Here is a 57,671-nt window from a genome sequence, read left to right on the forward strand (position 1 = left end):
AGTGCGCGGCGCCGAAGCGCTCGACATGCTCAATGCGATGAACACCGGCCACGAAGGCTCGCTCGCGACGATCCACGCGAACACGCCGCGCGACGCGCTGACGCGGCTCGAGAACATGATCAGCGTCTCCGGCCTGACGCTGCCGCCGAAGACGATGCGCCAGCAGATCGCATCGGCGATCTCGGTGGTCGTGCAGGCGGCGCGGCTGACGGACGGCAAGCGCAAGATCGTCAGCATCCAGGAGCTGACCGGGATGGAGGGCGACATCATCAACATGCAGGAGATCTTCACGTTCAAGCGCACGGGCGTGGACCGCGACGGCTCGGTACGCGGCCACTTCTGCGCGACCGGCGTGCGGCCGAAGTTCGTCGAGCGGCTGCAGGCGTTCGGCATCAACCTGCCGGATTCGCTGTACGACCCGTCGCAGCGTTACGAGACGAACTGACGACATGGCGCCGCTAACCGCCGGGGAGACCTCATGAACACGATCTTTTACGCCTTTGTGATTCTCATGTTCGTCGCGGTCGTGCTGACGATCGAAGGCACCTATCAATGGTGGAACGCGCGGCACGGCGCTGCCGCGCGCCGGATCGAGTCGCGTATTCGCGCGATGTCGGCCGGCGGCAACGTCCAGCAGGAGCGGCTGTCGATCCTGAAGAAACGGATGCTCGACGAGTCGAAGCCGTTCGACCAGTTGCTGCTGCGCGTGCCGCGAGTGCAGGCGCTCGATCTCCTGATCCAGCAATCGGGCCTCGACTGGACGCTGTCGAAGCTCATCGTGCTCAGCGCGGTGTTTCCGGCGATCGCGTGGGTCGCGCTGAGTTTCGCCACGTTGCCGCAGCTGGCTGCGCTGCCGATCGCGCTGTGTGCCGGATGCCTGCCGGCGATGGTCGTGATGCGTGCCCGCCGGCGGCGGATGCGCAAGCTCGAACGGCAGTTGCCGGACATCTGCGACATGATTTCGCGCGCGCTGCGTTCCGGTCATTCGTTCACGAGCACGCTCGGGATGGTGAGCGAGGAGTTTCCCGATCCGATGGGCGGCGAATTCCGGATCACGTTCGACGAGGTCAACTACGGCGTGTCGCTGCACGACGCGCTGATGAATCTCGCGACGCGCGTGCCGGTGCAGGACCTGCGCTATTTCGTGATCGCGGTGCTGATCCAGCGCGAGACCGGCGGCAACCTGGCCGAGCTGCTCGACAGCATTTCCGCGCTGATCCGCGAGCGCTTCAAGCTGTTCGACAAGGTGCGTGTGCTGTCGGCGGAAGGGCGGCTGTCGGCGTGGATCCTCGGGCTGCTGCCGTTCGGTACGGCCGGGGCGATCGCGGTGATGAACCGCGAGTTCCTGTCGGTGCTCTGGGAAGATCCGGCCGGGATCAGGATGGTCGGCACGATGCTGGTGACGATGCTCTTTGGCCTGCTGTGGATCCGCCGCATTGTCCGGATTCGCGTCTGACGCGTGAGCTGAATAACGAACCGTAGCGAGACTGTCATGCAAAACCTGAGCGTAGTCCACGCCGTGATGCTGGGCGGCCTGTTCATCTTCGTGGCCGGCGGCGCCCTGATCGGGATGCTGCTGTTCGCGCCGCGCAATATCCAGCGCCGGATCCAGCAGGCCGGCGGCGCCGGCACGGGCCCCGGCGACAGCGACGACATGGCGTCGCGCTGGGTCGCGAAGCTGGTGGAGCTGTCCACCCCGATCTCCAGGCTGTCGGTGCCGAAGGACGGGTGGGAGAATTCGCCGCTGCGCATCCGGCTCATGAACGCCGGCTGGCGCAACCCGAGCGCGGCCGCGCTGTATTTCACCGCGAAGACGATGCTCGCGCTCGCCGTGCCGTGCGCGGCGCTGCTGGTGCTGATCACGACCCGGCTCGGGGATCAGCGCGAACTCCTGTCGGTCATCCTCGTCGCGCTCGCCGGGATCGGCTACTACATCCCGAACATCGTGCTGTCGCAGCGGATCAAGGTGCGTCAGCAGAAGATCTTCGAGGATTTCCCGGACGCGCTCGACCTGCTCACGGTGTGCGTCGAAGCGGGGCTGGGGCTCGACGCGGCGTTGATGAAGGTGAGCGAGGAGCTGCGGTTCAGCAGCGAGGTCGTCTCGAGCGAACTCGACCTGCTGCTGCTCGAGATGCGCTCCGGCTTCACGAAGGAGACGGCACTGCGCAATCTCGCGCTGCGTACCGGCGTCGAGGACATCGAATCGTTCTGCGCGATGCTGATCCAGGCCGATCGTTTCGGCACGAGCATCAGCGAATCGCTGCGCGTGCTGTCGGACATGCTGCGCACGCGGCGCCGGATGCGCGCGGAGGAGCGGGCCGCGAAGATTGCGTTGAAGCTGCTGTTTCCGCTGATCTTCTGCATCTTTCCGTCGCTGATGCTGGTGCTGCTCGGGCCGGCGATGATTCACGTCTATCGCGTGCTGCTGCCGACGTTCGTCGGGATGTCGCAGTAAGCGGCGAACCGGCGTCACGCCGGGATCGGCGGAAACGTCGATGAAGGATTCGCGTGCCGGGCGGCCGCCCCCGCCGGCCGGCACGGCAACAGGCTTCATGGAGGCTCCCTCCCCAGGCGGCGCCGCGAGACAGGTTGACCATAGCGGCGTCAATGCATCCTGGACCCATGGTCGGCCATGGAACTAGCCGTAGTCCACCGCCTGATCGGTTGCCCCCTACTGCTAACCTGAATGCCGGCGAATTTTGCCGGCATCACGTTGTACGCGATGCAGCGGAGGTCGCGGATCGCGACCGGTGTGTGCGCGGCGTCACGGCCGCCCCTTGCTCGGCACTTCGGCCGCTTCGGGCCCGTTCGTCCGGTCGCGGCCCTCACTGAAAGTGATGCACGTACCGCAGCACCATCCGCGTGCCCTGCGGCCGGTTCCGCGCATAGGTCTCGAAATACGCGTTGAACATCAGGTGATCCTGCTGCGAAAAGCTGTACATGGCCCCCGGCCCGATCGCGAACACGGCCTCCCGCGTGCCCGGCACGTCCTGCCCGTTTTCCTTCATGTCGGTGGTCTGTCGCAGCCAGTAGCCGTTGATCCCCAGCCGCAGGCCGGGGCGCACCTCGTACTCGGTCGCGAAGTTCGCGTGGATCGCCTGGCCGGCCTGCGTCGACGTCACGTCCGGGCCGAGCGACGTGGCCGGCCGATGGTTGGTCGTGTTCCACAGATAGTGTAGCCGCCACGACACGGTCCATTTCGGCGTGAGCCACAGCGTCGCCGCCCAGTACGGGTCGAACGACCAGGCATGGCTGCCCGGGTTGATCGCACGCGACGGATCGTACGCGCCGGTCGGCGCGATGAACTGGAATTCCACGCGCTGCGCGAAGCGCGGGCCTTGCGCGCCCATCACCGGGTCGAACTGGACGAACGGGCCGATCAGCAGGTCGCCGAAGCCGGCACGCGCATTCAGCGCGACGTTGCCGATGCCGTCGTCGGTCCGCGCCGACGCGATCCACGGCAGGATCACGTCGAGGCCCGGATGCATGCCCGCGAACGTCAGCGGCGACTGATAGACGAGCTGGCTCAGCCCCGCGAACAGGTCGATGTCCTGCTTCGGCAACCCGACCTTGTTGCCCGCGTTGTCGTTGACGCGGCTGGCCGTGTAGTACTGCAGGTACTGCGTGCCGTACCAGCCGGAGCCGGCCGGCGGCATGCCGTCGAGAAAGCTGGTCATGCCGAGGTTGACCGCCGGCAGGTCGGCTGCGCGGGCCGGCGCGCTTGCGGCCATGCTGGCGATCGAGAGGCCCGCGACGACGAGCAGGCGAGAGCCGAATTTCATTTTCACCACCTCCTGGTTGTTTATCGGTATAACTAATCAAACGGTGCGAAAAAGATCGGGATGATCGGCGATCGCGCGATACTGGCCCGCATGAAACACGAGCGGCGCCTTGCCGAACGCGTCGAACTGTTCGATCTGGCCGATGAAGAGCAGGTGATCGCCGCCTTCGTAGTGGCCGACGTTGCGGCACACGAAGCGCGCGCTCGCGCCATCGAGGCAGGGCACGCCGCCGGCTTCCGAATCCGCGTGCGGCACGCCGTCGAACTTGTCGGCGCTGGGCGTCGCGAAGCGGCGCGACAGGTCGATCTGGTCGTGCGCGAGGATGTTGATCGCGAAATGGGTGGCCGCGACGAAATCCGGGCGGCTCGGCGCGAGCTTGCGAAGGCTCCACAGCACGAGCGGCGGATCGAGCGACAGCGACGAGAACGAATTGGCGGTGAGGCCCACCTTGCGTCCGTCGGCCGCGCACGTGGTGATCACGGTGACGCCGGTCGGGAACTGCCCGAACGCGGCGCGCAACTGCATCGGGTCGAGGGTCGGGGGGGCGGTAGCGATCGTTTCCATGCCGGTCACTCCGAACGTGCGCTGTGTTCGCGGATGAACGCCGCGCAGGCCGACGGCTCGAACCACCACGGCGAGAACCGGCGCGGATCGTCGAAGCCGTCGACGATCGCCGCGGCGAGCGACGGCAACTGGCCGGCTGCGCCGAGCAGTTCGAGGATGTGCGGCGGCGGCGGGGTGAGCAGCGAGTTGGTCCAGCGCACGACATGCTGCGCATAGGCCCAATAGCCTTCGAACGTCTGCTGCATCCAGTCTTCACCGAACGGCGCGGCATCTCGCGCGACGATCGCATCGAAATATGCGTTCGCGCATTTCGCGGCGTTGTTCGAGCCTTGCCCGGTGATCGGATCGTTGACGACCACCGCATCGGCCATCCCGAACACCGTGCGGCCCGACGGCAGCCGGAAGAACGGCTTGCGCACCGTCGGCGCGAAGCGCCCGGCCAGCGTGCCGTTCGGATCGGTGAGCTCGACGTCGCGACAGCGCTCGAATTCCCACGGCACGTATTGCCGCAGGAACGACAGGCTCCGGTCCAGATGCTGCTCGGGCGTCTTCACGTCGGCCCAGCAGTCGAGCGGGCCGCCCGGAATGCCTTCGAACACCATGATTTCGCACGGGCCCGTCGTGGTCAGCGCGGGGAACACGAAATACTCGCCGATGCCGGGCAGCAGGTTGAAGCGCACGCGCGAATACGGCTGGCTCGGCGTCATCCCTTTCACATAGGTGAGGGCCAGCGCGCGTTGCGGGCGGTCGAACGCGCTGCGCGCGTCGTCGCGGCCGAGCAGGTTGACGATCTCGCCCTTGCCGGCCGCGAGCAGCACGAGGTCGTGGCTGCGCGCCAGTTCCTCGAGTTCGGGCACGCCGATGTCGCCGATGCGCACGTCCGCGCCACGGCGGCGCACGCCGTCGAGCCAGTCGGCCATTTTCACGCGCTGGTCGACCGACTGCGCATAGCGGGTCAGCCGCGACGACCAGTCGATCGCCTTGCGGCCGCCGCCGTCCGGATGCGGCACCGCGATGCCGATTCCTTCGACGGACGGGCACGCTTCCTCCCAGGTGTTCAGGCCGAGGTCGCGCTCGATCTGCAGCGCGGTATGGAACATGCACTGGCTCGACATGACCTTGCCCGTGCGGATCTGTTCGGCGTCGCGATTGGTCGCGAGCGTCACGTGATAGCCCTGGCCGAGCAGGGCGAAGGCGAGTTGCAGGCCGGACTGGCCGGCGCCGACGATGGCGATACGTCTCATGGGGATGTCCTTGGTTGGCCGGATGCCGGCCGGAATGATTGGGGGAGGCGGCGGCGGGAAACGGTCACTCCGCGAGCCGCGGAATGGCCGGCACCGCCTGCTCGGGGCCCATCGCGGAATAACCGCCATCGACCGCGTAGTCGGCGCCCGTCACGAAGCTCGCCGCGTCGCTGCACAGGAAGGTCACGACCTGCGCGACCTCGGACGGATCGCCGACGCGGCCGAGCAGGTGGAACGGCGCGGCGACGCGATCGGTCTTCGCGCGGTCGCCGTGCGTCAGCTCGTCCATCACGCGCGACCACGTCCATCCCGGCGATACCGAGTTGACGCGAATGCGCTCGGGCGCGAGATCCATCGCCATGCTGCGCGTGAGCTGGCGGATCGCCGCCTTGGACGTCGGGTACAGCCAGCGGCCGGTCTGCGCGCACTCGGCCGAGATCGAGCTGAAGTTCACGATCGCGCCGCCGCCGCGCCGGGCCATGTGCGGATGCACGGCCTTCGCGAGCATCGCGGCCGACACGACGTTGACGTCCATCGCGGCGAGCCAGTCGTTGCGGGTCGCCTGGATGCCGTTGTCGACGTAGCTGCACGCGAGGTTGACGAGCACGTCGATCGCGCCGAACCGCTCGACGATGGCCGATATCGCACGTTCGATCGCGCGATCGTCGGTGATGTCGAGCGCGACGAACATGGCCTTGTCGCCGAGCGAACCGGCGACGCGCGCACCGTTGTCCGCATCGAGATCGAGGATCGCGACGCATGCACCGGCGCGGCTCAGGTCCTGCGCGACCGCGGCGCCGATCAGCGTGGCGCCGCCGGTGACGATCGCGACTTTGCCAGCAAGGGCAGTCATGGGGTGTCTCCGTGAATCGTGGGGTGAGGGAGGGGGCGCGTCAGTGCGCACCCGTCGACGGCTCGCTGTCGTGCCAGCGGCGCATCAGGCCGTTCGACGGCACGGTTTCGTCGAGCAGCTTGCGGGCCGTCTCGACGCCCGCGACCGGCAGGCCGGCCGGATCGAGCAGGCCGATCTGCACGAGCACGCTCGCCTGGTCCCAGTAGATGTGCTCGTGATAGAGCTTGTCGCCGCGAAACTTGACGATCGCGACGAGTGGAATCTCGACGCGCTTGCCGGTGGGCGCGACGCCCGGCAGCATCCAGTCGATCTCGGTGGTGTGCGTGAAGCAGAACAGCAGCTCGTCGACGACCTGGCTCGCGCCGATCGTGCGCGAGATCGGGGTGATCGTCGTGTCGGGCGGATTCGCATGCACGAAGTGATGCGTGTAGAAGCGCTTGAGCTCGTCGTGGCCGACGCCGCCCGTCAGCGTCGGAACATGGTTGACGTACGGCTCGGCGACCATCGTCGCCATCGTGGCATCGACGTTGCGCGTGGCGAATTCATGTTCGAGATGCGCTTCCCACAGTGTGGACAGATCGTAGTGCGGGCCGAGCGCGGCGCGGAACGCGGCGATCGCGCGCTGGTGGGCCATGACCGCGGCGGCCTTGTCGAAATGATCGCCGCCGACGCGGGCGAACGCGTGATCGACGCCCGGATACACATACACTTCGACGCCGTCGCGGCCGGACAGCGCGTCGGCGATGCGCTGCTGCGCGTCGGGCGGGCAGAAGCGGTCCAGCCCCGCGATCTGCAGCACGAGCCGGCCCTGCAGGTGCGCGGCCTCGTCCAGCGCCTGCTCGATGCCCACGCCGTAGTAGCTGACCGCCGCGGCCACGCCCGGCAGCCGGCACGCGGCGAGATAGGCGAGCTTGCCGCCGAGGCAGTAGCCGAGCACGCCGGTTTCGCCCGTGCATTCCGGCTGCTGCCTGAGCGCGTCCAGCGCGGCACCGATGTCCTCGACGCCCTTGTCCTCGTCGAATTCGCGATACAGGGCCATCGCGCGCTCGACATCGGCTGCCGCATGGCCGAGCTCGATTCCCGGCGCCTGGCGCCAGAACAGGTCGGGCACGAGCACCGTATAACCTTCCTCCGCGTAGTAGTCGGCGGCCTCCCGCATCGTCGCGTTCGCGCCGAAGATCTCGTGGCACAGCACGATGCCCGGCCCCTTGCCGCCGGCCGGCGTGCTCAGGTAGGCGCGAAACGTTCCGCCGTCCGGCGACGGAATCTCGATGTGACGTCCTTTCATCTGTCCCTCCGTTGAATTCATTGCTGCGACGAGCCCAGTATTGGCGGACGAAACGTGCGCTTCTATCCGCTTTCTTCGGCCGGTATCCGCGAATTCCGGAAACCTGCGGCACCGGCCGCCGCGCGTGGGCAGGCGCGCGGCCGACTGCGGGTATGTGCGGATGCTGAAAGCCCGCACAGTTTTCTACGATGCGCGAACGGTCCGTTTCTTGCGTCGTTTGCGCGGGACTTGCGTGCTTTGGCGGCCGGACTGTCCGGATACTCCGGGCGCTATCCGGATCGTGCGGCGAATGCCCCCACACCGGGAACGCATGCACGGCGCGAGTGCAACCGAGCATGACGGGAGAACATCGATGGCGCAATTTTCCGGAACGGGCTGGCTGGACGACACCGCCTGTTTCAATCACGACAACCTGCTGCTGCAGTCGAACGATGTCGACGAGGTGCGCGCGCGTGTCGCCGACGTCTTCAAGCCGCACCGGCTCACGCCGACCGGCGAATCGCGCGCGCTGCACAGCTGCATGCATCATGCGCGCTGGGGCAACCTGTCGTTGAACCTGCTCGATTACGGCGGCGGGGTCAGCATCGAGCCCGGGCCGCTCGAGCACTTCTTCCTGTTGCAGATCCCGTTGCGCGGCGACGCGGAGATCGAGTGCGGATCGGCGCGTTTCGTGTCGTCGCCGGGCACCGCGTCGTTGATCTCGCCGACGCTGCCGCTGAAGATGCGCTGGGGCGACGCGTGCCCGCAAGTCATCCTGCGCATCGAGCGCGAAGTGATGGAGCGCCATGCGCAGCGGCATTTCGGCGACGACCGGCGCGCGCCGGTCGAATTCGAACCGGCATTCAGCCTGTCGTCGTCGCAAGGGGCGTGTCTCGCGCAGTTGCTGCCGGTCCTCGCGGGCGCGATCGCGACTGACGCGCATCCGCTGCGTCATCCGCTCGCGTTCGAGCCGCTCGAATCGACACTGCTCAACCTGCTGCTGCACGGCCACCCGAACAGCGCGCGCAACGGCACACGGCACCTGCCGGTGGCGCTCGCGCCGTTCTATGTGCGGCGCGTCGAGGATTACATCCGCGCCCATCTCGACGAGCCGCTGACGATCGAGCGGCTCGCCGAACTCGCCGGCGTGAGCCCGAGCACGCTGTTCGCCGGCTTCCGCCATCGCCACGGGATCACGCCGATGGGCTTCGTGCGGCAGTTGCGGCTGCAACGTGTGCGCGAGGAACTGCTGGCCGATGAGTCGCCGGGGCTCGCATCGGTGACGGACATCGCGCTGAAGTGGGGTTTCGCGCACCTCGGGCGGTTCGCGATCGAGTACAAGCGGGCGTTCGGCGAGTCGCCGTCGGCGACGCTCAGGATGCGGCGCGTGCGCGCTTAGACCCTCCTGCGGCAGCCCACGGCCGCTCCCGGGGCGCGTGCAGCCTGGCATCGCCGCCTTTCACCCGCCTTCCACGAGGGCCGCCGCATGGATCGATCCCGCGCCGGCCCCGCCTCCAAAGCGCCAAACGCCGGCTTTTCCCGCCGGCGCCCTTTTTTTTAAAGACTCCGTTACGTTCGCCCGGTATGATCGCTGCGCTCGCGAACGACGCCATTGGCCGTTGCATGCCGACTCGCGCGCAACCAGCATCGCCGGCATGACAACACAGGGCGGGCGCCGGCGCTGCGTCGCGCCGAGATCGCGCCGCGATCGGGTCGAATCGGCCACCAGCACGACGGAGCATGGAACGATGGTAACGGGGACGGGGGCGGCGAAACGCGCGATGGCGATCGCCGCCGGAAGCGCGTTGTACGTGGCGGCAGCGGGCGGCGCGCACGCACAGGCATCGGGTGCGGCAGCGGCGCCGCCGGCGGCCGTGCTGCCGGAAATCGACGTGACGGGGAAGGGCGACCGCTCGTCGAGCGGGCTCGTCGGGCTGCGCACCACGGCCGGCACGAAAACCGACACGCCGGTGGCCGAAGTGCCGCAGACGATCAATATCGTGACCGCGCAGCAGATCGAGATGACCGGCGCGACCGACCTGAACCAGGCGCTGCGCTACGTGCCGGGATTCGCGACGTTCGGTGCCGACAGCCGCACCGACTCGTATGCGGCGCTGCGCGGCTTCACGCCGACGCTGTACGTCGACGGCGTGGCCGCGCCGCATACGGCCGTGATCGCGGACTGGCGCGTCGACCCGTACACGATCGACTCGATCGCGGTGCTGCGCGGGCCGACGTCGGTGCTGTACGGCGCGGGCGAGCCCGGCGCGATCGTCGACGCGCATACGAAGCTCGCCGACGGCGAACGCGTCCGTGAAGCCGGCGTGCAGATCGGCAACGACGCGCGCAAGCAATTCATGGTCGATGTCGGCGATACGCTCGACCCGAACGGCCGGTACGCGTATCGCTTCGTCGGCGTGGCGCGCGACGGCAACGCGGAAACCGGCCCGAACGGCGACCGTCGCGTCGCGCTGGCGCCGTCGTTCCGCTGGCGGCCGAACGCCGACACGTCGCTGACGCTCTCGGCGACGTTCCTGCAGGACAGCGGCGATATTTCGTCGAACTTCCTGCCCGCGTCGGGCACGGTGCTGCCGAACCCGAACGGCCGCCTGTCGCAGGACATCTACATGGGCGACCCCGGGTTCAACGACTACCGGAAGAAGCAGTGGTCGCTCGGCTACGCGCTGGAGCACCGCGTGAACGCGATCTGGTCGCTGCACCAGGACGTGCGCTGGTCGCACCTGTCGCTCGACGACGCGACGGTGTTCGGCAACGGCTTCGCGCCCCGCAGCACCACCAACATGATGCGTACCGCAGGGCTGTTCCAGCTCAACTACAGCCGGCTCGACGTCGACAACCACGCGCAGGCCCGCTTCGGCACGGGGCCGCTCGAACATACACTGCTGCTCGGCGCGCAATATGACCGGCAGACGACGACCAACAGCGTGTGGCTTGCGATCGCGCCGTCGCTCAACCTGTATCACCCCGTGTACCGGCCCGTCACGGACGCGATTTTCGCCGGCCCGACGTCGCTCGGCCACGTCGACCAGTACACGGCGATGAACACGTTCGGCGTGTACGCGCAAGACCAGATCCGCTGGAAGCGCTGGACGCTGACGCTCGGCGGCCGCGAGGATTTCGTCAATGCGCGGTTCGACGACCGGACGGCCGGCAAGCAGGCGCGGCAGGACGTCAGTGCATTCTCCGGGCGCGTCGGGCTCACCTATCGGGGCGACGCCGGGCTGTCGCCGTATGTGAGCCATTCGACGTCGTTCGATCCCGTCATCGGCGTGCGGCTGTATGGCGGCGGGCTGCCGAAGCCGACACGCGGCACGCAGACGGAAGCCGGGTTGCGCTGGCAGCCGCCGGGCCGGAACCTGATGCTGAGTGCGGCCCTCTACCAGATCGACCAGACCAACGTCGCGACGCCGACGCCGGTCAATCTCGACCCGACCGGCACGACGTCCGTGCAGACTGGCAAGGTCCGCTCGCGCGGGATCGAGCTGAGCGCGGTCGGCAAGGTCACCCGCGAGCTGTCGGTCGTCGCGTCGTATGTCCATCAGGACGTCAAGAACGTGCAGGCGAACGACGCGTCGCTGAACCACTGGCCGGTGGCCGTGCCGCTGCCGCGGCAGATGGCTTCGATGTGGGCCGACTGGACCTGGCGCGCGGGCGCGCTGTCGGGCCTCGGGTTCGGCGGCGGCGTGCGTTACCAGAGCGCGTCGGCGGGCGCGCCCGACAACTCGCTGACGGTGCCGAGCGTGACGCTGGTCGACCTGGCGCTGCACTACGAGATGCCGCACTGGCGGTTCGCGCTGAACGTCGCGAACCTGTTCGACCGGCGTTATGTCAGCGGTTGCCAGTCGTACAACGTGTGCGTGTTCGGCAACGAGCGGACCGTGCTCGCCAGCGCGAAATACAACTGGTAGGCGCGAGCGCGCGGAACGCGTCCTACGCGTCGCGTTGCGGCTCCCGGCGCGCGGCGCGTTCACCGGCGTGGCGCTGGCGCCGCCACTCGGTCGGCGTGAGGCCGAAACGTTCGCGGAATGCGGTCGCGAAATTCGCCGGCGTGGAAAAGCCGATCTCCTTCGCGATGCTGGCAATGCTGAGCGACGTCGAATCCAGCAGATCCTGCGCGATCCGCAGCCGCTCGTGCCGCAGATACTCGAACACCGTCTGGCCGAGATTGTCGCGAAACGCCCGCGACAGCCGCTTTTCATGCGTGCCGACCGCGCGTGCCAGTTGTTCCACCGTCGGCGGATCGTTCAGTGTCCGCGCCAGGTGGCGGATGGCCGCGCGCACGATGATGTCGTCGTCCTTGCCGGTCACGAACACGCTTTCCGTGTCGACGGGCCGCTCGCGCGTCGCCCGCGCGAGCTGCACGCGAATCCGTGCAAGCACTTCGGCCGGCTCGAACGGCTTCACCACGTAGTCGACGCAGCCGATCTCGAACCCCTCCAGGCGTTCGTGCAACGCGCCCGCCACGGTCAGGAAGATGACCGGAATCGCGCACGTCAGCGGATCGGCGGCCAGCAGCCGGCATGCGGTGAAGCCGTCCATGCGCGGCATCCGGACATCCATCAGGATCAGGTCGGGCATGAGCGCCTGCGCGCGCTGGCACGCCTGCAGCCCGTCGGATGCAATGCTGATCCGGCACCCGGTGCCGCGCAGGATGTCGATCAGCAAGCGAAGCTGGTCGGGCTGATCGTCGACGATCAGGATATGAGCGTCGCCCAATACGGAGGTCGATGGATGCATCGTGCACCTGTTCTGGAATGGCTGCTGGCTGCGTTCCTGCGGGTGGCCGGCCCGGTTCGGATAATCGTTGGAAACTGCTCTATGGCAACGCACAAGCGCATCGATATTCGGATTTCGCGCAAACCGCGCGACAGACGACTGGTCGGCGTAATGCCCGGTGTTGCTTGTATTGATCGCTGATCCGGTAAGGACGCGAAGCTTTGCCGTCGCCGCGCGTGGAAAAGGGCGCGGCCGACCGTGTCGATGCGAGCCGAATTGTAGGGGGATATTTCGATTCTTGCCAGACGCATTGACTCTATTTGCTTCATTCCGATTTTATGATTCTTCATCAGGCATTGTGATTTGCGTGAGCGGTATCGCACCTGATGCCTGTCCATTTCCGCCATTTTCATTCTTGCCCGCACGCGATCGTGCGGCTCGGCGGTTTTTCTGCGGAAATATTTTCGCCTGAATTTATTTTTAATCCGTTTCGGCAAAGCATTTGTCCGCCCGACAAAACATCTGGATTAATTTTGGCGCCGCGAAATCGTTTGCGAGGTGCGCGTTTTTCACGCAACTTATTGAATGTATTGGATTTTACAATCTATAAAGAATGTCGCCTTCAATAATTCAGGTGCGTGTCTCATAATTCGTCCGAACTTTGAATGCAGGGTTGCACGGGGCAGCACAAGGCACGGAGGGTCGTGACGGACGTTGCGTGATTCGGGGGCGTGGCATCAATTGATGCTCATCCGAACGCATGTCCGTAGCGCTCGGGCGCACGTCCGGTTGCCGTCGATGAAATAAAAGAAGCGGGGTTGGTCGCGGTCGGCGCGACATCAAATCAGGGGTGTCCATAACGGCGGTTGAATCTCCGGATTCAGTCGATGGGCGAGTTCGCCCATATCAAACGATATGCATTCCTAATGCATTAACCGAATTAACGGAACGGGCCGTCACACCGACGGCGTGCCCGGGATTTCGAACGTCCCGTCGCTACGGGCGGGCGATGCGTGTCGTCTTCGGCACGCTCGGGCCGGGCATCGGAATCGGGTTCCGCACTGAAGTCGTAATCGTAATCGCAGTCGCAATCGTAATCGCAGCTGAATCCTTCAAGAAAATTAAGTAGTCCGTATACAAACCAGACGCTACAAAACGGAGCAGAAGACCATGAAGAGGAAGCAGATTTCGGCGCTTGCCGCCGCCATGTTCACAGGCGCAGGTGTCCTGATCGCGGGGGCCGCGCATGCGGACAACTTCGTCGACCGCGGCAACCCGGACAACGCGCTGAACGGCCAGTGCATCGACGGGACGAACCCGCTGTGCGTGTCGACCAAGAGCGGAAGCTACGTGGCGGTGAGCACGGCAAACGTCACGATGGGGACGAACGCCAGGGCCGGTACCAGCGGGATCGCGATCGGCGACCAGTCGAATGCGAGCAGCAAGGGCGGCACCAGCAGCGGCGGCGCGATTGCGATCGGCGTCGGTTCGCAGGCGCTGGCGAACTCGGCCACGGCCATCGGCACGGTAGCCGTCGCGCAAGGCAATACGTCGCTCGCCGTCGGCCGCCAGTCGGCCGCGGTCGGCGACTTCTCGATGGCACTCGGCAACGTCGCCGATGCGCGCGGCACGAGCTCGATCGCACTCGGCCACTCGGCGCTGGCAAGCGGCGACCGTTCGGTCGCGATCGGCGGTGCGAACCCGACCTCGAGCGACGGCGTGTCGGCCGGCGCGTCGTACGACGCGGCGACACAGACGCGCGCCGGCGGCACGCAATCCGTGGCGATCGGTGCGGGCGCGCAGACGAACGACAACAACCAGGTGGCGATCGGCTCGGGCAGCGTCGGCGCCAACAACGGCGGCACGCCGGTGTTCGGCGGCACGGCCGCGCCGGTCGGCGGCGCGGTGTCGTTCGGCGCGATCGGCGCCGAGCGTCAGCTCAAGAACGTCGCGGCGGGCGCGGCCGATACGGATGCCGTCAACGTCCAGCAGCTGAAGAACGTGAACGGCACCCTGAGCACGAGCATCGCCAACGTCGACGCACGCGTGACGTCGGTCGGCAATTCGCTGTCGACCACGATTTCGAACGTCGACCAGCGTGTGACCAGCGTGGGCAACAGCCTCAGCACCAGCATCGTGACGGCGACCAAGAACGTCGTGAAATACACCGACGATTCGCACGCGGCGATCGCGCTCGACGGCAGCAACGGCACCACGATCGGCGGCGTCGCGGCCGGTGTCGCCGACACCGATGCGGTCAACGTCGGCCAGCTGAAGGGCAGTGTCGCCCCGCTGCAGACGTCCATTTCGACGGCGGCGTCGAACATCACGAACCTGCAGACCAGCGTCACGGGCATCAATACATCGCTGAGCACGGCAACCACCAACATCAGCAACCTGCAGGCGGCCGACGCACGCAACGTCAAGTACGACGGCCAGAGCGGCTTCGATTCGGTGACGTTCGCCGGCACGAACGGCACGACGCTGCACAACGTCGCGGCCGGTGTCGCCGATACCGATGCGGTGAACGTCGGGCAACTGAACGGCGGCCTGTCGTCGCTCAGCACGAGCGTGACGAACAACCTCAGCACGACGCTCGGCAACCTGAGCACGTCGATCACCAGCCAGATCGGCAACGCGACGAAGAACGCGGTGCAGTACGACGACGACGCGCACAGCGGCGTGACGCTCGGCGGCAAGGGTGCGCAGTCGCCGGTCGGCCTTCACAACGTGGCGGACGGCGTTGCCGCGAGCGACGCCGTGAACGTCGGCCAGCTCGGCAAGGCGACCGATACGCTGAACCAGTCGATTACGAATGTCGGCAACCAGGTCACGACGAACACGGGCAACATCGCGGCGCTCCAGCAGGACGCGCTTCTGTGGAACACGAACCTCGGCGCCTACGATGCGAGCCACGGCGGCAACGGCCCGCAACGCATCGGCAACGTCGCGGCCGGTGTCGCCGACACCGATGCGGTCAACGTCGGTCAGTTGAACGGCAGCATCGCGCCGCTGCAATCGTCGATCTCGACCGCCGCGTCGAACATCACGAACCTGCAGAGCAACGTCACCGGCATCAACGCATCGCTGAGCACGGCGACCACCAACATCAGCAACCTGCAGGCCGCCGACACGCGCAACGTGAAGTACGACGGCCAGAGCGGCTTCGACTCGGTGACGTTCGCCGGCACGAACGGCACGACGCTGCACAATGTCGCGCCCGGTGTCGCGAACACCGACGCGGTGAACGTCGGGCAACTGAACGGCGGCCTGTCGTCGCTCAGCACGAGCGTGACGAACAACATCAATACGACGCTCGGCAACCTGAGCACGTCGATCAACAACCAGATCGGCAACGCGACGAAGAACGCGGTGCAGTACGACGATGACGCGCACAGCGGCGTGACGCTCGGCGGCAAGGGTGCGCAGTCGCCGGTCGGCCTGCACAACGTGGCGGACGGCATTGCCGCGAGCGACGCCGTGAACGTCGGCCAGCTCGGCAAGGCAACCGACTCGCTGAACCAGTCGATCACGAACGTCAGCAACAACGTGACGACGCTCGGCAACCAGGTGACGACGAACACCGGCAACATCGCGGCGCTCCAGCAGGACGCGCTCCAGTGGAACGCGAACCTCGGCACCTACGACGCGAGCCACGGCGGCAACGGCCCGCAACGCATCGGCAACGTCGCGGCCGGCAAGAACGGCACGGACGCAGTCAACGTCGACCAGTTGAACGCGGCGATCCAGGATGGCACGAGCCAGCTCGATGCACTCGCCGTGAAGTACGACGACGCGAGCAAGAAGCAGGTTTCGCTCGGCGCGGGCAACGGCGGGAGCCCGGTGCGCCTGACCAACGTCGCGGAAGGCAACGTCGCGGCCGGCAGCACGGATGCGGTGAACGGCGCGCAACTGCGCCGTGCAACCGACGGCACGGCGGCCGCGCTGGGCGGCGGTGCGACGGCGAATCCGGACGGCTCGATCAGCGCGCCGGACTATAAGGTCGGCGGCGGTTCGTTCAACAATGTCGGCGACGCGCTCACGAACCTCGACGGTCGTGTTCTCAACAACACGACGACGCTCGAGAATCACGAAACGCGTATCGGCAATGCCGAAACGAACATCGCGGGCAACACGGCCGCGATCGCGGGGCTGCAGCAGGACGCGCTGCAGTTCGACCCGACGCTCGGTGCCTACAATGCGGCGCGCGGCGGTGCACCGACGAAGCTGACGAACGTGGCCGACGGCAACGTCGCCGCGGGCAGCACGGACGCGGTGAACGGCGGCCAGTTGTCGGGCGTGAAGTCGTCGCTCGAACAGCAGATCACGCAGGTGTCCAACCAGGCGGGCGAGGCCGTGAAGAACGTCGTCAAGTACGACGTCGACGCGAACGGCAACCGGTTGAATTCGGTATCGCTCATCGGCGGCGACCCGAATGCGGCCGTCGTGCTGAAGAACGTCGCCGCGGGCACTGCCGATACCGACGCGGTGAACGTCAAGCAGCTGAAGGGCGTGCAGTCGAGCCTCAACCAGCTCGGTGCGCTCGCGGTGCAGTACGACGACGCGTCGAAGAGCTCGATCACGCTCGGTGGCGCGGGTGGCACGCGCATCACCAACGTGCAGGCCGGCACGCTCAGCGCAACCAGCACGGATGCGGTGAACGGCTCGCAGCTCTACGCGACCAACCAGCAGGTCGCGAAGAACACGACCGACATCACGAACCTGCAGGGGAACGTGAACAACATCGCGAACGGCAAGGCCGGCCTCGTGCAGCAGCAGGACCCGAACGGCGCGATCACGGTCGGGAAGGACACCGGCGGCACCAGCGTGAACTTCTCCGGCACGTCGGGCGACCGCGTGCTGACCGGTGTCGCGGCGGGCGTGAAGGACAACGACGCGGTCAACATGGGCCAGTTCAACAACGCGCTGAAGAACGCGGCGGCCAACGACCAGATCCGCGCGGCGGCGACCGATGCGAACACGACGTGGATCGCACGTGCCGATGCGGGTTCGATCGGGTCGACGGCAACCGCAACCGGCAAGAACGCGGTGGCGGTCGGTCAGGGCTCCGTCGCCGATCGCGACAACTCGTTCTCGGTCGGTGCGAAGGGCAGCGAGCGCCAGGTCACGAACGTCGCGGCCGGCACGGCGCCGACCGACGCGGTCAACGTGCAGCAGCTGAACGACAACCTGTCGACCGCCACGTCGCAGGCGAAGGGCTACACCGACCAGCGCATCGGCCAGGTGTACAACTCGTTCAACGACCTGAAGAAGGACATGTACGGCGGCGTGGCATCGGCAATGGCCGTGGCCGGCCTGCCGCAACCGACGGGCGCGGGCCGCTCGATGGTCTCGGCGGCGACGTCGAACTATCACGGCCAGCAGGGTTTCGCCGCCGGGTACTCGTATGTGACGGAAAGCAATCGCTGGGTCGTCAAGGCGTCGGTGACGGGCAACACGCGTTCGGACTTCGGCGCGGTGGTGGGCGCGGGTTACCAGTTCTGACGTCGTTCGCGCAGTATCGATCGAACGGGGGTGTCGGGCAGCGGTCGTGATGCCCGACACCGACGGGAGATCCGTGGCCCGGGGTGAGTCTGTCGACCCCGGGCCGTCGACGCTTGATGCGTCGCGAAAAGCGGTGTGGTTATGCCGGGCCTGTCCGGCAGCCGATGCCGTCGATGGATGATTTATTCGCCAATTGTGGAGATAATCGGCGCTGGCGCAATGCACTCCGCATTGAGCGTGTCCGAGCACGTCTTCCAGTCCCGTATTGGCGCCGACAACGAAAAATGAAAACGATGAAACCCGAGAACAGGATGCTTCCCGCGCAGCGCGTCGCGTTGCCATCGGCTTTGCCGGCCGGTTACGGCGGCAGGTGCCGCTAGCTCCCGGACAATCCGCGCCATGGGTTCGACAAGAGAACCGGCGCCCGAATCGATCGGCCGGGCAACCGGTATCGAACGGCGATATCAATCGGTGCACCCGTGAGCGTGCATCGGGTCACTTGAAGACGCATCCGGGGTAAAGGCACATGATCGGGAAAGTTGCATGGCAGTCCGTCGTTTCGCTTCTGGTCGCGGCATGCGGGGATCATTCCGGTCAGGCCGATACCGCATCGAATGCGCAGCCGGCGGCCGCGTCGGCGACGCAGGCCGTTACCTCGCCGCGCGAAGGGCGCGACTCGCCCGTGCCGCCCAGGCCGGGCCAGGTGCTGGAGGGCATTTACCAGAAGGACGCGCATGGCGAGGCGACGATGGAGATCGCCAATGGAAGCCAGGCCACATACTGGTACGGCCACGCGTTCGACCTGAACGGCGGCCACTACTTCACCGGCTTCGCCTACGAGACGCCGAACAAGTACGCCGAACAGGAGAACACCGCCGAGCCGGCGCACGATGCCAGGGTGACGATCACGGAGGCGACCTTCGAATGGATCACGGACGGGGGCGTGGCCGGCTGGAACATGGTCGAGTCGGAACGCTCGATCGGCGAGTTTGGCGGCGACGAGAAGGCCGACACGATCGACGACAAGGAATCCGCCGTGAGCACGACCCTGCCGGACGGGCGGATCGTGCTGGCCGTGCCGACCTGGCACCTGGCTTCCGATACCCGGATCAAGTCGTTCGGCCTGTTCGTCTATCGGCGCACCGATGCGTCAAGCAATCCTGACGATACCGACTGGACCTATGCCGGCAACGTGTTTCGCGGCAACAATAGCGGCGCGGCATGCGATGCCGCGGGTACCGGCAACCGGATACCGTGCGTGGAAGGCTCGGCGACGCTGACCTTCCTGCCGGCCGATGGCCGGGACTGGCCGCGCCTTCGCGTGGCGATGAACGGGGCGGGCATCGACAACGCCGGCCGGAAAAAGACCGATGGCGCCGCGGATGTCATCGAATACCGGTTCAATCCGAAGACGAAGGTTTACGAAGCGGCGAAGACGTAGGGCGGCATGGGGCGTGTCGCTTTCAACGATCGTTCCACCTGTCCGGAAAGCGGATCCAATGGAGATGGCTCTCTCGAGAAACAAGGTGGGCGGCTGCCTGAAGTGATGTGGCTCAGCCAAATCACGGACAAATACAAATGCGAATGGCGCGATCCGCAGCGCTCGCAACCGCGCCCCGATCCGCGATTTCTCGCGGGTTCGCGCGCTGTCGAGCCAGGCGGCGAATGCGAATTGTCGAATGCGAGCCGCGGCTCGTATTCTGGGTGCGTCGGGCGGAACGGCATGGGGCCTCCGCCGATCGACGCATGACGGAGACTCGCAATGACTGCCATGACGCAAACCATGAAGCTCAATCACCTGAGCTTCCCTTCCGCCGACACACTGGCGACGGCCCGATTCTTCGAGCGGCATCTCGGCTTCACGATCGCGGGAAGCTGGGACAAATCCTGGATCCTCAAACGCCCGGGTTTCGACGTGGTGATCGATCACGCCGGCGACGATGAGACCGCGTGGCCGACGAATTTCCACGTCGGGTTCGAACTGCCGAGCCTCGATGCCGTTCGCACGTTGTTCGAACGCTTCAGGGAAGAGGGCGTCGAGATGGTGACGGACGTCTTCAACAACGGGCGCGGTTCGCGTTTCTTCTGCCGCGCGCCGGGCGGCGTGATGTTCGAGCTGAACACGCGCGCGGATGCCGCACCGGAATATCAAGGCACGTTCGACGACTGACGCCGGCAAGCGTCATACCGCGTTCGGGTGCCGGCGCGGGCCGCCGTTTCAATGACCGTGCAGGGCGGGAAGGCTGCGCATCTCCATCCCGTGCAGATCGCCGCAGCGCGCGACATGGCTGTGCCGCACCACCCGCGATGCCGTCGCACCGGACTTCAACAGCAAGAAACGGAGTGCCTGCCTGCAAACGGTCGCCTACATTGCCGTGACTGACCTCACTCACGGGATGTGAAGAAGATGACCTTACTCGAAGGGAAAGTCGCCATCGTCACCGGTGCCTCCACCGGAATCGGCCGGGCGATCGCACTGATGTTCGCGGCGCACGGCGCGTCAATCGTATTGGGCGCGCGAAGCGAATCCACGTTGAACGAAGTGGCCGACGAGATTCGTCGTCACGGCGGGCAGGCGTTCGCCTGCGCCGGCGACGTCTGTCACGCCGATACGCATCGAAGGCTCGTCGCGACGGCGCTGCGCGAGTTCGGCGGTCTCGACATTGCGATCAACAACGCGGGAACCGTCGGGCCGCTCAAACCGCTCGCGGAGATCTCGCTCGACGATTGGCAGCACACGCTGTCTACCAATCTGACGGCGGCCTTCCTGGGCGCAAGCAACCAGATTCCCGTGATGCTCGAACGCGGCGGCGGCTCGATCGTCTTCACGTCCAGCTTCGTCGGCACCAGCGTCGGGCTACCCGGCATGTCCGCGTATGGTGCGTCCAAGGCCGGCTTGATGGGACTGGTGAAGGGTATCACCGCGGACTACGCGGCACAGGGGATTCGGGCAAACGCACTGTTGCCGGGCGGTGTGGACACCGCGATGGGGGGAGACCGCGAGCAGAAGGAATGGGCGGCCGGGCTCCACGCGATGAAGCGCATCGCCCGCCCCGACGAGATCGCATCCGCGGCGCTGTTTCTGGCGAGCCCGATGGCCAGTTTCGTTACCGGCTCGGCCCTGTTCGCCGACGGAGGCAATGCGGCCGTGAAGTGAGTTCGCATCGGCGCAAACGCGCGTCGCGCCGCGCTCAACGGCCGGCGCGAGCCAGCATGTCGATGACCGCGCGGGAGCGCGAGGGCCGGGTGATCTCCGTCCAGTGCAGATGCGCGTATTTCGGGTCGTCGCGCAGGCTGGCGAACTTGACACGATTCCTGGCGAACGTGGTGTACGACCACAGCAGCACCGACTCTCGCGAAAATGCCATCCGCAGCGACTCGCGGTTGCCGTGCGAAAGCTCGGTGCGCATGAGCCCGCGGCTCAACGTGCGCCAGAGCACCCGGGAGAACACCGTCCGCCGCCCGAAGTTGAGCCAGACTACGTGGGTGGCTCTCGACCAGAGCACGTCGCGCACGGCGCCGTAGTTCCCGTCGGCGACCCATCGGTCGCCGGCCGTCGCGGCCCGCACGGCGCGCTCGAACTGTTCCGGCGGCACGGCTGTCCAGTCGGGGCCCCAATAGAGTCGATCCAGCTCGACGTACGGGCAGCCCGTTGCTTCCGCCAGTGCGCTGGAAAAGGTGGATTTCCCCGCCCCGCTGGTTCCGACGACGACGAAGCGCATGGGTTTGATCGCGGTTGAATGTTGAAGGCGGCTATTGTGCCTCATGCGCGAAGCGGTCGCTCGACGGCGGTTCGTCATTGAGTACCGGCCATGGCCCGGCTTGCCGCACCACACGTCCTGCATTGTCGCGGCGGGCGGCGCAGGGAGCCCCTCGCCGCTCCTCAACGGTCATTTGAATTCGGCGTCTACCATTCGTTTCCCGCACCTTTGTACAATCAGCCGCTTCAGTCTTGCCGCACACAACCGCGGCAAACCCCGAAAAAAACAACGTGAGAGAAGCGATGGCGACCGAAACCGGATTTCAGACGCGCATGTACGCGGATAGCGCCCGCGACGGGCGCACGTCACGTGCGCCCGAATGGGTAACGACCGGGTGCGCGTCCCGATCGGATCGAGGGCTGGCATGAGCGACAAACCCGTTCTTGCCGCCGGTGCGCCGTGCGAACCTGCGGCGTCGGCCGCTCCCCTGATGGCGCTGGCGTGCCTGGTCGTATTCATGGCGCAAATGGCGACGACGGTGTACCTGCCGTCGCTGCCTGTCGTCATGCGCGAGTTGAAGATGACGCAAGGCGGCGCCGAGTTATCCATCTCGGCCTATGTGATCGGTGCAGCGCTGCCGGTGCCATTCTGGGGCGCTGCCGCGGAACGCTGGGGCCGGCGCGGCCCGCTGCTGATTTCGCTGCTGCTGTTCATCGGCAGCAGCCTGCTGCTCGCCGGCTGCACGGTCGCACCGGCGCTGCTCGGATTGCGCGCCATCCAGGGCATCGGCGGCGGCGGCGCGGCGATCATCGCCCGAATCATCGTCCGCGACAACTGGCGCGGCGACGAACTGGCGCGACGCCTCTCCGTGTTGTCGATCGCCTTCATCACGGCCCTGGGCGGTGGCCAGTTCATCGGCGGGCTCATCGGCCGATACAGTCATTGGCAAACGGGTTTCGTGCTGATGGCCGCCGTCGCCGCGCTGGCGATCGCGCTGTCTTACGCGTTGCCGTTGAAGGCGGGAAGCCGTGCCGACAAACCGTCGGGCCTGGCCGGTACTTACTGGCTCCTGCTGCGGCGCCCCGGCTTCCTGTGGCCAGCCTGCGCGGGCGGGCTGGGGTTCGCGACGACCGTCACCTTGCAGGAGGTGAGCCCGTTCGTGTTCCAGGAGCATTTCCAGCTGGCCGTGACGAGCTTCGGCAGTATCGGCCTGCTGCTCGGCGTGGCCTATTTCAGCGGGGCGATGCTGGTCAACCGTCTTGTGAGGCGGCTCGGCGGCGTCCGGCTGATGCATGCCGGCGCCGCGTTGCTTGCGTTCGCAACCACGTTGATGCTGGTGTCGTGGTTGAGCGGCCTGCTGACCCATTTCACCGGGCTGTGGATCTTCATCGCGCTGTATTGCCTGGCGAACTTCGGCCAGGCAGTGCTGTTTCCGAACAGCATGGCGACCGCCGTCAGCGATGCGCATGAACATGGCGCGCATGCGATGGCCTTGTGCGGTTTCCTGCAGCAGGGACTGGCGGGCATCGCCGCGACGGCCGCGGTGCTGCAGCACCATGGCGGCACGTGGACGCTCGCCGTATTCGTGCTGGGGGCGCTGACGTGGCTGGTGGTGCAGGTCAAGGTGCGGGGCAGGTAGGCGGCCGGCGTCGACGGATGGTTCATCGGCCGTATGCTTCTCGCGCGAAAACCGCGGTGTGCGACCGCGCGTCCGCTTCACGCTGCGCGGATGGGGCGATATCGTGCGATGCAAGAGGCAGTGTGACGCGCTCATGCCGTCGGCCGTGCCGTGCGGCTCAATCGAAAGATTCGTAGAAAACACGTTCTCATGTGTCGTTCGCGAGGCTTTTACTACGAATTAAAAGGCAGTGTCATCAAGGGTGAGAATCGTGGAGGTATTAAAAACCCCGGTGGCATGCCTGGAATGGCAATAATCAAAATCAATATTTAATAAAGCAAACAGCATCTGCCGCGTTACCCAGAGCTTCACATCCTCCGTCCCGCCCGACCCGCGCCACGCGCTGCCTTTCCCCAGTAACGGCGGGCTCGGCACGCATATTCCGCCGATGCCGCGTTGCCGAAACCGGCATCGCAACCGACGCGATCATTTCAGATTTATAACCAAATCATGACTCGATTAACATCGCCGAAAGAAGTTATTAACCAGTCAGAAAATATCTTGTAATTATAAAAATGACCTCCTAGCATCCCTCTGCAGTTCGTGACATGTCCTGGATCAAAGTCTGTACTTGATGCATTCCTCGAACATCACCCATACATAACCGGGGGATTACATGAAGAAACTGTCTCGCCTGCTGTCCATCACCGCGATTACCGTCGCGAGTCTCAGTGCTTTTGCCCAGGCCGGCGACCAGTCGGCCACGGTCGACAAGGCACTGCAACTGATCCAGCAGAACCCGTCCGCCTTCAGTCTGGCCGCTGGCGGCGCAGCACGCACGTTGAAGTTCGCAGGGCCGCAGGCGAGTGCGCCGACGGACGGCGATCAATTCGAGGTGCGCGACGTGATCGTCGATCCCGACGGCACCGAGCACGTGCGTTTCGACCGCTTCTACGCGGGCCTGCCCGTGATCGGCGGTGACGTGGTCGTCCATTCGAGCAAGGGGCAGTTGAAGCAGGCGAGCGTGACCCAGCTTGCGCCGATCAATCTCGCCGGCACGATCGGCAAGGTCGGAAACCGCTCCGTGGTACGCAACGCGCCCGACATCGGCAACGCCCGGGTCAAGCGCGTCGCGACCGCGCGTTTCAACTCGGACGTGCGCCGCGTCGACGACGCGGAACTCGTGGTGTTCGCACGCGACGTCACGCCGACGCTGGCCTACGCGGTGCGCGTATACGGCAAGTCGAACGACGTGCACGGCGATGCGGTGCTGTACTACGTCGACGCACGCACGGGCGCCGTGCTCGATGCGCAGGACCTGATCAAGACCGCCGCCGCGACCGGCACCGGCCGCTCGCTGTACTACGGCAACCTGACGCTGACCACCGACCAGACCGGCACGAACGCGTACCGGATGCTCGATCCGAATCGCGGCGGCGGCTCCGTGTACGACGGCCGCGGACTGATCGCGGAGGACGTCGAGCAGGCGACCGACCTGCCGATCTTCACGAGCAGCACGAACGTGTGGGGCAACAACGCGACCACCGACCGGCAGACCGTCGCCGCCGACATCGATTACGGTCTGGCATTAACTTGGGACTACTACAAGACGACGCACAACCGCAACGGCATCTTCAACGACGGGCGCGGCGTGAAGAGTTTCGCGCACGTGGTGTTCGACACCGGCAGCGGCACGACCGGCGCGAACGCGGCATGGATGCCGTCGCACATCATGGTGTACGGCGACGGCCAGCCGGGCACGAGCCTGCCGAAGCCGGTCGTGTCGGTCGATGTGGCCGGACACGAGATGAGCCACGGCGTGACCGAGGCCACGGCCAACCTGAACTATTCGGGCGACGCGGGTGGGCTGAACGAAGCGACCTCCGACATTTTCGGCACGCTCGTCAAGTACTACGCGAACAACCCGAACGATCCCGGCAACTACGTGATCGGTGCGCGCGTGGTGAGCGGCGGCCTGCGCAAGATGTACAAGCAGGACCTCGATGGCCGGTCGTTCAGCTGTTATCCGTCCGGCGGATTCTCGTGGTCGAATCCGCGCCACGATCCGCATTTCACGTCGGGCGTCGGCAACCGCCTTTTCTACCTGCTGGCCGAAGGCCCGACGGTGCCGTCGACCGATACCGGCCTGACGAAGGCGAAACTGGTCTGCAACGGCGACACGACCTTCACCGGGCTCGGGCGCGAGAAAGCCGGGAAGATCTGGTACCGGACGCTGACCGTGTATCTGAACGCCAACTCCAGCTACCCGAACGCGCGGCGTGCATCGATCCAGGCGGCGAACGACCTGTACGGCGCGAATTCGGCCGAAAGCGCGACGGTCGCTCGCGCGTGGAGCGCGGTCGGGGTGAATTGATGGCGTGTGTGCCAGTGCGTTGAATGCCCGAGGATCGATCGCGTGGCGGCATTTCGTGTCGGAGAACGGAGAGCCGGTCGAGGCCACGCGACGCCCGGGCAAATGACGCACGCGTGTCGATCGACCGCCTGCAATTGCGGGCGGTCGATCTTTGGAATCCGGTTGTTGTCCCGCCAGCCGCATATCCCGTTCTTCGGCACGGCGTGCCGACATGGTTGCATCTGCCGCACCTTCCTCGATCACCGCGCCGCGTTCCCGGGCCGTCCGTGACGAACCCGGAAGAAACCCGACGTTGAAGCGCGGCGGAATCCAGCCGTATCACCCATCGCCCACACCCGGCGGTCGATCGGCAAACCATCGGCCGATCCTTCGATATCCCGCCCCGTCTGGTTCCGGCACTTTTTCCAGAAAAAATTTCTTCCGGGCAATCGTTTGCGTGTCGCCGCGCGGCGTTCAGTTTATTCATCGCATGCCGATATCCGGAAGGCGCGCCTGATCGAAGCGGCATCGCCCCGCGGTTTCGACCGGGAACGGCATCCACGCACGCGACGGATAGGGGAAGAAAGGTTTTGGCGACAGTTTTAGGGTGCATCGTTTATCGGCACAATCACTGGCTGGTCCTGCTTGCCGCGCTGTTGTGCGGGGCCGGTTCGTGGGTCACCGCGCGCCTGTTCCAGCGCACGGTGAACACCTCCGGCATGCAGCGGCTCGGCTGGCAGGTGCTGACGGCCATTTCGGCCGGCGTGGCGATCTGGTGCACGCACTTCATCGCGATGCTCGGCTTCGATGCCGGCGCGCCCGTGCAATTCGACCTGCCGCTCACGCTCGTGTCGCTGCTCATCGCGGTCGGCGGCAGCACGATCGGCTTCGCGCTGACGACCTGCCGCATCGTCAGGATCGCGCCCGCGCTCGGCGGCGCGATCGTCGGCGTCGCGATCGTGCTGATGCATTACACCGGCATGCTCGCGTGGCGGGTCGAAGGCATCGTGTCGTGGGACATCGGCTACCTGGTCGCGTCGGTGCTGCTGGCGATGACCCTCGCGGCGCTCGCGCTGCACCTCGCGCTGCGGCCGTCGCCGCACGCGGTCAACCAGATGGCCGGCGTGCTGTCGCTCGCGATCCTCGCGCTGCATTTCACCGGGATGTCAGCGCTGCGCATCACGCCGCTGACGCTCGACGGCGCGTGGACCGACGTGAACACGCTGCGTCCGCTGGCGCTGGCGGTCGCGGGTACGTCGCTCGTGATCGTCTGCACGGGGCTCGTGAGCTACGTGATCGACAGCAACGTGCGGGCCGAATCGCTCGAGCACCTGCGCCGGCTGGCACTGAGCGACATGCTGACCGGCCTGCCGAACCGGGCGAGCTTCAACGAGCGGCTGGACCTCGAAATCGCGCTGGCGCAAGAGCAGGGCACGAAGCTCGCGCTGATCGGCATCGACCTGAACCGCTTCAAGGAAATCAACGACCTGCGCGGCCATCACGCCGGCGACGAGGTGCTGCGCATCCTCGCGCGGCGCATGTCGAACGTGCTGCGCGAAGGCGAATTCGTCGCCCGCATCGGCGGCGACGAATTCGCGGCACTCTGCCGGATGGGCGACGACACCCGCCTGATGGATCTGCTCGAACGGCTCGAGCCGGCGCTCTACAAGCCGGTCAGGCTGGACGACTACGAGGTCGTGCCGGGTGCGAGCTTCGGCGTCGCCATCTACCCGGACGACGCCGCCACCAAGGCGATCCTCATCAACAACGCGGACCTCGCGATGTACCGTGCCAAGGGCAGCGTCTCGCAATCGGTCTGCTTCTACGAGCCGGCGATGGACCTGATCGTCCGCGCGCGCCGCAGCCTCGCGGCCGACCTGCGCCGCGCGGTGGCCGACAACCAGCTGAGCATCCACTACCAGGTGCAGACCTCGCTGACGACCGGCGAGATCCGCGGCTACGAGGCGCTGCTGCGCTGGCAGCATGCGACGCTCGGCACGATCCCGCCCACCGAGTTCATTCCGCTCGCCGAGGAGAACGGCGTGATCCTGGAGATCGGCGCATGGGTGTTGCGCGAGGCATGCGCGCGGGCGGCCACGTGGGAGCCGCCCTATACGGTCGCGGTGAACGTATCGGCCGTGCAGTTCATGCACGCGGACCTGACGGCGCTCGTGGCGGACGTGCTCGAGGCAACCGGCCTGCCGGCGTCGCGCCTGCAGCTGGAGCTGACCGAATCGACGATCTTCGCCGGCCGCGAGCGCGCGCTGGACACGCTGCGGCAGATCAAGGCGCTGGGCGTGAGCATCGCGCTCGACGATTTCGGTACCGGCTATTCGTCGCTCGACACGCTGCGCTCGTTCCCGTTCGACCGCATCAAGCTCGACCAGTCGTTCGTCGCGGACGCGGAAGCGAAACCGCAGGATCGCGCGATCATCCGCGCCGTGCTCGCGCTCGGCAAGAGCCTGGGCATTCCGATCCTGGCCGAAGGCATCGAGACGCGCGACCAGCTCGTGCTGCTGGCCGACGAAGGCTGCGACGAAGCGCAGGGCTTCCTGCTCGGCAGGCCCGCACCACTCAACGAGATTGTCGGCAGCGGGCAGATCGCGCTGACCGGCAGCAACCGCGCCAGCGCGACGGTTCCCGCGTCCGGATCGGCCGTCACGGCCGAGCTGGATCCGGGCCCGCGCCGGTAACCGACGACGCCGGATACGGCAATCCGAACGCGGGTTGCAGCAGGCAGGCTCACATGAAAACCCACTACGCACGGATGGTCAGACTGGCAAGCATCGCGGCGCCGGCCCGGAACCCGGACCTGCTCGCGGCGCAATTCCGGGTATTCGCCGGCCAGCTCCCGGTGATGTACCTGATCCTCATCCCGAGCACCTGGAGCCTCGCCGTCACGCACCTGCGCAGCACGCCGTGGTGGCTGTCGGTCGCGATGCCGGCCGCGATGACGCTCGTGTCGCTCGCGCGGCTGCTGCACTGGCGCCGCGCCCGGCTGGTGGAGCCGACGCCGGACACCGTGTCGCGTGCGCTCACGATGACGAACTGGCTGGTGATCCCGATCGCGGTGACGTTCACCCTCTGGGCGCTGCTGCTGTTCCCGTACGGCGACGCGTGGCAAAAGGCCCAGGTCGCGTTCTACATGGCGATCACGGTGATCGGCTGCATCTTCAGCCTGATGTACCTGCGCACGGCCGCGTTGATCGTGGCCGTGATCGTCAACGCCGTGTTCATCGCGTTCTTCCTCTCGACGGGCCAGCCGACGCTCGTCGCCACCGCGGTCAACATGGCTTTCGTGTCGGCAGCGCTGATCGCCGTCATCTCGGTCAACTACCGGGGCTTCGTGCGCACCGTCGACGCGCAGGCCGAATCGCGGATGCGCGAGCAGGCGCAGACGCGGCTGATGCGGATGATCGACGACATGCCGGTGGCCGTGATGACGGCCGACCCGGAGACGTTCCGCATCAACTACCTGAACACGGCGTCGCGAAACCTGCTGCGCTCGATCGAGCATCTGCTGCCGATCCGCGCGGACGATGCGCTCGGCGCGTCGATCGACTTCTTCCATCCGCACCCGCAGCACCAGCGCCGCCTGCTCGCCGATCCGACGAACCTGCCGCATCGCGGCCGCGTGCGGCTCGGGCCGGAAGTGCTCGACTTCCAGGTCTCGGCGGGGCGCGATGCCGAGGGGCGCTATATCGGCCCGATGCTGTCGTGGTCGATCGTCACGCAGCAGGCCGAGGCGGAAGCGCGCATCCACCAGCTTGCGCATCACGATTCGCTCACCGGCCTGCCGAACCGCGCGACCTTCCTCGCCGAATTCGACGCGAGCCTGCGCCGCTCCGACAAGACGCTCGGGCTGCTCTTCATCGACCTCGACGGCTTCAAGCTGATCAACGACGCGTGCGGGCATTCGGCGGGCGACGAGGTGCTGCGCCAGGTCGCGGAACGCCTTCGCGGGCAGTGTCCCGAGCCGGGGATGATGCTCGGGCGCATCGGCGGCGACGAATTCGCGGTGCTGCTGCGCGACACCGACGCCGACGGCGCGATGGGCGCGGCCGCGCGGCTCGTCGACACGCTCGTCGCGCCCTATGCGCCGTCGCCCGAGCGGCAGTTCCGCATCGGCGCGTCGATCGGCTGCGTGCTGGCGCCGCATCACGGCAACGACGCCGGCGTGCTGCTGTCACGCGCGGACATGGCGCTCTATGCGGCCAAGAAAGCGGGGAAGGGGACGTACCGGATGTTCTCGCCGGACATGGAAACGCGCGCGCAGGAGCGGATCGCGCTCGAATCGAAGCTGCGCGTCGCGCTGGACGAGAACCAGGGGCTGTACGTGTTCTACCAGCCGATCGTCGATGTCCGGACTCGCCGGGTGACGACGCGCGAGGCCCTGCTGCGCTGGCATCATCCGCGCTCCGGCTGGATTTCGCCGGGCTACTTCATTCCGATGGCCGAGCGCGGCGGCCTGATCGACCGGCTCGGCCGCTTCGTGCTCGACCATGCATGCCGGGAGGCGGCGCGCTGGCCGGACGGCGCGCGTGTCGCCGTGAACGTATCGGCGGCACAGCTCGGCCACGGCACGATCGTGCCGGCCTTCGCGGCGGCGCTGGCCGGCGCCGGCCTCACGCCCGACCGGCTGGAAATCGAGGTGACGGAAACCGCGCTGCTGCATGACGAGGGCAAGGCGATCGCGGACCTGCGCGCGCTGCGTTCGATGGGCGTGCGCGTCGCCCTCGACGATTTCGGCACGGGCTTCTCGTCGCTCGCGCATCTGCGCGCGTTTCCGTTCGACAAGATCAAGATCGACGGCAGCTTCGTGCGCGATGCGATCTCGCGACCGGACTGCGCGGCCGTCGTGTGCGCGGTGGCCGATCTCGGCAAGCGTCTCGGCGTGACGACCGTGGCGGAAGGCGTCGAGACGGAGGAGCAACTGGCGTGCATCACCGATGCCGGCTGTCGCGAGGTGCAGGGCTTCCTGATCGGCAGGCCCGCGCCGGGCGAGCACGATGCGCCGGCCATCCGCTGGATCGAGCGGGCCGCGTTGGCGGCGCAGGCTACGGGCAGGCGGGCGTGAGGGGCGGCTGCAACCGGGTGATCGCGTGAGGGTAGCTGCGGTCACCGGTCACCGGTCGATTATCGGATCGTTTCGCGTCGACGAACCCGTGGCGTTGCTTGACGCGCCGCCTCGTAACGAGCGCAGGCGCTGGCATGCCGGGCGGCTGTCTGTCGCGAAGATCAGACCCGCGCGCGCACGTCTCGCACTCGCTGTTCCGCTGCTATTCGTAGCGGTTGATAAAACGATCAAAGACGGCCGGCGGGTTCAGGACTTTGGCAGATCGGTTCTCCAGTTCCTCGGCCCCGTTGTCATCACTGATCGTGACGAACAGCGTGATCTTCTCGCGCTCTGCGCCGGTGCCGAACAACCCTTCTTGATCGAGCTGTCTGAGTGCCTCGATCATGTCCCGTTGGAGTGCCTTGAAAAACGCGTCGAACCTCGTTTCGGGAATGGTCGAACCGAGCACCGTATCGGCCAGCTTTTTACAGAGCGGATTGAATGAATCGGCCTCGGCGGATTCATACGCCCACTCGGCGGTTGCCCATGTGAACTCCGGCGCTTTCTCGTCGTCGGCGACCTCCATCCGTTCGCGGATCCGCTTCAGCCCTTCGTCGGAATTGGCGGCGGGCACGACCGTCATGGCACCACTGTCGGTGTAGAGGGCGAACGCATAAAAATGTTCGTATGGATGCGCCGCGATAAGCGCTCGATATGTCACTCGCGCCGCGTCGGCAATTTCGCTCGCGAAACTTGGATGCATGCTGTCCTCAACCTCGTCGTATCGTTACCGGGTTTGGCTGGGGAAACGCATCAGGGTGGTGCGAAGCCGTTTCGTCAGCGCGGAGGCGTGGAGGCAGTCGATCGGTGCTGGATCATCCATTGCAGGCACCTTTTCGCGGATCCACTTCTTGTAGCCTGGACCGACCACTTCGTAGACTACCGTCGCGAGGTCGATGTCACCATTGAGTGACCGGGCGAGATCCAGGACTTCTTGTCTGGAGCTTGCCAGCCGATGCAATCGTCGAACTGGCGAGCCGCTATCATAAGCAACCGCGACGCTGAACGCCAACACATCACTCATCACAAGGAACTTCGATGGCGCATCGAATGTACATGTTCAATCTGCAAGACATCGGCCCGGCCGACACGCCATGCCTGAACATGGTGGAGTGGAACTATGACTTCCCGACCGTGTTGAGTCCGCTGCTGGCAGTGGCGCCATTCCTTGCGCGTAATCGTTGCAACGACACCGGCAATGACGATGGAATATATGCCGAAGCGGAAGGCGGCAAGGTGCTGATGGCCAGGTTGTATGCGTTCCTTGAGCGTCACGCCGACCGCCTGATCGACGATCTCGACGCCTTCCGGGAAGCCAAGCGCAAGATACTTGCATTCCTCGGCAATCGCGCGGTTCACCGCTACTTTCACCTGAACGGCTGGGACGTGTTCAACCTGTCGGCGGAACCGCACGTCGAACTGGCCCGGGCGCTGCTGGCACGCATCGAGCGCGACAACGCGACGATCGAGCGCGCGATCGAGACCGACGATCCCGCCGTACTCGACCAGTGCGAGGGCCTGGCGGAAGAGGAGGTCACCAGCTTTCGCGAACTGATCAACCAGGATCACTACGACTACGGGTGGGAGCCGTTGACGTCGATTTACTACGAACAGGTCGAAGTGTTCGAGCAAGACGGGCAGATGGGCGTCATGGCGATCACGGGCGAGGTGCTGGTGCCGCCTCGCTACGACGAGATCGGCTTCGATACATGGATGGAAGTTGCCGTCGTCCGACAAGGTGACCGCTACGGACATATCGACAGCCAGGGTAAAGAGATTACACCGGTGCAGTACGAGCGCGTATGGGCGTTCTGGCGCGGGGAATATGCGCGGGTGCTGCACGACGGCAAGTTCGGTGTGGTGGATCGCAACGGGGTACAGGTCATCCCGTGCCGTTATGCGGCGTTGGCCGTGCTGCAACATTCCCGCAGCAGGTGCTGGGCCGCCTGCGAAAACGAGCGATGGGGCGTGCTCGATGCCTCCGCGCAATGGCGTCTGCCGGCCGAGTACGAATCAATCGACGACTCGATCGGCCGGATCGTTGCGACGCGTCCAGGCAACGACGTGCCGGACATCTTTACGTGTCGCTTCGCGAGGCTCGGGACACTGCCGGACGATCAGATCCGGGCATACGAGGTCGAACAGGGCGAGGAAGGCACGGTGTTTCACTATGAAGTGACGCACGCGGATACAGGTGCGATCACCGTGTTCGATGAGGATGGCGTGCAGGTTCGCACCTGATTCAGCGGGGCGGCTACGATTGTTGGCGTAGCACGCGAATTGGCGCCTGGCGATTGCGTGCGCGCGGTGCGTAGCGCCCCAGGTCAGGAATACACGTCAGCGATCACGCGTCGAACGGCAAACGCCAGCGGATCGACCTCGTGCACTCCGATGCCGAGCCTCGCATCGAACGACGCCGCAAGCTGCTCGAGTTGACCGAAAGCATATCCGGGGTCCGCGGTGACGATGTTCACGAAGGCCATACCCCGACGATATCCCGCCTTGACTTCGATGCGAACGCCGCCCGGAAAGCGCTGGTGAAGCGCTTCGCGAACCAGGCCGATATCGATCTCGCCGGGTTCCGCGCGCCGGCCTTTCCGGGGTGCGGCATCACGCACGAAAAACCAGGCGCTGACGCGCACTTCCGGGCCGTCGATGGCGCCGACATGCGCACCCTGCCGATAGGCGAGCACCGCGAGCCGCTTGCGCCGCTCGATTCCCGATACCAGCACACACGTGCCGGCGACGTCGGCCTGGCCTTCCGCGATCATTTGCGCGAATCGAACCGCGCGCTCGGCGGAATCCTCGCGCGAGCCGAAATGCAGTGCAAGCCTTGGCGTTCGACCGATTTCCGCGCCGAGCCGCTTCTTGACCGACAGCATGGCCGCGTCGTCGATGTCGTCGAACACGAGTTCCGCGGCGAGCGGGCGACCGGCGCAATAGTCGGTGAGCAGTTGCCGGATCTCGACGAGTTCACCTGGCGCGCCGTCACCCTGCAGCTCGAGCGTGACGAGGACGGCCTCTCCATGCAGCCAGGTCCTGGCTGCGGGATGGGGCTTCCGGGCGGCCAGATCGCGTGCGTCGTCCGCGCCGGACGCACGCACCGCGGCCAGCAGGAACACGTCGTGGGCGTGGATGCCGTCGGGCACCACGTATGCGCCTTTCTTCCAGGCCAGCGCACGCAATTCCGGAAACAGGTCGTCTGCCTCGTATCCCGTCGCGATCACCGAGCGGCCGATCGCCACCAGCTCGCGAGGCGACCCTCCGCTCGACAAGCCCGGCCCCGCGACCGCTTCGTCCTTGAACAGGCGCTTCCACTCGGACGAATACTCGGCATCGGGCGCCCATGACGGCAGCAGTTGGGCGAGGTAGGCGTCCGCATCCGCGATGGTCTCGAATTTCGCGACCATCACGCACTCGCCGCTGTTGTTGCCGGAGAATGTCTGCCACACGCTGACCGGTGGCGTTGACCGGGTTCGACCGGCATCTGCGCCGCGACGTGCACAACCGCGCCGCGTGCTGGGTTGCTCGAGGTACGCACGCGCGTTGCGCCACCCGTGCAGGATGTCCTCCGCACTGGCGGCAGGCAGGCCGCCGTCCTGGAACGAACAGCCCTGCATGCGTTGATCGGGCGTGATGGAGACGAAGTCGAGCCCCGCGCCGCAGTCGCCACTGCCATCGGCTCCGTCGAACAATCTGGATACGGGCACCGCGTCGCCGAAGCACACCGACAGGCGGCAGGCGATCGGCGAATCCTGCACGATGGCCGCAAGCTGCGCACGCCCCTTCGGCGAAAGGTGCCTGCGCAAATCGGGGCCGATGTAGGACAGCAACGAGACATCCTGACAACCCAGCGCGGCCAGTTCGGCCAGCAGTGCGGGGAGGCCCGGCAGTACCGCGTCGTCGACGATCAGGTTGGCGCCCCACCTTTGCCCGTATTCCGACAGGACCGCGCCCGCGTCGCGCCAGCGCACGTCGTCGTAGAGCGAGACGCGAACCTGGCCGAAGCGGCCCGCGTAGGGCGCAAACGTGTTGCGCCGGATCAGCGTTCCATTGGTCGTGACGTTCAGTGCAAGCGGCGTGGTGTGATGAAGGATGTCGATCAGCTCGGCGAATCCACGGAACGCGAACGGCTCTCCGCCGCCGAAGGCGACTTCCAGCGTGCCTGCCGCGGCGAGGCCGCGAAGGACGTTAGCGGCCGACTCGACGGACCAGGCACTGTCGCGCCGCACATCACGCGAGCAGAAGTCGCAAGACAGATTGCACTTGTTCGTTATCCCGAACATCACGACCCGGGGTGCGAGGCGCCGCAAGTGGCGGGTCGACGCGTTCTCGACCCGGACGTGCGTTCCTGTCGCGGGGTGAAAGCGCAGCAGCGCGCCGTCCAGCGGATACGCCCTGAATGCGTTGCGGTCAAAACCAGTGGAAACCGGCATCGGCGAGGCCCTCTGTCTTTTTGTCGAGGATTCCCGTGAACCCGGTGGCATCACGGGAAACCGTCATATTTGAAGCAACTCGCGCAGTCACCATTCGTTGCCCGGCCGGGCACGAATGGCGGGCGCGGGGAATGGCGCAACGCGCTTCACGCTCGGGGAGAAAGGAATCCTCGAGCGCGTCGCGCCCGAAAGGGAAATCATCCCGGCGTGTAGCCGGCAACCGACACGCGCGGCCGCCGTAGCGTCGCACGGATTATAACGGCGGCCCGATCAAGGCCCGGCCGGCGAGGTCAGATGCGGTCGAAGTTGAACGGCGCCGCGTCCGGCAGGCCTTCGCCCTGTTGTACCTCGACGCCGCACGCAGTGCCGAGCGTGTCGATCCTGCGGCGCGCTTCGAGTGCCCTCCTTGAAACGACCCATTAAGCCGGACGGCAAGCGGATCGCGGAGAAGTGACCTGCGATGCTTGCTCGAAGTCATTGCGGTGCATGCGCCGCCGCCGTAGGATGGCGGGAGACGTGCGTTTCACATCACGTCATCCTGGCGACATCTTTCTCACGTACATCTATTGCACTTCGCCAGTCGGCGGGGTGCCGATTTTTCAAGGAAGACCGACCATGGCGGCAAAACGCCTTCGCATCAACATGATTACCCGTCGCCAGTCGACGTTCGACGGCCGTCATCTCGACACCGAGGCGGTACGCCGCCACGACGCGCAAGTGCAAGACGCGATTCCCGCCCAATTGAAAGGCACGCAGGGTGCCGAGGCGGAATGGCTGCCGCGCGTGAAGGTGAGCGAGCGCTAATCCGGATACACCGATTCCGCCGTCCGGCCGCGCACCCTGTTTCGATCCATCTGAAACGCGCCCGCCGTGCGGCGGGCGCATGACGACGCGCGACGCGCGCGTCTCTTCGTTCGCGGATTACTTGCTGGTGGCCAGCTCCGCTGCGGGAACCTTCACGACGGGCCGCAAACCGGTCACGAGCGGACGCGCGGCACTGGACAGCGCGTTCACGTCGCCGCGATTGGCGCGCACGATCAGGCCCGCCACCGCATTCATTGCACTCATGAACGCGCCTTCGAGCCAGCCGCCGAGGTGGCTGTAGCTGTCGCTGGCAATGAAGAAGCGGTTGTCGAGCGACGCGGCGAGCGCATGCGTGTGATACCGGAAGCACAGGTTGCTCTGGTGATGGTCGCCGGTCATGTCGAGCTTGAAGCCGCCGGCCGTCTTGTTGGTCGTCCAGTCGAACACAAAGCGGTCCGCCGTGCGTGCTTCCGCGAGCAGCCGATAGAACCACCACGGTTGTGCATCCGACGCGCCCGCATACTTCACGTACCGATACGCGCGATTCACCATCGTCCGGTACATCCCGTCCGCCGTACCGGCCTCGGTTGCCGGGTTTTGCGGATACAACCCGAAATCGTGCTGAAGCCGGGTCGAATCGTCTTCCCACGTGTAGCTGGCGAGCAGGCTCGAATACTCGGGCGCCTGGCCGTTTTCGACGATCGGGCTCGGTACCACATAACTCGCCGCGAGGCCGCTGTCGGAGACGACGGCCTTGATCGGTTCGCCGCGCCATTGCGGGACCCACGGCTGGTCGAGCGCGGCGGTCTTGACGGTGGCGAACACCTTCGACGAGCGCGCCATGTGAAGCTCGCCGATCGCCGTGACGATCCGGGCGTTCGCGGCGGCGCTGTTATCGCTCAGCAGCAGCGGCGGATAAACCTGGTTGTACGTATGCGTTTCGAGGCCCAGGCCCGCGTCCCCCAGATTCTGGCTGGCCGCATGTTGGAAGCCGCTGCGGCTGACGATCGGCGTCAACTGATCGTGCGGGACGGCGAGAATCACGAAATCGTAGGCTTCGGCGTGGACGGCGTTTTGGCTGTCGTATGACAGCAGTTGCGCGCGCGCCGACGCGGTGCCGGAATGGCAGGCGTTCGCGACGCGTTCCTGACGAACCTGGACGGCCAGCTTGCCGGCGCCGACGTCCTGGGCCTTGCGGTACAGATTCCGGATGAACTCGACGTTTTCCGTGACCGGCAGCGTGTATTCGTTCGAATAGTCCCAGAGGATCAGCCGCATCATCTCGACCAGCGAGATGTTGTACAGCGGCTTGAAGCCGCCGGTGCCGAAGCCGAAGCGGCCGAACAGCTCGACGTAGTAGCTGATCGATTCATCGACGTCGAGCACACCGTCGACCGGCGGCAGCGTTCCCTTCTCGAACGCAACCGTCACGATCTCGCGGACGGCCGCGCCGAGCGTCAGGCCATCGTATTGCGCGATGAACTCGGGCCAGTACTTCGTCTGGATCCGCTCGAGGGCATCGGCCGGCGGCGTAGCCGCATTCAGGATCGTCGCGATCTTGGCCGGATCCACGTTGGCGATCGGATACATCGCGACATTCTCGCCTTCCGGGTTGCCCACCAGCCCGCCGGCGACGACACCCAGTACCTTCAACGTCGGCGAATCCGGATCTTCCCAGTCTTTCGGATCGCTCCCGACATAACGATCGACCCGATTGCCGAACACGAATTCGGTCGGCACCTTGCCCGGATTCGGAAATACCTTGATCGGTGCCGCGTCCCCGAATGCGGCGGACGCATAATGCCAGGTCAATCCGGCGATTTCCGGAAAGCGCATCGCGCCGACTTCGTAAATCGTGTCGCCGCTGGCGGGATCGCCGTTGTGAACGAGCGCCGCCGACACTCTTCCGGCCTTGAGCCCGCGTACCTTGATCGCCTTGATTCCCGGCCGGTCATGAAGAAACGAATCGGGATCGGCTTCGTAGATCTGCACGTCGATGCCGCTTCCTGCCGGCAGCGTCGCCGCGAGCCGGCCGAGTTCGTAGAGTGCGGCGATGCCGCCTGCTCCGCCGCCGACGATGGCGATCCTGTAGTTGCCGGCGGGCAGCGTGCCCAGCGGCCCGGCGGCGGCGACCGGATAGGACACCAGCGCGGAATCGGGATGCCGGTAGTTGATCCCGCTCAACCGGGCTTCGCCAACGGTGGTGGCAATCTTCTTCTCGTTCTTCAGGCCGAGCAGCCGGGGAATGACGGTAACGCCCATGACGTTTCTCCATCGAGAGAGTGGAAACCGCGCGATATCGATCCCGATTGCCGCTGGCACAGCGCGTCGGGACCGATTCAGGACAACGACAACGCATTGCGAACGAAGCTTGCGCAGTATGCGAATGCGGTTTCGCCAAATCAATCAATTTTTGTTTGAGAAACGATTGAGGAGAATGAGCGAAATGATGGAAAAGAGGCGGGCTTGGGAAGGGGGGATTTCGTGACGGTAAAAGTCACGGGATCGCGATCGAATCGCCGATCCTCTTCGGATTGCAGAACACGCGATCGGCTGTGCAAGGAACGCGTAGCGCGCCGACGCTCTGTCGCTCGGACGGGGTTGCCGAAATCCGCACGACGAGCCGCACGGGTATGCCGCGGGAGAACGCTATCTGCCGGACGATATGCGGCAGCCGGACTGATACCAGCCGGCGTCGCGCGGCATCGAGACGAAAATCGCGGAACGATTCGACGGACTGCGCCGGCTCGACAGGGATGCGGGCAAGCGCCGCTGACGGGCGACGCCTGCCTCGACATCCTCGGAAATACGCCTCCCCGTGCTCGATGAAGCGGGTTGGCGCCCGCTAGCCTGACCGAGCCGTCAAAATTCCGACCGCACGCAACGGTCAGTTCGACATCCCGAATCGCGGATCGATATACGCATCGACATTCTGCGACTGCTTGTACACGCCGTTGCGCACGTTGAACGCATTCGCGTTGCGCGTCGACCCATAGATCGAATCGAGACCGTCGCCCTTGCGGAACACACGCTTCGCGGCTGCTTCGTCGAGCAGGTGTGTGCCTTTCAGCAGCGGCAGGTATTGCTCCGGCGTGAGCCCGACGCGCGCGGACATGATCCTGACCGCATCGGCCTGCGTCTTCGGGTCGTTGATGTACGCGACGCAGCGGTACCAGACCTTGATCACCTTGGCCCAGTCGGCCCGGCGCGCGGCGAGGCTTGCGGGCGCGACCGTGATCGCATCGTAGATCAGCCCCGGCGCGTCGGCCGACGTGAAGATCGCGCGTGCGCCCGGTGCGCGCTTCAACGCCTCGTTCGCGTTCGGCTGCCATGCGGCGACGGCGGCGATATCGGCCGACGAGCCGAGCACCTGCGGTAGTTCGTTGGTCTTCGCATTCACCAGCGTCACGTCGCCATCCTTCAATCCGTGCTTCTGCAGCGCGGTTTCGAGCAACAGGTGATCGACGAGGCCGAGCTCGACGCCGACCTTCTTGCCTTTCAGCCCCTCGACGCTGCGCAGCGGCGGCTTCGCGATGATCATGTCGTTACCGGCGGAATAGTCGGTCAGCAGGATCATCACGTTCTTCGCGCCGGATGCGCCCGTTACGAGCGCATCGCCGTTGGTTGCCGCGACCGCGTCGAGCTTGCCCGCGGAAAACGCGTCGAGCGACGCCGAGTAATCGAACCATTCGAAATCGACGTCGACGCCGGCCTCCTTGAACCAGCCCTTGTCGAGCGCGACCTGGAATGCGACCCAGCCGGGCCAGTCGCTATAGCCGATCTTCAGCGGCGCCGCCGCGTGAACGGCGGGCGCCGCGAGCAGCGCCGCAGCCGTGGCGGCGGCACCCAATGCACGACGGGCGGAACGGAGGGACAGCAGGCGGCGGAGTGCCGAGGCGGGACGGGTCATCGTGTTTCTCCAGGAGACCGGGATCGGGATCGTCGATACGGACCGTGCAGGAGCACGGTCCGGCTGCGTAGCCGGTTCCTGCGGATGCGGAACGAACGAAGCGGCCACGGAGAGGCGCGATGGCCGTTGCCATCGCCAGTCTCCCGGGCTTTTGTCCCGCCGTGTAGCGCGTGCGCGTCCGCTCTCGCGATCGGACGAACCCGTGCCGGGCTGCTCTCGGACCAGACGTTCGATGAACCGGAACCCTAGCACCCCTAAGATGCGACGCCGCCGCACCTCTCGGCGTCATGCCGAGCGAAAACCGTGCTAACGACGTGCGACGAGGGCGGCTCAGCGGCGGCGCGCGGCGCGTTGCAGTTCGATGAAGCGGGCGGAGAAGAGGGCTGTCAGCACGCGCCGGAGCAGGTCGAGCTTGTTCATGAGCGGTCGGATGTCGAGTGAAGGTGCAGCCATCGATGCAATGCCCATGCCACTGCGGATCGTGCCGTGCATGCGCATGCGACACGCACTGCACCGGTGCGGGATCGCGTTCGCCTGGTGCGCGGCACGCTCGCCGCGAGGGCACGGGGCCGCCGCCATGTCGTGCACGCGGTGCACGTGCGGGCCGCCGCACCGCGTTGTGCAGCCGTTTCGTCGAGGCTGGCACGCAACTCGCTAGATCGTTGCCCGAGAGGTGCGAAGCAATTTGCATCATCTTCAGGATCGCTAGGGTTCCGGTCATGCGGCGTTTGCGCCGCACGATGCCTGGTCCGAGAGCAATCCGGTCTTGCCTTCGCCTCGATACGAGGCAACGGCGAGGCTCCACGGAGGGATAAAAGCCCGGGAGGTCGCGATGTCGTTCGGTCGCCCTCTCACGCCTTTTATCCAACCGACCACGGAGCCGCCATGTCGCCGAGCCCCCAAGCCGTCCTCGCCCCACCACCGCACGTCGCGTGGGAAACGCTGATTCCCGCCGGCACCCACTGGTCCGGCATCCTGCGCCGCGGCCTCGCGCTGCGCATCGTCGATGTCGAAGGCGGCGCGAATCTATCCGCCGTATTTCATCGCCAGGAAGACCCGCTCGAACGCTACAACATGGCCGATACGCTGAAGGCGCAGCACACCGCGCATCTCACGCGCGGCCATGCGCTGTACACGGACATGGGGCGTGTGATCGCGTCGATCACGGCCGACACGCTCGGCTGGCACGACCCGCTCGGCGGCGTCGGCGACGCGCGCCTGTTCGCACACAAGTACGGCACGACGACGTACCAGGCCGATCGCAACGCGATGATCCGCAACGGCCGCGACAGCCTTGTGCTCGAGCTCGCGAAGTACGGGCTGTCGGCGCGCGACCTCGCCGCGAACGTCAATTTCTTCAGCAAGCTCGAGACGGCGGACGACGGCACGCTCGATTTCGTCCCCGGCCATTCGACGGCCGGCAGTGCCATCGACCTGCGCTTCGAGATGAACACGCTCGCGGCATTCTCGACTGCCCCGCATCCGCTCGATCCGCGCGCGGACTATGCGCCGAAGCCGGTGAAGCTGATCGCGTACCGCGCGTATCCGGCGGACGCCGCCGCACCCGAAGACGATCCGTGCCGGCGCGCGTGCGCCGAGAACATGCGCGGCTTCACCAACACCGACCGCCTGTTCGCGTAAGGAGCCGCACCATGCCGATCATCGAAAGCCGCCTCGACCCGCGCGACGCGATCCACGACATCACGCTGAACGCGGGCGAACCGTGGCTGCACGACCTGAAGCGCGGGCAGGTCTTCCGCATCCTCGACCTCGAAGGCAACCAGGCCGTCGACACGCTGTTCTACCGGTCCGACGACCCCGAGGAGCGCTACAGCGCACAGGACACGATCCGCGCGCAGCGCAACCTGTACCTGAGCGCCGGCAGCGTGCTGCTGTCGAGCCGGGGCAACGCGATGGCGACGATCGTCGCCGATACGTGCGGGCGTCACGACACGCTCGGCGGCGCATGCGCGGCCGAAAGCAACACGGTGCGTTATGCGCTCGACAAGCGGCACATGCACAACTGCCGCGACAGCTTCCTCAATGCAATCGCGCACTGCACGTGCGGCACGGGCGCGCGGCTCACCAAGCGCGACCTCGTCGGCAACGTCAACTTCTTCATGAACGTACCCGTCACGCCGCTCGGCGGGCTGACGTTCGAGGACGGCATTTCCGCGCCCGGCAAGTACGTCGAGATGCGGGCGGAGATGGACGTCACCGTGCTGATCTCGAACTGCCCGCAGCTGAACAACCCGTGCAACGGCTACAACCCGACGCCCGTGCGTCTCACCGTGTGGGAGGCCGAATGAGATTCGCCAAAGTCCTCGTTGCGAACCGCGGCGAGATCGCGTGCCGCGTGATCCGGACGCTGAAGCGGCTCGGCATTGCGTCGGTCGCGATCTACTCGGACGCCGACCGCGACGCGCGTCACGTGACGCTCGCCGACGAAGCCGTGCGGGTCGGCCCCGCGCCGGCGGCGGAGAGCTACCTGAACGTCGCGGCGATCCTCGCCGCCGCGCGCGAGACCGGCGCACAGGCCGTGCATCCCGGCTACGGCTTCCTGTCCGAGCATGCCGGTTTCGCCGATGCATGCGAAGCGGCGGGCGTGCGTTTCATCGGGCCGCGCGGCGACCAGATGCGCGCGTTCGGCCTCAAGCACACCGCGCGCGCGCTCGCGGCCGCACAGGGTGTCGCGCTGCTGCCGGGCACGGGCCTGCTCGACGACGTGGCGACGGCGCTTGCCGAAGCCGGTGCGATCGGCTATCCGGTGATGCTGAAGAGTACGGCCGGCGGTGGCGGGATCGGCATGTCGTTGTGCCGTGACGCCGCGCAGCTCGAGGCGGCCTTCGAATCCGTCGTGCGGCTCGGCAAGGCGAACTTCGCGCATGCGGGCGTGTATCTCGAGAAATTCGTCGAGCACGCGCGGCATATCGAAGTGCAGATCTTCGGTGATGGCCGCGGCGGCGCGATCGCGCTCGGCGAACGCGATTGCTCCGTGCAGCGCCGTAACCAGAAGGTGATCGAGGAGACACCCGCGCCGGACCTGACCGATGCCGAGCGCGACACGCTGCACGCGAGCGCGGTGCGGCTCGCCCGCGCGGTCGGCTACGCGTCGGCCGGCACGGTCGAGTTCGTGTTCGACGCGAACGCGCGCCGGTTCTATTTCCTGGAAGTGAACACGCGGTTGCAGGTCGAACATTGCGTGACCGAAGCAGTCACCGGCATCGATCTCGTGGAATGGATGATCCTGCAGGCCGAAGGCGACTTGCCGCCGCTCGACACACTCGCCGTCGCGCCGCGCGGCGCGAGCATCCAGGTGCGGCTCTATGCGGAAGATCCGCACAAGCAGTTCCAGCCGAGTGCCGGCGTGCTCACGCATGTCGCCTTTCCGGACGACGTGCGCGTCGACGGCTGGATCGACGCGGGCACCGAGGTCAGCGCGCATTACGATCCGTTGCTCGCGAAGCTGATCGTGCGCGGCGATACGCGCCGCGACGCGCTGGCGGCACTGCAGGCCGCGCTGGCGCGGACCGAGCTGTACGGGATCGAAACCAACCTCGACTACCTGCGCGCGATTGCCGGCTCGGACACGTTCGCGCGCGGCGCGCCGACGACGGCGTTCCTGTCGCGCTTCGCATTCGCGCCGCACACGATCGACGTGCTCGACGGCGGCGTGCAGACCACCGTGCAGCAGGCGCCCGGGCGCGTCGGTTACTGGAGCGTCGGCGTGCCGCCGTCCGGTCCGATGGACGATCGCGCGTTCGATCTCGCCAACGCGCTGCTCGGCAACGCACGCGACGCGGCCGGGCTGGAATTCACGATGGTCGGCGCGACGCTGCGCTTCAACACCGCGACGCTGTTCGTGCTCGGCGGTGCGCCGCTCGCGGCAACGCTCGACGGCGAGCCCGCGCCGTTCTGGCAGGTGCTGCGCGCTCGACCGGGCACGGTACTGACGCTCGGCGGCGTGACGGGCGCGGGCGTGCGCGCGTGCCTGGCCGTGAAAGGCGGGCTGCAGGTGCCCGACTATCTCGGCAGCAAGGCCACCTTCACGCTCGGCCAGTTCGGCGGTCACGCGGGGCGCGCGCTGCGCAAGGGCGACGTGCTGCATCTGCACGCGGACGCGGGGCGCGGCGACGCCGGCGCGACGCTGGCCGAAGACGACATTCCCGCATTGACGCATGCGTGGACGCTCGGTGTGCTGGACGGGCCGCACGGCGCGCCGGACTTCTTCACGCCGGACGACATCGCGATGCTCTACGGCACGCAGTGGACGGTCCACTACAACTCGAGCCGCACCGGCGTCCGGCTGCTCGGACCGAAGCCGCAATGGGCACGCGCGGACGGCGGCGAGGCCGGCCTGCATCCGTCGAACATCCACGACAACGCGTATGCGATCGGCGCGGTCGATTTCACCGGCGACATGCCGGTGATCCTCGGCCCGGACGGCCCGAGCCTGGGCGGCTTCGTGTGCCCGGTGACGGTCGTGCGCGACGAGCTGTGGAAGCTCGGGCAGTTGCGCCCGGGCGATACCGTGCAGTTCGTGCGCGCGACCGCGTCGGCCGGGCAGCCGGCTGCTGCGATCGTGCAACCGACGCGCGACGTCGCCACTGCTGCCTGCGCCACGCCCGACGAATGCGTGCTGCATCGCGACCCGTCGGCCGGCGGCATCGGCGTCGTCTACCGGCGCTCGGGCGATCGCAACGTGCTGGTCGAATACGGGCCGCTCGTGCTCGACCTGAACCTGCGCTTTCGCGTGCACGCCCTCATGTGCTGGCTCGACGCGCACCGGTTGCCCGGCATGCTGGACCTGACGCCGGGCATCCGCTCCCTTCAGGTGCAGTTCGATGCACGCGTGCTGCCGCTCGATGCACTGCTCGCGCATCTGCAGACCGCGGAGCGGGAACTCTCCGACGTGGCCGACATGCGCGTGCCGAACCGCATCGTGCATTTGCCGCTGTCGTGGGACGACCCGTCGACGCGCGTCGCGATCGAACGCTACATGCAGTCGGTGCGGCCCGATGCGCCGTGGTGCCCGAGCAATATCGAGTTCATCCGGCGGATCAACGGGCTGGCGAGCATCGACGACGTGAAGCGCATCGTGTTCGACGCGCGCTATCTCGTGATGGGGCTCGGCGACGTCTACCTCGGCGCGCCGGTCGCGACGCCGATCGATCCGCGGCACCGGCTCGTGACGACCAAATACAACCCCGCGCGCACCTGGACACCCGAGAACGCGGTCGGTATCGGCGGCGCGTATCTGTGCGTGTACGGCATGGAAGGGCCCGGCGGTTACCAGTTCGTCGGCCGTACCGTCCAGATGTGGAACCGTCACCGCACCACGCGGGAGTTCGAAGCCGGCAAGCCGTGGCTGCTGCGCTTCTTCGACGAGATCCGCTTCTACGAAGTCAGCGAGGCCGAGCTGGCTGCGCTGCGCGCGGATTTCATCGCGGGCCGCGCGTCGCTGAAGATCGAGGAATCCGTGTTCGACCTGGGCGCGTACAACCGCTTCCTGCGCGACGAGGCGGAGTCGATCGCGACGTTCAAGGCCGCGCAGCAAACCGCGTTCGAAGCCGAGCGCGAGCGGTGGCGGGCGGCCGGGCACGCGGAGTACGTCGGCGAAGCGGAGCAGGGCGACGCGCAGGCGGCGCGGGAAACGGCCGCGCTCGACGATACGCAGCGCGCGATTGCCGCGGACGTGTCGGGCAGCGTGTGGAAGGTGCTGGTCGAACCCGGCGAGCGCGTGACCGAAGGGCAGGTCGTCGCGATCGTCGAATCGATGAAGATGGAGGTGGCGGTGACGGCAATGGAAGACGGCACGATCGAGACCATCGATTGCGCGCCGGGCGCGGCGGTCGTGGCCGGCCAGCGGCTGATGGTGCAGAAGACCGGCGCCGCCGAGGAGGTGGCATGAGCACGACACAACGTTCGCCGCTGCCCGTGCCGGGCTCGATCGCCGCGCTGCGCGCGCGCTACGAGGCGGGCACCCTGACGCCGCACGCGCTCGTCGACGCGATCGCCGCGCATTTCGACGCGGGCGATCCGCATCACGCGTGGATCCGGCCGCTGACGCACGCCGAGATGACGACCTACGCCGACGCGCTGGCCGGGCGTGACATCGCGTCGCTGCCGCTCTACGGCGTGCCGTTCGCGATCAAGGACAACATCGACCTCGCCGGCATTCCGACGACGGCGGCCTGTCCGGCCTATGCGTACACGCCGGATCGCAGCGCGCCCGTCGTCGAGCGATTGATCGCGGCCGGCGCGATTCCGGTCGGCAAGACCAATCTCGACCAGTTCGCGACCGGGCTGTCGGGGCAGCGCTCGCCCTACGGCGCGTGCCGCAATGCGCTCGATCCGCGCTACGCGTCGGGCGGATCGAGTTCCGGGTCGGCGGTGGCGGTCGCGCTCGGCGTCGCGGCGTTCTCGCTGGGGACCGACACGGCCGGTTCCGGGCGCGTGCCGGCGGCGTTTCACGGGCTCGTCGGACTCAAGCCGACCCGCGGCGTGCTGAGTACGCTCGGCGTCGTGCCGGCTTGCCGGTCGCTCGATTGCGTGTCGGTGTTCGCGCACTCGCCGGATGACGCACGGTCGGTGTTCGCTGTCGCGCAGGGCGTGACCGAAGGCGATCCTTACGGGCGCGCATGGCAGCCGCTGCCGGATGTCGACCGGGTGCGATCGCTCGGCCGGTCGGGTTTCGGCGTACCGCGTGCCGATCAGCTCGAATTCTTCGGCGACGAATCGTATCGCGCGGCCTGGGGGGCGGCGCTCGAACGCCTGCGGGCGACGGGCGCGCGGATCGTCGAGATCGATTTCAGCCCGTTCCTGGCCGCCGCGCGGCTGCTCTACGAGGGCCCGTGGGTTGCCGAGCGGCTTGCCGCACTCGGCGCATTCGCCGCGCGGGAGCCCGATGCGCTCCATCCGGTGATTCGCACGATCGTCGGCGGCGCGTCGCGCTTCAGCGCGGCCGACGCGTTCGCCGCGTTCGACCGGCTCGCGACGCTGCGCGTCGAGGCGGGCCGCGCATGGGCCGGGCTCGACGCGATCGTGATGCCGACCTCGGCCACGACCGCGACCGTGGACGCGCTCGAAGCCGATCCGATCGGCATCAATTCGCGCTTCGGCTACTACACGAACTTCGTCAACCTGCTCGACCTGTCGGCGATCGCGGTGCCTGCCGGCGTCTGCAAGACCGGGGCGCACGCGGGGTTGCCGTTCGGGATCACGTTCGTCGGCCGCGCGCATGACGATGCGCGGCTGCTCGATCTCGCGCAGGCGTGGGGCGATGGCGATCAGGCTGTCCGTGAGGCCGGGGGCGCTGCAACGGCGGACGCGGCGCCGACGGAAGCCACCGGCGTCGTGCGCGTGGCCGTCGTCGGTGCGCATCTGCGAGGCGAGCCGCTGAACGGGCAGCTCACGCAGCGACGCGCGCGTTTCGTCGCGGCGACGACGACGGCGGCCACGTACCGTCTCTATGCGCTGTCCGGCGCGGCATCCGGCGGCAGCGTCGCCAAGCCGGGGCTCGTGCGCGTGCCGGACGGCGGTGCGCCGATCGCGGTCGAGATCTGGGAGATGCCGGTCGACGCGTACGGCAGCTTCGTCGCGGGCATTGCGGCGCCGCTCGGCATCGGCACGCTGACGCTCGCCGACGGGTCGCGCGTGCAGGGCTTCCTGTGCGAAAGCGCGGCGCTCGACGAGGCCACGGACATCACGCGCTTCGGCGGCTGGCGGGCGTATCGCGCCCACGCCGCGAACAGTGCCTCGCAATGAACGTCCGGTCGCGCGATGCCACGGGCGCTGCGCGACCGGCACCCGAAACGATACGGAGATCCCCATGTCAATGACCCGCAACACGACCGGATGGCTGGCCGTGCGCCGCGAACTGACGACGCGCGGCAAATGGACGCTCGGCCTGGCGTCCTTCCTGCTGCCGTTCGCCGTCTGGTGCCTGATCAGCTATGTGCCGTTCGTCTGGCATCCGCAGATGCGCATCACGAATCCGGGAAGCGTCGACTATTTCCAGACCGGCATGCAGATCGATCGTGAAGTCTTCGACGACGAACTCGCGCATGCACGGGAGATGCATACGGCCGTGCCGGAGGGCGTGCGCGCGAATCCGGTCTACCTGCCCGCGCCGCACCAGGTGTTGCGCGCGTTCTACACCGCATTCACGACACCGCCCGCATCCCGCGACGGCGTATGGCTGCACGAGAGCCTGTGGCACAGCATCCGGATCATTTTCTGGGGTTTCGTGATCTCGTCCGCGATCGGTGTGCCGCTCGGCATCGTCTGCGGCACCTTCAGCGCGCTCGCGCGGCTGCAGGAGCCGTTCCTGGAGTTCTTCCGCTACCTGCCCGCGCCGGCGTTCGGCGCGCTGATGGTCGCGATTCTGGGCATCTACGACGCACCGAAGATTGCGATCATCGTGATCGGGACGCTGTTCCAGCAGGTGCTGATCATCGCGAACACGACACGCAAGCTCGAATACGGGCTGTTCGAGGCCGCGATGACGCTCGGCACGAAGAAGCTGAAGCTGCTCACCCACGTCGTGATTCCCGGTGTGCTGCCGGACCTGTATCGCGACCAGCGGATCCTGCTCGGCTGGGCGTGGACTTACCTGATCGTTGCCGAACTCGTCGGCACCAGTTCGGGCATCACGTGGTACATCAGCCAGCAGGCGCGCTACCAGCATTTCGACAACGTGTATGCGGCGATCCTGATGATCGGGGTCATCGGCCTCGGGACCGACATCGTGCTCGGGGTGCTCGGCCGCAAGCTGTTTCCGTGGGACCGCACGCTGAAAGCGTGATGCCCTTCGATTCGCAACCGTCAACCGATTTCCGCAGAGGGCATCATGCAGAATCCGCAAGCCGTTCCCGAGTACCTGATGCAGTCCGACGCGGTGCGCGAGCGCTTCGCACGGCTGAAAACCCGCGACGTGATACTCGACGTGCGCCACGTCGGCAAGCGCTTCGCGACGCCGCAGGGCGAGTGCGTCGCGCTCGACGACATCAGCTTCCGTACGCACCGCCGCGAATTCGTGTGCGTGATCGGCCCGTCCGGTTGCGGCAAGTCGACGCTGATCCGCATCCTGGCGGGGCTCGAAGCGCAGACCAGCGGCGACGTGCTGCTGGACGGCAAGCCCGTGCAGGGGCCGGGCGCCGATCGCGGGATGGTGTTCCAGGGCTATACGCTGTTTCCGTGGCTCACCGTGAAGAAGAACGTGATGTTCGGTCTCCGGATGAACGGGAGCAGCAGCGGCGAGGCCGAACGCGAAGCGCTGCAGTGGCTCGATCTCGTCGGGCTGACGCGTTTCGCCGACGTGTATCCGCACCAGTTGTCCGGCGGGATGAAGCAGCGCGTGGCGATCGCCCGTGCGCTGGCGAACCGCCCGCGCATCCTGTTGATGGACGAGCCGTTCGGTGCGCTCGACGCGCAGACGCGTGCGCGGATGCAGACGCATCTGCTCGACATCTGGCGCAATATCGACGTGACGATCCTGTTCATCACGCACGATCTCGACGAGGCGATTTTCCTGGCGGATCGCATTCTCGTCCTCAAGGCGAATCCGGGGGCGGTGCAGGAGCTGATCGAGGTGCCGGTGCCGCGGCCGCGCGATTATTCGCAGGTCAATTCGCCGGCGTTCGTCGCGACGAAGGCGCGGCTTGAAGCGCTGATTCATCCGAAGGAGGCCGTGCCTGCCGATGACGACGACGGCGTGAAACCGCACATGATCCGGATGACGGACGTGTCGGACAACGTCGAGTAGACCGGGACGGAGATGGGCCGGGCGATCGGCACGGGCGCGGTCGGGCGCGCGGTGTTCGGGCTCCGTCCACGTAGGTAGTCGTAGCCGCCGGCCCAGGGCTGGCGCGTCTGGTCTCGGCCGCCCGCGTCGCGGCCAGGACCCTGATCGAGCCGCACCTTGAGGCGTTCGGGACGGGCTTTCCCGCACTCGGCCTCGAACCATCGCGGCCTCGCGCATGTCGCCGCTTGCGGATTCGGCCGCGGGCGCCAAACGCGTGCTTTTCGGCCCCGGTTGTCAACCGGGGCCATGACCTGAGTCGCGCTTGCCGACGAGCATCGAGCGACATGGCGGCGGGGGCGTTCGCCGCATGACCGATTTCCGTGAGTCGGGCATCGACCGTGCCGATGCCGATCCGCGGGCCGATACAGTCGAATGCGTACTGGATTGAGCCGCGTGCGCTACCGTTACCGTCGAAACCCATCCGGACGCAACGCCGCGTCCTTTACCTTTCTCCTGCGACATCGATATGTCGAATATCGCGTCGGCGCGACATTGCCGCACCAATGTCGTGCATTCGTCAGTGGATAGACGCTGATCGAAAGGAAACGTTTGCATGGAGCCATATCGAAATATTCGGTAACTGCACCGATATTCGATCGCCGAATAAGCGCGGGATACTGCGCGAATTTCCAATGAAATCGAATGCATAATTCTGCGGCGAACGTTTGCGTGACACCGAAGCGAATTCGAATCGCATGCCGCGCCGCCAATGCGCGTTCAGCAATTGCCGATCAGCGCTCACGCAATTACGTCGATTGCCGTCTGCATTACACCCGGAGCCAGTGCGCGCGACATCGATTTGAACGTGTCGCCGACGTGTATTGCGACTCTGTCAGTTGACGATGGCTAGATCCGAATGCGGGCCGTACTGGACGGCTCGTGGTCGAAGCGGAGGCCACGCCGTCCACGCGCTGGCGCCAAAACATCTCCCCTCATCCTGATCTGCCGGCCGGCATGTGTAATGCGCCGGGCGGCCCGAATTCCGTCGCAATTAGCCAGAACTGCCGAGGTATCCCGATATCCAGATCGATATCCGCTGTCGATGACTTGCGTCAATTTTTTATCGATTTTTGCGAATGAATTCACATCCGATTCGACCGTTGTCAATAAATAGGGGCGCATCACGGGCTTGATTGATTCCGACAACAACACGGCGGAAACGGACATTGATAAATCGGCTAACAATCACAGCCGCATATGATGCGGCGCAGAAATCAAGAAATGTAAGCAATTGTTAAAGGGCCGCAAGATGCAAACAGTATCGAATCATTCGTCGGCGGGGTTAAGCGTGAATCGTGGTAGAGGCCCCGGAACCGGGCATCAACGGGCAAGCGTGATCGTACTGTTGCTCGAGGGTTTTTCGATTATGCAGATGGGCAAGCTGGCGGCGGTTTTCGAACTCGCCAATCAGCTCGGTCGAGCCGACGGCGTATTCGCCGACCACTACGAATTGCGGCTTTATTCGATCCATGGCGGCCCGGTTCGTTCGTCGTCGGGTGTGGGGATCTGGACGGATGCCACCCGCATGCTCGAGGCAAGCACGGTTCACGCGATGTTCGTCCTCAGCGGAGAGGGCGGGATCGACGCCCTCGACGAGCAATTGATCGCGTGGCTCAGGCACGCGCATCAGCGTGCGCGCGTCGTCAGGGGCAGCGGTGGCGGCCGGAAGCTGTTGACGCAGATTCACCTGGCGCAAAAGGAGGTCGAGAAGGTGTTGCCGGCGGCGGACGACGGCGTCGCCTCGCACGCCGGACGCGACGACGTCGAATGTTCCGATGACGAGGACGACGGGCCGTTCTCGGATGCGTTGTCGATCGTGCGCGTCGACATGGGCTACGAAATCGCGCAGGAAATCGTGGCGTGCATGGTGTCCGGTGCGAATCGCAAGCTGACCGACGTGCTGTTCGGCGCACGCGTCGCGCGCGCCAGCACCTTGATCCGGCGCGCGGCACATCACCTGCGCGTCAACAGCGAGAACCGGATCTCCATCGCGGACGAGGCGCAGGCCGCCGCGATGAGCGAGCGCAATTTCCTGCGGCGCTTCAAGAACGAGATCGGTGTGACGCCAACCGAGTTCGTGCTGAGAATCCGCCTCGAAAAGGCCTGCCGCATGCTGATCGAGACGGATCTTCCGGCCGACAAGGTCGCGAGACGAACCGGCCTTGGCAGTGGCGACCGGATGGCCAAGCTGTTTCGCCAGCACTTGCAGACTTCACCGACCGAATACCGGGCCGCCGCTCGAAAAGGCGGCGACGCTTCGGCGGAAATGCTGTATGCGTCGGACCTGAGCAGCTGGATGAACAACACCGCATCGTAGTCACGCGCGCGTCGTTCGTTACTCGAAGGCGATACGTGAATTCATCGTGTCGAGCGTCATGAATATCCGGATAAACGGGATTTCGATCGAATGACGGGGCGCTCGATTCGAATCGAAAAAATCGGATATCGGTCGATCGCAGTGCAACAAAGGTGGATTCGGCCACAATCGTGGCGCCGTCCGACAGCAGCCGCCCGAAATGCGTACCCGCTCGATTAAGTTATCGACTGGACTTTCGAGGAGGCGGCACCCCGGTACTCCTCGGAATTTTGCCTGCCGTGTCTTCGTGAGCGCACTGTGCAGGCCTTTTTATTCCTCGAGCCAGTATTCGCGCGGTCGATATCCGCCGATGCTCGCTCGCACGTTCCGTGCGGTATTCGGCGATGAAATCGCGACCTGCCGTGCCGGATGACACCGGCAAGATGAATCAATTCATTGGCTTGAAACGGCGTGTCGCCATCGCGATCCGGATTCGAGAATCCATAAAAAAATCGCGCGTCATTCCGTATGGAACGTTATCCGTCAAATCGTGAAATCGATCGAATAAATCCGGCACGGAATCACCCTTGATTCCATCCGCCATCAACAAGGCGAATTCGGACGCAGGCGATAAAAGCGCGAGTCGCGGTGAATATGATGCACTGCGGCAACACGGAAGTGACGGCATGCCGACGGGCAAACGGATGGGCACGCTGACCGGCACGCGCACTGCAGCGTGCCGCGGCATGGCCGAATGACCGCCTCGGGCGACATTGAATGACAGGCGTGCAGTGCCGGTGCGCAACGCGGACGGGTGCTGAATGACAAATTAGGAGTTCATACCGATGAATTCGTTGATCAATCGAGCGACCGATATCGGGCTGATCGTGCTGGGCGCGTTCATTCCCGCATTGATCGGCGCCACCGGCGGCGCGCGCGGGACGCTGTTCGACGGTGCACTCGTCGCGTTTGCCGCCGCGCTGGCCTTGTCGGTATTTCCCGCCTGCGGCATCTACGAGACGGCGCGCACGCGTTCGGCGCTCCACGTGCTCGGCCGTACCGTGCTCGCGTGGATCGTCGTGCAGGGCATGAGCACGGCGCTCCTGTACATGCTGCATCGTGCGCACGTGCTGTCGAGCGAGTGGTTCGTGTGCTGGACGCTTGCCAGCGGGATCGGTCTGATCGTGTTCCGCGCGCTGACGCTCGCGATCTTCGGAATGATCGAGCGTGCCGGCGATCAGGTGCGTGCGGCGGCCATCGCGCACACCGACCTGCGCGGCCAGCGCGAGATCGGCCAACGGGCGGCCGGGCACGTGAAGCGCATGGTCAAGCGCGGCTTCGACCTGGTCGGCGCGTCGTTGCTGCTCCTCCTGCTGGCGCCGGTATTGCTGGGTATCGCGTGGACCGTGCGGCGCGACGGCGGCCCGGCGATCTTCGGGCACGAGCGCGTCGGCCGCAACGGCCGGCGGTTCAAGTGCCTGAAATTCCGCTCGATGGTGACGAACGCCGATGCGGTGCTCAAGGCGCTGCTCGAGCGCGATGCCGACGCCCGTGCGGAATGGGATCGCGAATTCAAGCTGAAGAACGATGTCCGCATCACGCCGATCGGCCGCCTGCTCCGCAAGACGAGCCTCGACGAACTGCCGCAGCTGCTGAACGTGCTGAAGGGCGACATGAGCCTGGTCGGGCCGCGCCCGATCGTCGAGGCCGAACTCGAACGCTACGGCACCGACGTGCGCTACTACCTGATGGCGAAACCGGGCATGACCGGACTCTGGCAGGTCAGCGGCCGCAACGACACCGACTATTCGACGCGCGTATCGCTCGACGTGTCCTACGTGCGCGAATGGTCGCTGCGTCGCGACATCGGAATCCTGTTCCGGACGATCAACGTGGTGGTGCGCGGTTCGGGTGCGTATTAGCCGCTGCCGCGCGCACGTCGCGAAGGATGCGCGGCGGCGGAGCGTGACAGTAGCAGGCGCGGCGGGGTTCGGCAGTGAGCAGTGGCGGCAAGCATGTCCGGTCTCGACAGGGGTGCTGTACTCGCGCGCGACACGACGCGGGGCGACCGGTGCAATTTCAAATTAAAAGAGTGCGAGGTTGTAATGCAGAGGTTGCGTCAAATGGAGTCGGTGCGCGCGATCGCGCCGCGCCGACCAATGCGCGTCGGTTCGCTCGTGATGATCCTGCCGCTGTGTGCGTTGCTGGGTGCATGCGGCATCGCGCCGGGCATGCGCATGCAGCAGCCGGCGTCGATTCCGCTGCAAGGCGGTGCGACACCGGCCGAGAGCGCCGCGCTGCCGGTGCCGGTCACAAACATCGACCTGTCGCTGATCCGGCGCATGCGCGACACCGAACGCAGTACGCGCGGCGAAGCGCGCGATATCGTCGCGGCGCCGGATGCGTACACGATCGGGCGCGGCGACGTGCTGCAGATCACCGTCTGGGATCATCCCGAACTCGCGGCGGCGCTCGGCGCGCCGGCGCAGGCCGCACCGCGCGCGGCGGATGCGCCGCCGGGTTTCGTCGTCGACCAGGACGGCACGCTGCAGTTTCCGTTCGCGGGGCGCCTGCCGGTGGCCGGGCTGACGGCCGAGCAGGTTCAGACTCAACTCACGCGGCGTCTCGACAGGACATTCAGGAATCCACAGGTCACGGTGCGCATCGCGTCGTTCCGCGCGAAGCAGGTGTATATCGAGGGCGAGGTGCATACGCCGGGCTCGCAGCCCGTGAACGATATCCCGATGACGCTGTACGACGCGATCGGGCGGGCCGGCGGCTTTGCGGCATCCGCCGACCAGAGCCGCATCGTGCTGGTGCGCGACGGCGTCGAACGCCGGATCGACCTGACGGAGATGGCCGAGCAGGGGCGCAACCCGTCGAAGATCGTGCTGCGCAACGGCGATCTCGTGCGTGTGCTGCCGCGCGACGAGAGCGGGGTGTTCGTGATGGGCGAGGTCAACAAGCCCGTGACGGCGTTGCCGATGCGCAATGGCCGGCTGACGCTGAGCGAGGCGATCTCGCAGGCCGGCAGCCTGAACGCGAACACGGCCGATGCGGCGCAGCTCTACGTGGTGCGCGGGATGCAGGACGAGCAGCCGCAGGTCTATCACCTCGACGCGCGCTCGCCGGTCGCGATGGTGCTGGCGAATCAGTTCCAGCTGAAGCCGAAGGATGTCGTGTACGTCGACGGCAACGGGCTCGTCCGCTTCAGCCGCGTGCTCAGCCTGTTGCTGCCGGCCATCAACGCCGGCCTGACCGCAGCGATCGCGACCAAATGATGGAATCGATCCTGATCGTCTGCGAGGGCAACATCTGCCGCAGCCCGATGGCCGAGGCGATGCTGCGTCACGCGATGCCCGGGCGTCGCGTCGCGTCCGCCGGCCTGAACGCACTGGTCGGCCTGCCGGCCGCGCCGTATGCGCAGGACGTCATGCGGATGCGCGGCTTCGACGTGTCGACGCATCGCGCGCAGCAGATCGGCCGCTCGCTGTGTACCGATGCCGACCTGATCCTCGTGATGGACCGTCGCCAGCGCACGTCGCTCGAGAACCAGTTCCCGTTCGTGCGGGGGCGCGTGTTCCGTCTCGGCGAGTACACGGATTTCGACGTGCACGACCCTTACCGCCAGCCCCGATTCGTGTTCGAACGCTGCGCGCGACTGATCGAGCTCGGCGTGTCCGAGTGGTCGAAGCGCCTGCGTATCGTCTGACGCGGCCACAGGTCGATGCCCCACTGGAACCCCATACGCCTCCCCATCGTTGCCATGACCCAACCCTCCGCCCCGCCGCAGCACGCCGCCGAAGACGGCAGCGAGACCGACTTCGTCGCGGTGCTCGACATCCTGCTGGAAAGCCGCTGGCTGATCGCGATCATCACGTGCGTGCTGCTGGCCGCCGGCCTCGCTTACGCGATTCTCGGCAAGCCCGTGTTCGAAGCCAACATCATGGTCCAGGTCGAGGACAGCCCGGACACGTCGGCCGCCAAGTCGTTGCTCGGCGACGTATCCGCGCTGTTCGACGTGAAGTCGTCGGCCGCCGCCGAGCAGCAGATCCTCGCGTCGCGCCTCGTCGTCGAACGCGCGGTCGACAAGCTCAACCTTTTCATCGATGCCGGGCCGAAGCGTTTTCCGCTGATCGGCGACTGGATCTCACGCCATGCCGACGGCCTGTCCGACCCCGGCCTGGCCGGCTTCGGCGGCTACGCATGGGGCCGCGAACGGATCGACGTGGCGCGCTTCGACGTGCCGCGCAAGAACGAAGGCGATGCGTTCACGCTGACGAGCCTCGGCGGCAAGCGCTATCGGCTCGACGGCGGCGATTTCAATGCGCCGGTCGAGGGCACGGTCGGTACGCTCGAGCATTTCAGCTCGCCGCGCGGTCCGGTCACGCTGCTGGTCGCGTCGATCGCCGCGAAGCCCGGCGCCGCGTTCGTGCTGGTGCGCAACTCGCGTCTGAAGACGATCGAGGACATCCGCGACCGCCTCAACGTGCAGGAGCGCGTGAAGCAATCGGACGTCGTCGTCGCCAGCCTGCAGGACACCGATCCGAAATGGGTCAGCGACACGATGAACGAGATCGGCCGCCAGTACGTGCGGCAGAACATCGAGCGGAAGTCGGCGGAAGCCGCGCAGTCGCTCGAGTTTCTCAGCGGGCAACTGCCGCAGCTCAAGCAGCAGCTGACCGATTCCGAAGCGCGCCTGACGAAGCTGCGCAACGAGCACGGCACGGTCGACCTTACCGAGGAGGCGAAGCTCGCGCTGGCCCAGACCGCCGACGCGAAGACGCGCCTGCTCGAGTTGCAGCAGAAGCGTCAGGAACTGATGTCGCGCTTCACCGAGCGGCATCCGAGCGTCGCAGTGATCGACGAGCAGATCGCCGCGCTGAACGGTTACCGGAATACGGCCGAACAACAGATCCGGCGCCTGCCGGACCTGCAGCAGGATACGGTGCGGCTGATGCTCGACGTGAGGGTCAACACCGACCTTTACACCGCGTTGCTGAACAACATGCAGCAATTGCAGCTCGTGCAGGCCGGCAAGACCGGCAACGTGCGCCTCGTCGACACCGCGGCGGTGCCGGAAGTGGCGGTGCGGCCGAAGAAGGCGCTCGTCGCGCTGGCATCGCTGCTGCTCGGGCTGCTCGCCGGCTGCGGCACCGCGATCGCCCGCTCGATGCTGTTCCATGGCATCTCCGATCACAACGAGATCGAGCGCCGCCTCGGCCTCGCGGTGTACGCGACGGTGCCGATCAGCGACCATCAGCGCGACCTGGCCGAGGAGGCCGCGCGCAAGAGCGGCCACAAGTCGATCCTGTCGATCGACTTCCCGAACGAGCCGGCCGTCGAGTGCCTGCGCAGCCTGCGCACCGCGCTGCAGTTCGCGATGCTCGAGGCGAAGAACAACATCGTGCTGATCGCCGGCCCCGCGCCGGGCGTCGGCAAGACCTTCCTGTCGTCGAACCTCGCGGTCGTGATGGCGAGCGCCGGCAAGCGCGTGCTGCTGATCGACGGCGACATCCGCAAGGGCCGGCTGCACGACTATCTCGGCTTTCCGCGCGGGCGCGGCTTCACCGAGCTGATCGCCGGCAGCGCGCGTGTGGAGGACGTGATTCATCGCGAGGTGGTCGACGGTCTCGACTTCATCTCGACCGGGACGATGCCGAAGAACCCCGCGGAGCTG

40 protein-coding genes and 2 riboswitches (2 of these 42 running past the window's edge) are annotated in these 57,671 nt (G+C 66.2%); of the genes, 28 read left to right on the forward strand and 12 right to left on the reverse strand.

Annotation, left to right across the window (positions count from 1 at the left end; all coding sequences use genetic code 11):
* The 3 genes in view from DPV79_RS02000 to DPV79_RS02010 are tightly spaced (at most 36 nt apart) and all read left to right on the forward strand, a layout consistent with a single transcriptional unit that may run on beyond the window.
* On the forward strand, positions 1–445 hold the final stretch of the coding sequence (locus DPV79_RS02000; RefSeq protein WP_021158146.1) for a TadA family conjugal transfer-associated ATPase. Its footprint begins 923 nt before the window's first position; 445 of the gene's 1,368 nt are visible here — the last part of the coding sequence; its start codon lies beyond the left edge, outside the window; it ends in the stop codon at positions 443–445.
* A 33-nt stretch (positions 446–478) separates the two neighbouring features.
* A complete protein-coding gene (locus tag DPV79_RS02005; protein WP_113044627.1) occupies positions 479–1,456 on the forward strand; it encodes a type II secretion system F family protein in 978 nt (325 codons plus the stop codon).
* A gap of 36 nt (positions 1,457–1,492) precedes the next feature.
* Complete coding sequence (locus DPV79_RS02010; protein WP_113044628.1) at positions 1,493–2,455, forward strand: type II secretion system F family protein; 963 nt, start codon at positions 1,493–1,495, stop codon at positions 2,453–2,455.
* A 370-nt stretch (positions 2,456–2,825) separates the two neighbouring features.
* Here the strand turns inward: DPV79_RS02010 and DPV79_RS02015 are convergent, their stop codons facing one another.
* The 5 genes from DPV79_RS02015 to DPV79_RS02035 all read right to left on the reverse strand — a co-directional run bounded on the left by DPV79_RS02015 (position 2,826) and on the right by DPV79_RS02035 (position 7,731).
* A complete protein-coding gene (locus tag DPV79_RS02015) occupies positions 2,826–3,782 on the reverse strand; it encodes a SphA family protein (RefSeq protein WP_113044718.1) in 957 nt (318 codons plus the stop codon).
* A 36-nt stretch (positions 3,783–3,818) separates the two neighbouring features.
* Positions 3,819–4,346 (reverse strand): flavin reductase family protein, encoded by a 528-nt coding sequence (locus DPV79_RS02020; protein ID WP_021158142.1) that lies wholly within the window; start codon positions 4,344–4,346, stop codon positions 3,819–3,821.
* Between the two features lie 5 nt (positions 4,347–4,351).
* A complete protein-coding gene (locus tag DPV79_RS02025) occupies positions 4,352–5,590 on the reverse strand; it encodes a styrene monooxygenase/indole monooxygenase family protein (RefSeq protein WP_059555519.1) in 1,239 nt (412 codons plus the stop codon).
* A 64-nt stretch (positions 5,591–5,654) separates the two neighbouring features.
* The gene (locus DPV79_RS02030) at positions 5,655–6,443 is read right to left on the reverse strand and encodes an SDR family oxidoreductase (protein ID WP_048027245.1); all 789 of its coding nucleotides are present in this window, start codon (positions 6,441–6,443) and stop codon (positions 5,655–5,657) included.
* 40 nt (positions 6,444–6,483) lie between these two features.
* Positions 6,484–7,731 carry a dienelactone hydrolase family protein gene (locus tag DPV79_RS02035; protein ID WP_113044629.1) on the reverse strand — a complete coding sequence of 416 codons (1,248 nt, stop codon included), beginning with the start codon at positions 7,729–7,731 and terminating at the stop codon, positions 6,484–6,486.
* 352 nt (positions 7,732–8,083) lie between these two features.
* Here DPV79_RS02035 and DPV79_RS02040 point away from each other — a divergent pair, with 352 nt between their 5' ends.
* Complete coding sequence (locus tag DPV79_RS02040; RefSeq protein ID WP_059492824.1) at positions 8,084–9,109, forward strand: AraC family transcriptional regulator; 1,026 nt, start codon at positions 8,084–8,086, stop codon at positions 9,107–9,109.
* Between the two features lie 349 nt (positions 9,110–9,458).
* Positions 9,459–11,639: a TonB-dependent siderophore receptor gene (locus DPV79_RS02045; protein ID WP_113044719.1), complete on the forward strand. Its 2,181-nt coding sequence runs from the start codon at positions 9,459–9,461 to the stop codon at positions 11,637–11,639.
* Between the two features lie 22 nt (positions 11,640–11,661).
* On the opposite strand, the gene DPV79_RS02050 is transcribed toward DPV79_RS02045, so the two are convergent.
* Positions 11,662–12,468, reverse strand: coding sequence for a response regulator transcription factor (locus DPV79_RS02050; protein WP_042973870.1), 807 nt, complete (start codon positions 12,466–12,468; stop codon positions 11,662–11,664).
* On the opposite strand from DPV79_RS02050, the gene DPV79_RS41915 reads away from it, so the two are divergent.
* The 5 genes from DPV79_RS41915 to DPV79_RS02075 all read left to right on the forward strand — a co-directional run bounded on the left by DPV79_RS41915 (position 12,463) and on the right by DPV79_RS02075 (position 21,109).
* Positions 12,463–12,648, forward strand: a complete 186-nt coding sequence (locus DPV79_RS41915; protein ID WP_133295605.1) for a hypothetical protein — start codon at positions 12,463–12,465, stop codon at positions 12,646–12,648. The genes DPV79_RS02050 and DPV79_RS41915 overlap by 6 nt on opposite strands.
* A gap of 969 nt (positions 12,649–13,617) precedes the next feature.
* The gene (locus DPV79_RS02055) at positions 13,618–17,952 is read left to right on the forward strand and encodes a YadA-like family protein (RefSeq protein ID WP_113044630.1); all 4,335 of its coding nucleotides are present in this window, start codon (positions 13,618–13,620) and stop codon (positions 17,950–17,952) included.
* A gap of 526 nt (positions 17,953–18,478) precedes the next feature.
* On the forward strand, positions 18,479–19,393 hold the full coding sequence (locus tag DPV79_RS02060) for a hypothetical protein (protein WP_113044631.1): 915 nt from the start codon (positions 18,479–18,481) through the stop codon (positions 19,391–19,393).
* Positions 19,394–19,714: 321 nt separating this feature from the next.
* Positions 19,715–20,122 carry a VOC family protein gene (locus tag DPV79_RS02070; RefSeq protein ID WP_027792704.1) on the forward strand — a complete coding sequence of 136 codons (408 nt, stop codon included), beginning with the start codon at positions 19,715–19,717 and terminating at the stop codon, positions 20,120–20,122.
* Between the two features lie 237 nt (positions 20,123–20,359).
* Positions 20,360–21,109: an SDR family oxidoreductase gene (locus DPV79_RS02075; protein WP_113044720.1), complete on the forward strand. Its 750-nt coding sequence runs from the start codon at positions 20,360–20,362 to the stop codon at positions 21,107–21,109.
* A 34-nt stretch (positions 21,110–21,143) separates the two neighbouring features.
* On the opposite strand, the gene DPV79_RS02080 is transcribed toward DPV79_RS02075, so the two are convergent.
* Positions 21,144–21,674, reverse strand: coding sequence for a P-loop NTPase family protein (locus DPV79_RS02080; RefSeq protein WP_113044633.1), 531 nt, complete (start codon positions 21,672–21,674; stop codon positions 21,144–21,146).
* A 403-nt stretch (positions 21,675–22,077) separates the two neighbouring features.
* Here DPV79_RS02080 and DPV79_RS02085 point away from each other — a divergent pair, with 403 nt between their 5' ends.
* The 4 genes from DPV79_RS02085 (at position 22,078) to DPV79_RS02100 (ending at position 30,701) form a co-directional block, all read left to right on the forward strand.
* Positions 22,078–23,292, forward strand: coding sequence for an MFS transporter (locus tag DPV79_RS02085; protein ID WP_244321695.1), 1,215 nt, complete (start codon positions 22,078–22,080; stop codon positions 23,290–23,292).
* Between the two features lie 655 nt (positions 23,293–23,947).
* Positions 23,948–25,645, forward strand: coding sequence for a M4 family metallopeptidase (locus DPV79_RS02090; RefSeq protein WP_113044634.1), 1,698 nt, complete (start codon positions 23,948–23,950; stop codon positions 25,643–25,645).
* A 569-nt stretch (positions 25,646–26,214) separates the two neighbouring features.
* Positions 26,215–28,317 (forward strand): putative bifunctional diguanylate cyclase/phosphodiesterase, encoded by a 2,103-nt coding sequence (locus tag DPV79_RS02095; protein ID WP_113044635.1) that lies wholly within the window; start codon positions 26,215–26,217, stop codon positions 28,315–28,317.
* Between the two features lie 53 nt (positions 28,318–28,370).
* The gene (locus tag DPV79_RS02100) at positions 28,371–30,701 is read left to right on the forward strand and encodes a putative bifunctional diguanylate cyclase/phosphodiesterase (protein ID WP_113044636.1); all 2,331 of its coding nucleotides are present in this window, start codon (positions 28,371–28,373) and stop codon (positions 30,699–30,701) included.
* Between the two features lie 202 nt (positions 30,702–30,903).
* Here the strand turns inward: DPV79_RS02100 and DPV79_RS02105 are convergent, their stop codons facing one another.
* The gene (locus DPV79_RS02105; protein WP_113044637.1) at positions 30,904–31,443 is read right to left on the reverse strand and encodes a DUF4303 domain-containing protein; all 540 of its coding nucleotides are present in this window, start codon (positions 31,441–31,443) and stop codon (positions 30,904–30,906) included.
* A 24-nt stretch (positions 31,444–31,467) separates the two neighbouring features.
* Positions 31,468–31,764 carry a hypothetical protein gene (locus tag DPV79_RS02110; protein ID WP_053077829.1) on the reverse strand — a complete coding sequence of 99 codons (297 nt, stop codon included), beginning with the start codon at positions 31,762–31,764 and terminating at the stop codon, positions 31,468–31,470.
* Positions 31,765–31,796: 32 nt separating this feature from the next.
* Here DPV79_RS02110 and DPV79_RS02115 point away from each other — a divergent pair, with 32 nt between their 5' ends.
* Positions 31,797–32,981, forward strand: a complete 1,185-nt coding sequence (locus tag DPV79_RS02115) for a WG repeat-containing protein (protein ID WP_165843478.1) — start codon at positions 31,797–31,799, stop codon at positions 32,979–32,981.
* A gap of 83 nt (positions 32,982–33,064) precedes the next feature.
* Here DPV79_RS02115 and DPV79_RS02120 read toward each other — a convergent pair whose 3' ends face one another.
* A complete protein-coding gene (locus tag DPV79_RS02120; protein WP_113044639.1) occupies positions 33,065–35,176 on the reverse strand; it encodes a radical SAM protein in 2,112 nt (703 codons plus the stop codon).
* 516 nt (positions 35,177–35,692) lie between these two features.
* Between DPV79_RS02120 and DPV79_RS02125 the strand changes: the two genes are divergently transcribed.
* Complete coding sequence (locus tag DPV79_RS02125; protein ID WP_226193250.1) at positions 35,693–35,980, forward strand: hypothetical protein; 288 nt, start codon at positions 35,693–35,695, stop codon at positions 35,978–35,980.
* 117 nt (positions 35,981–36,097) lie between these two features.
* On the opposite strand, the gene DPV79_RS02130 is transcribed toward DPV79_RS02125, so the two are convergent.
* The gene (locus DPV79_RS02130; protein ID WP_113044640.1) at positions 36,098–38,242 is read right to left on the reverse strand and encodes a flavin monoamine oxidase family protein; all 2,145 of its coding nucleotides are present in this window, start codon (positions 38,240–38,242) and stop codon (positions 36,098–36,100) included.
* A 625-nt stretch (positions 38,243–38,867) separates the two neighbouring features.
* Complete coding sequence (locus DPV79_RS02140; RefSeq protein WP_113044641.1) at positions 38,868–39,890, reverse strand: ABC transporter substrate-binding protein; 1,023 nt, start codon at positions 39,888–39,890, stop codon at positions 38,868–38,870.
* 138 nt (positions 39,891–40,028) lie between these two features.
* Positions 40,029–40,150, reverse strand: a riboswitch (guanidine-I (ykkC/yxkD leader).
* A 434-nt stretch (positions 40,151–40,584) separates the two neighbouring features.
* Positions 40,585–40,718, forward strand: a riboswitch (guanidine-I (ykkC/yxkD leader).
* A 57-nt stretch (positions 40,719–40,775) separates the two neighbouring features.
* Here DPV79_RS02140 and DPV79_RS02150 point away from each other — a divergent pair.
* From DPV79_RS02150 to DPV79_RS02200, 12 genes are all read left to right on the forward strand, one after another.
* Positions 40,776–41,531, forward strand: a complete 756-nt coding sequence (locus DPV79_RS02150) for an urea amidolyase associated protein UAAP1 (RefSeq protein WP_113044642.1) — start codon at positions 40,776–40,778, stop codon at positions 41,529–41,531.
* Between the two features lie 11 nt (positions 41,532–41,542).
* Positions 41,543–42,199 carry an urea amidolyase associated protein UAAP2 gene (locus DPV79_RS02155; RefSeq protein WP_027792692.1) on the forward strand — a complete coding sequence of 219 codons (657 nt, stop codon included), beginning with the start codon at positions 41,543–41,545 and terminating at the stop codon, positions 42,197–42,199.
* Positions 42,196–45,801, forward strand: a complete 3,606-nt coding sequence (gene uca / locus DPV79_RS02160) for an urea carboxylase (RefSeq protein ID WP_113044643.1) — start codon at positions 42,196–42,198, stop codon at positions 45,799–45,801. The genes DPV79_RS02155 and uca overlap by 4 nt, the downstream gene beginning before the upstream one ends.
* A complete protein-coding gene (gene atzF / locus DPV79_RS02165) occupies positions 45,798–47,657 on the forward strand; it encodes an allophanate hydrolase (protein WP_113044644.1) in 1,860 nt (619 codons plus the stop codon). The genes uca and atzF overlap by 4 nt, the downstream gene beginning before the upstream one ends.
* A 64-nt stretch (positions 47,658–47,721) precedes the next feature.
* Positions 47,722–48,696: an ABC transporter permease gene (locus DPV79_RS02170; protein ID WP_021158112.1), complete on the forward strand. Its 975-nt coding sequence runs from the start codon at positions 47,722–47,724 to the stop codon at positions 48,694–48,696.
* A gap of 45 nt (positions 48,697–48,741) precedes the next feature.
* Positions 48,742–49,656, forward strand: a complete 915-nt coding sequence (locus DPV79_RS02175) for an ABC transporter ATP-binding protein (protein ID WP_048027214.1) — start codon at positions 48,742–48,744, stop codon at positions 49,654–49,656.
* Between the two features lie 1,384 nt (positions 49,657–51,040).
* Entirely contained in the window at positions 51,041–52,012 is a 972-nt protein-coding gene (locus tag DPV79_RS02180) for a GlxA family transcriptional regulator (RefSeq protein WP_051392201.1), read from the forward strand.
* Positions 52,013–52,578: 566 nt separating this feature from the next.
* Entirely contained in the window at positions 52,579–52,749 is a 171-nt protein-coding gene (locus DPV79_RS42475; RefSeq protein ID WP_021158107.1) for a hypothetical protein, read from the forward strand.
* Positions 52,750–52,836: 87 nt separating this feature from the next.
* On the forward strand, positions 52,837–53,913 hold the full coding sequence (locus tag DPV79_RS02185; RefSeq protein ID WP_113044645.1) for a sugar transferase: 1,077 nt from the start codon (positions 52,837–52,839) through the stop codon (positions 53,911–53,913).
* A 183-nt stretch (positions 53,914–54,096) separates the two neighbouring features.
* Positions 54,097–55,272 carry a polysaccharide biosynthesis/export family protein gene (locus tag DPV79_RS02190; protein ID WP_113044646.1) on the forward strand — a complete coding sequence of 392 codons (1,176 nt, stop codon included), beginning with the start codon at positions 54,097–54,099 and terminating at the stop codon, positions 55,270–55,272.
* The gene (locus DPV79_RS02195; RefSeq protein ID WP_042973863.1) at positions 55,269–55,703 is read left to right on the forward strand and encodes a low molecular weight protein-tyrosine-phosphatase; all 435 of its coding nucleotides are present in this window, start codon (positions 55,269–55,271) and stop codon (positions 55,701–55,703) included. Before DPV79_RS02190 ends, DPV79_RS02195 begins: the two co-directional genes overlap by 4 nt.
* Positions 55,704–55,757: 54 nt before the next feature.
* On the forward strand, positions 55,758–57,671 hold the 5' portion of the coding sequence (locus DPV79_RS02200) for a polysaccharide biosynthesis tyrosine autokinase (protein WP_113044647.1). The gene runs 324 nt beyond the window's last position; 1,914 of the gene's 2,238 nt are visible here — the first part of the coding sequence; its start codon is at positions 55,758–55,760; the stop codon falls past the right edge of the window.

This window comes from Burkholderia reimsis (genome assembly GCF_003294055.1).
GTDB classification, from domain to species: Bacteria; Pseudomonadota; Gammaproteobacteria; order Burkholderiales; family Burkholderiaceae; genus Burkholderia; species Burkholderia cepacia.

Bases quoted from the DNA above. Each gene is read 5' to 3' on its own strand.
- DPV79_RS02150 (WP_113044642.1), top strand. From the start codon at position 40,776: ATGTCGCCGAGCCCCCAAGCCGTCCTCGCCCCACCACCGCACGTCGCG.
- uca (WP_113044643.1), top strand. From the start codon at position 42,196: ATGAGATTCGCCAAAGTCCTCGTTGCGAACCGCGGCGAGATCGCGTGC.
- DPV79_RS02050 (WP_042973870.1), bottom strand. From the start codon at position 12,468: ATGCATCCATCGACCTCCGTATTGGGCGACGCTCATATCCTGATCGTC.
- DPV79_RS02020 (WP_021158142.1), bottom strand. From the start codon at position 4,346: ATGGAAACGATCGCTACCGCCCCCCCGACCCTCGACCCGATGCAGTTG.
- DPV79_RS02120 (WP_113044639.1), bottom strand. From the start codon at position 35,176: ATGCCGGTTTCCACTGGTTTTGACCGCAACGCATTCAGGGCGTATCCG.
- DPV79_RS02110 (WP_053077829.1), bottom strand. From the start codon at position 31,764: ATGAGTGATGTGTTGGCGTTCAGCGTCGCGGTTGCTTATGATAGCGGC.
- DPV79_RS02030 (WP_048027245.1), bottom strand. From the start codon at position 6,443: ATGACTGCCCTTGCTGGCAAAGTCGCGATCGTCACCGGCGGCGCCACG.
- DPV79_RS02035 (WP_113044629.1), bottom strand. From the start codon at position 7,731: ATGAAAGGACGTCACATCGAGATTCCGTCGCCGGACGGCGGAACGTTT.
- DPV79_RS02105 (WP_113044637.1), bottom strand. From the start codon at position 31,443: ATGCATCCAAGTTTCGCGAGCGAAATTGCCGACGCGGCGCGAGTGACA.
- DPV79_RS02040 (WP_059492824.1), top strand. From the start codon at position 8,084: ATGGCGCAATTTTCCGGAACGGGCTGGCTGGACGACACCGCCTGTTTC.
- DPV79_RS41915 (WP_133295605.1), top strand. From the start codon at position 12,463: ATGCATCGTGCACCTGTTCTGGAATGGCTGCTGGCTGCGTTCCTGCGG.
- DPV79_RS02115 (WP_165843478.1), top strand. From the start codon at position 31,797: ATGTTCAATCTGCAAGACATCGGCCCGGCCGACACGCCATGCCTGAAC.
- DPV79_RS02045 (WP_113044719.1), top strand. From the start codon at position 9,459: ATGGTAACGGGGACGGGGGCGGCGAAACGCGCGATGGCGATCGCCGCC.
- DPV79_RS02190 (WP_113044646.1), top strand. From the start codon at position 54,097: ATGCAGAGGTTGCGTCAAATGGAGTCGGTGCGCGCGATCGCGCCGCGC.
- DPV79_RS02090 (WP_113044634.1), top strand. From the start codon at position 23,948: ATGAAGAAACTGTCTCGCCTGCTGTCCATCACCGCGATTACCGTCGCG.
- DPV79_RS02015 (WP_113044718.1), bottom strand. From the start codon at position 3,782: ATGAAATTCGGCTCTCGCCTGCTCGTCGTCGCGGGCCTCTCGATCGCC.
- DPV79_RS02155 (WP_027792692.1), top strand. From the start codon at position 41,543: ATGCCGATCATCGAAAGCCGCCTCGACCCGCGCGACGCGATCCACGAC.
- DPV79_RS02195 (WP_042973863.1), top strand. From the start codon at position 55,269: ATGATGGAATCGATCCTGATCGTCTGCGAGGGCAACATCTGCCGCAGC.
- DPV79_RS02025 (WP_059555519.1), bottom strand. From the start codon at position 5,590: ATGAGACGTATCGCCATCGTCGGCGCCGGCCAGTCCGGCCTGCAACTC.
- DPV79_RS02140 (WP_113044641.1), bottom strand. From the start codon at position 39,890: ATGACCCGTCCCGCCTCGGCACTCCGCCGCCTGCTGTCCCTCCGTTCC.
- DPV79_RS02075 (WP_113044720.1), top strand. From the start codon at position 20,360: ATGACCTTACTCGAAGGGAAAGTCGCCATCGTCACCGGTGCCTCCACC.
- DPV79_RS02100 (WP_113044636.1), top strand. From the start codon at position 28,371: ATGAAAACCCACTACGCACGGATGGTCAGACTGGCAAGCATCGCGGCG.
- DPV79_RS02185 (WP_113044645.1), top strand. From the start codon at position 52,837: ATGAATTCGTTGATCAATCGAGCGACCGATATCGGGCTGATCGTGCTG.
- DPV79_RS02170 (WP_021158112.1), top strand. From the start codon at position 47,722: ATGTCAATGACCCGCAACACGACCGGATGGCTGGCCGTGCGCCGCGAA.
- atzF (WP_113044644.1), top strand. From the start codon at position 45,798: ATGAGCACGACACAACGTTCGCCGCTGCCCGTGCCGGGCTCGATCGCC.
- DPV79_RS02005 (WP_113044627.1), top strand. From the start codon at position 479: ATGAACACGATCTTTTACGCCTTTGTGATTCTCATGTTCGTCGCGGTC.
- DPV79_RS02085 (WP_244321695.1), top strand. From the start codon at position 22,078: ATGAGCGACAAACCCGTTCTTGCCGCCGGTGCGCCGTGCGAACCTGCG.
- DPV79_RS02055 (WP_113044630.1), top strand. From the start codon at position 13,618: ATGAAGAGGAAGCAGATTTCGGCGCTTGCCGCCGCCATGTTCACAGGC.
- DPV79_RS02080 (WP_113044633.1), bottom strand. From the start codon at position 21,674: ATGCGCTTCGTCGTCGTCGGAACCAGCGGGGCGGGGAAATCCACCTTT.
- DPV79_RS02130 (WP_113044640.1), bottom strand. From the start codon at position 38,242: ATGGGCGTTACCGTCATTCCCCGGCTGCTCGGCCTGAAGAACGAGAAG.
- DPV79_RS02060 (WP_113044631.1), top strand. From the start codon at position 18,479: ATGATCGGGAAAGTTGCATGGCAGTCCGTCGTTTCGCTTCTGGTCGCG.
- DPV79_RS02070 (WP_027792704.1), top strand. From the start codon at position 19,715: ATGACTGCCATGACGCAAACCATGAAGCTCAATCACCTGAGCTTCCCT.
- DPV79_RS02010 (WP_113044628.1), top strand. From the start codon at position 1,493: ATGCAAAACCTGAGCGTAGTCCACGCCGTGATGCTGGGCGGCCTGTTC.
- DPV79_RS02175 (WP_048027214.1), top strand. From the start codon at position 48,742: ATGCAGAATCCGCAAGCCGTTCCCGAGTACCTGATGCAGTCCGACGCG.